46 protein-coding genes (2 of these 46 cut by a window edge) are annotated in these 57,671 nt (G+C 46.1%); 20 read left to right on the top strand and 26 right to left on the bottom strand.

The window, feature by feature from the left end:
- The 6 genes from K6T99_06795 to K6T99_06770 form a co-directional block, all read left to right on the top strand.
- Positions 1-677, top strand: the 3' portion of a protein-coding gene (locus tag K6T99_06795) for an NADH-quinone oxidoreductase subunit H (protein MCL6519525.1). The gene continues 226 nt to the left of window position 1, outside the view; 677 of the gene's 903 nt are visible here — the last part of the coding sequence; its start codon lies off the left edge, out of view; the stop codon is at positions 675-677.
- Between the two features lie 3 nt (positions 678-680).
- Positions 681-1,346 (top strand): NADH-quinone oxidoreductase subunit K, encoded by a 666-nt coding sequence (locus K6T99_06790; protein ID MCL6519524.1) that lies wholly within the window; start codon positions 681-683, stop codon positions 1,344-1,346.
- A gap of 9 nt (positions 1,347-1,355) precedes the next feature.
- Positions 1,356-2,951 (top strand): oxidoreductase, encoded by a 1,596-nt coding sequence (locus tag K6T99_06785; GenBank protein MCL6519523.1) that lies wholly within the window; start codon positions 1,356-1,358, stop codon positions 2,949-2,951.
- A gap of 39 nt (positions 2,952-2,990) precedes the next feature.
- Positions 2,991-3,371: a hydrogenase maturation nickel metallochaperone HypA gene (gene hypA / locus K6T99_06780; protein MCL6519522.1), complete on the top strand. Its 381-nt coding sequence runs from the start codon at positions 2,991-2,993 to the stop codon at positions 3,369-3,371.
- Positions 3,331-3,966, top strand: coding sequence for a hydrogenase nickel incorporation protein HypB (gene hypB / locus K6T99_06775; GenBank protein MCL6519521.1), 636 nt, complete (start codon positions 3,331-3,333; stop codon positions 3,964-3,966). Before hypA ends, hypB begins: the two co-directional genes overlap by 41 nt.
- A 97-nt stretch (positions 3,967-4,063) precedes the next feature.
- Entirely contained in the window at positions 4,064-5,842 is a 1,779-nt protein-coding gene (locus K6T99_06770; GenBank protein ID MCL6519520.1) for an O-antigen ligase family protein, read from the top strand.
- A 79-nt stretch (positions 5,843-5,921) separates the two neighbouring features.
- Here K6T99_06770 and K6T99_06765 read toward each other — a convergent pair whose 3' ends face one another.
- The 4 genes from K6T99_06765 to K6T99_06750 all read right to left on the bottom strand — a co-directional run bounded on the left by K6T99_06765 (position 5,922) and on the right by K6T99_06750 (position 11,134).
- Positions 5,922-6,974 carry a Gfo/Idh/MocA family oxidoreductase gene (locus tag K6T99_06765; GenBank protein ID MCL6519519.1) on the bottom strand — a complete coding sequence of 351 codons (1,053 nt, stop codon included), beginning with the start codon at positions 6,972-6,974 and terminating at the stop codon, positions 5,922-5,924.
- 69 nt (positions 6,975-7,043) lie between these two features.
- Positions 7,044-8,462, bottom strand: a complete 1,419-nt coding sequence (gene melA, locus K6T99_06760) for an alpha-galactosidase (protein MCL6519518.1) — start codon at positions 8,460-8,462, stop codon at positions 7,044-7,046.
- 76 nt (positions 8,463-8,538) lie between these two features.
- A complete protein-coding gene (locus tag K6T99_06755) occupies positions 8,539-9,939 on the bottom strand; it encodes a hypothetical protein (protein ID MCL6519517.1) in 1,401 nt (466 codons plus the stop codon).
- Between the two features lie 40 nt (positions 9,940-9,979).
- The gene (locus K6T99_06750; protein ID MCL6519516.1) at positions 9,980-11,134 is read right to left on the bottom strand and encodes an FG-GAP-like repeat-containing protein; all 1,155 of its coding nucleotides are present in this window, start codon (positions 11,132-11,134) and stop codon (positions 9,980-9,982) included.
- Positions 11,135-11,394: 260 nt separating this feature from the next.
- On the opposite strand from K6T99_06750, the gene K6T99_06745 reads away from it, so the two are divergent.
- From K6T99_06745 to K6T99_06725, 5 genes are all read left to right on the top strand, one after another.
- Positions 11,395-12,417 carry a Gfo/Idh/MocA family oxidoreductase gene (locus K6T99_06745; GenBank protein ID MCL6519515.1) on the top strand — a complete coding sequence of 341 codons (1,023 nt, stop codon included), beginning with the start codon at positions 11,395-11,397 and terminating at the stop codon, positions 12,415-12,417.
- 43 nt (positions 12,418-12,460) lie between these two features.
- A complete protein-coding gene (locus K6T99_06740; protein ID MCL6519514.1) occupies positions 12,461-13,312 on the top strand; it encodes a sugar phosphate isomerase/epimerase in 852 nt (283 codons plus the stop codon).
- 52 nt (positions 13,313-13,364) lie between these two features.
- Positions 13,365-14,342, top strand: a complete 978-nt coding sequence (locus tag K6T99_06735) for a Gfo/Idh/MocA family oxidoreductase (GenBank protein MCL6519513.1) — start codon at positions 13,365-13,367, stop codon at positions 14,340-14,342.
- A 61-nt stretch (positions 14,343-14,403) separates the two neighbouring features.
- Positions 14,404-16,023, top strand: coding sequence for a sodium/solute symporter (locus tag K6T99_06730; protein MCL6519512.1), 1,620 nt, complete (start codon positions 14,404-14,406; stop codon positions 16,021-16,023).
- On the top strand, positions 16,001-18,022 hold the full coding sequence (locus K6T99_06725; GenBank protein ID MCL6519511.1) for a hypothetical protein: 2,022 nt from the start codon (positions 16,001-16,003) through the stop codon (positions 18,020-18,022). The genes K6T99_06730 and K6T99_06725 overlap by 23 nt, the downstream gene beginning before the upstream one ends.
- Before the next feature lie 4 nt (positions 18,023-18,026).
- Here the strand turns inward: K6T99_06725 and K6T99_06720 are convergent, their stop codons facing one another.
- The 9 genes from K6T99_06720 to K6T99_06680 all read right to left on the bottom strand — a co-directional run bounded on the left by K6T99_06720 (position 18,027) and on the right by K6T99_06680 (position 32,336).
- Positions 18,027-20,057 (bottom strand): hypothetical protein, encoded by a 2,031-nt coding sequence (locus K6T99_06720; protein ID MCL6519510.1) that lies wholly within the window; start codon positions 20,055-20,057, stop codon positions 18,027-18,029.
- Between the two features lie 33 nt (positions 20,058-20,090).
- A complete protein-coding gene (locus K6T99_06715; GenBank protein MCL6519509.1) occupies positions 20,091-21,176 on the bottom strand; it encodes an alpha-L-fucosidase in 1,086 nt (361 codons plus the stop codon).
- On the bottom strand, positions 21,124-23,193 hold the full coding sequence (locus K6T99_06710) for a hypothetical protein (GenBank protein ID MCL6519508.1): 2,070 nt from the start codon (positions 23,191-23,193) through the stop codon (positions 21,124-21,126). The genes K6T99_06715 and K6T99_06710 overlap by 53 nt, the downstream gene beginning before the upstream one ends.
- A gap of 500 nt (positions 23,194-23,693) precedes the next feature.
- Positions 23,694-25,148 (bottom strand): sulfatase-like hydrolase/transferase, encoded by a 1,455-nt coding sequence (locus K6T99_06705; GenBank protein MCL6519507.1) that lies wholly within the window; start codon positions 25,146-25,148, stop codon positions 23,694-23,696.
- Positions 25,149-25,203: 55 nt separating this feature from the next.
- Positions 25,204-26,610, bottom strand: coding sequence for a sulfatase-like hydrolase/transferase (locus K6T99_06700; protein ID MCL6519506.1), 1,407 nt, complete (start codon positions 26,608-26,610; stop codon positions 25,204-25,206).
- Between the two features lie 87 nt (positions 26,611-26,697).
- Positions 26,698-27,789: a DUF2961 domain-containing protein gene (locus K6T99_06695; GenBank protein MCL6519505.1), complete on the bottom strand. Its 1,092-nt coding sequence runs from the start codon at positions 27,787-27,789 to the stop codon at positions 26,698-26,700.
- 75 nt (positions 27,790-27,864) lie between these two features.
- Positions 27,865-29,259, bottom strand: a complete 1,395-nt coding sequence (locus K6T99_06690; GenBank protein ID MCL6519504.1) for a sulfatase-like hydrolase/transferase — start codon at positions 29,257-29,259, stop codon at positions 27,865-27,867.
- 62 nt (positions 29,260-29,321) lie between these two features.
- Entirely contained in the window at positions 29,322-30,779 is a 1,458-nt protein-coding gene (locus K6T99_06685; protein MCL6519503.1) for a sulfatase-like hydrolase/transferase, read from the bottom strand.
- 24 nt (positions 30,780-30,803) lie between these two features.
- Positions 30,804-32,336 (bottom strand): arylsulfatase, encoded by a 1,533-nt coding sequence (locus K6T99_06680; GenBank protein ID MCL6519502.1) that lies wholly within the window; start codon positions 32,334-32,336, stop codon positions 30,804-30,806.
- 243 nt (positions 32,337-32,579) lie between these two features.
- On the opposite strand from K6T99_06680, the gene K6T99_06675 reads away from it, so the two are divergent.
- Positions 32,580-33,821, top strand: coding sequence for a Gfo/Idh/MocA family oxidoreductase (locus K6T99_06675; GenBank protein MCL6519501.1), 1,242 nt, complete (start codon positions 32,580-32,582; stop codon positions 33,819-33,821).
- A gap of 50 nt (positions 33,822-33,871) precedes the next feature.
- Here K6T99_06675 and K6T99_06670 read toward each other — a convergent pair whose 3' ends face one another.
- The 6 genes from K6T99_06670 to K6T99_06645 are packed head-to-tail and all read right to left on the bottom strand — an operon-like array spanning position 33,872 to position 41,182.
- The gene (locus tag K6T99_06670) at positions 33,872-35,152 is read right to left on the bottom strand and encodes a glycoside hydrolase family 55 protein (GenBank protein ID MCL6519500.1); all 1,281 of its coding nucleotides are present in this window, start codon (positions 35,150-35,152) and stop codon (positions 33,872-33,874) included.
- Positions 35,153-35,163: 11 nt separating this feature from the next.
- Positions 35,164-36,171 (bottom strand): Gfo/Idh/MocA family oxidoreductase, encoded by a 1,008-nt coding sequence (locus K6T99_06665; GenBank protein ID MCL6519499.1) that lies wholly within the window; start codon positions 36,169-36,171, stop codon positions 35,164-35,166.
- Between the two features lie 15 nt (positions 36,172-36,186).
- Entirely contained in the window at positions 36,187-37,002 is an 816-nt protein-coding gene (locus K6T99_06660; GenBank protein MCL6519498.1) for an SDR family oxidoreductase, read from the bottom strand.
- Between the two features lie 35 nt (positions 37,003-37,037).
- Positions 37,038-38,327, bottom strand: a complete 1,290-nt coding sequence (locus tag K6T99_06655; protein ID MCL6519497.1) for an exo-alpha-sialidase — start codon at positions 38,325-38,327, stop codon at positions 37,038-37,040.
- A gap of 12 nt (positions 38,328-38,339) precedes the next feature.
- The gene (locus tag K6T99_06650; GenBank protein ID MCL6519496.1) at positions 38,340-39,842 is read right to left on the bottom strand and encodes a sulfatase-like hydrolase/transferase; all 1,503 of its coding nucleotides are present in this window, start codon (positions 39,840-39,842) and stop codon (positions 38,340-38,342) included.
- An 8-nt stretch (positions 39,843-39,850) separates the two neighbouring features.
- A complete protein-coding gene (locus K6T99_06645; GenBank protein ID MCL6519495.1) occupies positions 39,851-41,182 on the bottom strand; it encodes a glycoside hydrolase in 1,332 nt (443 codons plus the stop codon).
- 147 nt (positions 41,183-41,329) lie between these two features.
- Here K6T99_06645 and K6T99_06640 point away from each other — a divergent pair, with 147 nt between their 5' ends.
- From K6T99_06640 to K6T99_06625, 4 genes are read left to right on the top strand one after another with little or no spacing between them, the layout of a single operon-like run.
- Entirely contained in the window at positions 41,330-42,835 is a 1,506-nt protein-coding gene (locus K6T99_06640) for a sulfatase-like hydrolase/transferase (GenBank protein ID MCL6519494.1), read from the top strand.
- Between the two features lie 47 nt (positions 42,836-42,882).
- The gene (locus tag K6T99_06635; protein ID MCL6519493.1) at positions 42,883-44,385 is read left to right on the top strand and encodes a hypothetical protein; all 1,503 of its coding nucleotides are present in this window, start codon (positions 42,883-42,885) and stop codon (positions 44,383-44,385) included.
- A complete protein-coding gene (locus tag K6T99_06630; protein ID MCL6519492.1) occupies positions 44,378-45,598 on the top strand; it encodes a hypothetical protein in 1,221 nt (406 codons plus the stop codon). Before K6T99_06635 ends, K6T99_06630 begins: the two co-directional genes overlap by 8 nt.
- Before the next feature lie 11 nt (positions 45,599-45,609).
- The gene (locus tag K6T99_06625) at positions 45,610-46,998 is read left to right on the top strand and encodes a hypothetical protein (protein ID MCL6519491.1); all 1,389 of its coding nucleotides are present in this window, start codon (positions 45,610-45,612) and stop codon (positions 46,996-46,998) included.
- Here the strand turns inward: K6T99_06625 and K6T99_06620 are convergent.
- From K6T99_06620 to K6T99_06595, 6 genes are read right to left on the bottom strand one after another with little or no spacing between them, the layout of a single operon-like run.
- Complete coding sequence (locus tag K6T99_06620) at positions 46,995-48,008, bottom strand: hypothetical protein (protein ID MCL6519490.1); 1,014 nt, start codon at positions 48,006-48,008, stop codon at positions 46,995-46,997. The genes K6T99_06625 and K6T99_06620 overlap by 4 nt on opposite strands.
- Before the next feature lie 6 nt (positions 48,009-48,014).
- A complete protein-coding gene (locus tag K6T99_06615; GenBank protein ID MCL6519489.1) occupies positions 48,015-48,443 on the bottom strand; it encodes a hypothetical protein in 429 nt (142 codons plus the stop codon).
- Between the two features lie 3 nt (positions 48,444-48,446).
- A complete protein-coding gene (locus K6T99_06610; protein MCL6519488.1) occupies positions 48,447-48,872 on the bottom strand; it encodes a hypothetical protein in 426 nt (141 codons plus the stop codon).
- Between the two features lie 33 nt (positions 48,873-48,905).
- Entirely contained in the window at positions 48,906-49,580 is a 675-nt protein-coding gene (locus K6T99_06605) for a creatininase family protein (GenBank protein ID MCL6519487.1), read from the bottom strand.
- Positions 49,581-49,584: 4 nt separating this feature from the next.
- Positions 49,585-51,828 carry a family 14 glycosylhydrolase gene (locus tag K6T99_06600; GenBank protein MCL6519486.1) on the bottom strand — a complete coding sequence of 748 codons (2,244 nt, stop codon included), beginning with the start codon at positions 51,826-51,828 and terminating at the stop codon, positions 49,585-49,587.
- 38 nt (positions 51,829-51,866) lie between these two features.
- Positions 51,867-53,375, bottom strand: a complete 1,509-nt coding sequence (locus K6T99_06595; protein MCL6519485.1) for an aldehyde dehydrogenase family protein — start codon at positions 53,373-53,375, stop codon at positions 51,867-51,869.
- A gap of 122 nt (positions 53,376-53,497) precedes the next feature.
- Here K6T99_06595 and K6T99_06590 point away from each other — a divergent pair, with 122 nt between their 5' ends.
- Positions 53,498-54,154 carry an alpha/beta hydrolase gene (locus K6T99_06590; GenBank protein MCL6519484.1) on the top strand — a complete coding sequence of 219 codons (657 nt, stop codon included), beginning with the start codon at positions 53,498-53,500 and terminating at the stop codon, positions 54,152-54,154.
- Between the two features lie 113 nt (positions 54,155-54,267).
- Here the strand turns inward: K6T99_06590 and K6T99_06585 are convergent, their stop codons facing one another.
- Positions 54,268-55,509 (bottom strand): DUF2029 domain-containing protein, encoded by a 1,242-nt coding sequence (locus K6T99_06585; protein MCL6519483.1) that lies wholly within the window; start codon positions 55,507-55,509, stop codon positions 54,268-54,270.
- A 262-nt stretch (positions 55,510-55,771) separates the two neighbouring features.
- On the opposite strand from K6T99_06585, the gene K6T99_06580 reads away from it, so the two are divergent.
- The 3 genes from K6T99_06580 to K6T99_06570 all read left to right on the top strand — a co-directional run.
- Positions 55,772-56,530 carry a sugar phosphate isomerase/epimerase gene (locus K6T99_06580; protein MCL6519482.1) on the top strand — a complete coding sequence of 253 codons (759 nt, stop codon included), beginning with the start codon at positions 55,772-55,774 and terminating at the stop codon, positions 56,528-56,530.
- Positions 56,531-56,540: 10 nt separating this feature from the next.
- The gene (locus K6T99_06575; protein MCL6519481.1) at positions 56,541-57,398 is read left to right on the top strand and encodes a sugar phosphate isomerase/epimerase; all 858 of its coding nucleotides are present in this window, start codon (positions 56,541-56,543) and stop codon (positions 57,396-57,398) included.
- A 100-nt stretch (positions 57,399-57,498) separates the two neighbouring features.
- Positions 57,499-57,671: the 5' end (the start) of a family 10 glycosylhydrolase gene (locus K6T99_06570; GenBank protein MCL6519480.1), read on the top strand. Its footprint extends 1,417 nt past the window's final position; the window shows 173 of its 1,590 coding nt (coding positions 1-173); its start codon is at positions 57,499-57,501; its stop codon lies beyond the right edge, outside the window.

The raw sequence follows: 57,671 nt of genomic DNA, 5'->3' as shown, positions 1-57,671 counted from the left end.
TTACGGTTGCAGCTTTAACACCCATGGGATTTGGTCCCCCACTCGGCGTCGCAGGCGACATAATCGTATGGGTATATATAGTCTCACTGGCTGCCGTGGCGATTATGTTGGGAGCATTTGCCTCTGGTAATCCTTTTTCCTATGAAGGCGCTAGCCGAGAAATGATGATGCTTCTTACCGTTGAGCCAATTGTAATTGCATCGCTTCTAACAGCAGCTTTCAAAGCCAAAAGTCTTCTAATATCTGATATGGTAGGATGGAACTCGATAAATGGTCCTACTGTTTCTCTTATATTTGCAGGAATTGCTTTCTTTCTAGCATTGCAGGCAAATCTTGGAAGATTGCCGTTTGACATAGTTGAAGCCGAACAAGAAATCGTAGAAGGTCCGTTTATGGAATATAGCGGACCAAGACTTGCTTTATATAAATTAGTTTTTTACGTTCGACAACTCGTTTTTTCGTTTCTTTTTGTATCAGTGTTTGTTCCTTGGCCTGTCGTCGGGTCAAACATCCTTGCTTTCTTAATTGGCTTGGTAAAAGTCCTCATACTTCTGATTCTGGTTGCTGTAATTGATGTGGTAAATCCTAGATTGAGGATTGACCAATTAATGAACTATATGGCTAGGGTATTGTTTGTGGCTTTTGCAGCACTAGCATTTGCGGTAATTGGAGTGTAGACAATGACACACATTAGTCCCGAATTAATTCATACACTAAGCTTGCTAATGATTCTAACAAGCTTTGCAGCTGTTGAAGCTAGGAATTTACGCCATTCTACCGTTGCATATCTAGCACAGGCATTGCTGATATGTGGACTACTTTTTGCATATTCTACTCAGAACTCGGCATTGCTTTACTGGGCGGTTACTGCACTTATTACAAAGGCGGTACTAGTGCCATGGTTTCTTTGGAATGCAACCGCTGGTCATGAGCAGGAAACAAAACCCCTCATTGGCTTTGGCCCTTCAGCGGTTATACTGATTGCGCTGCTCGCTGTCATGTACAAACTTACTCATATGCATGCAAGTTTGTTTGTAGCGCAGACCCAGGAATTGGCGGAGATTGCCAATACCAACCTTGCTGTAGCATTCACTGTATTTGTGCTGGGACTATATGCCATCTTGACTAGGCGTGATGCCATAAAGACGGTTATTGGCCTTTGTCTTTTGGAGAATGGCGTGCATCTGAGCTTGGTTAGCCTTGCGCCTACGATTCGCGAAACGGCGCTTGCCGGTATCGCCACCGAAGTAGTAGTGACAGTCTACTTATTGCTTTACATCATCGGCGGAATCCGGTCGAAATTCGGCACGACAGATACATTCAAACTCTCAGAGTTACACTGGTAGAGGTGCGGTATGAATCATTCGGCTGTAGAAACGGCTTCGGTATTGCCAGCGTTAGTAATTTTTGTTCCGACTGCAACGGCGCTCCTAATATTTGCTTTCGGAAGATTTGTTTCATGGTTGCGTGAGACCCTGGCTTTTGCAGGCGTTACCTTTGCTTTGATATTGTCCGTGATAATTGGATATAAAACACTACATGGCGAGATTTTAACTTCCTTTGAAACACAGCTATATGCTGATTCTTTGAGCGCTTTGCTAATAAGCATGGTCTCGCTTGTTAGCTTTGTGGCAGTTGTTTATTCCCTTAAATACATGCGGCATCAAGTAAAAGAAGGTGGGCTTCCGCATACAACCACCAGTGGTAGATTAACAGCTTTTTACGGCTGGCTAATGCTTTTTATTTCTACCATGATCTGGGCATGCCTCTCTAACAATATAATTATGTTATATGTGGCAGTTGAAGCAAGCACTATTGCAAGTGGCCTTCTTGTTGCATTTTATTGGGATAAGCGAGCGCTGGAAGCTGGTTACAAGTATCTAATGCTGCTTACCGTAGGCATAACTTTCTCGCTTTTTGGTTGCGTGCTTTTATATGCCACCGGCTCAAACCTGCCTGGGGTAGGGGGAGCCAAGGGATTGCTAATATCTGAACTAAAACTACATGCCAGCAGCTTTCCCATTACAACAATAGTTCTTGCCTCGGCTTTTCTGATTATTGGGTTTGGAACGAAAGCCGGAGTTGCGCCATTTCATCCATGGTTGCCAGATGCTCATGCAGAAGCGCCAACACCAGTTTCGGCGCTTCTTTCGGGCGTGATGATTAAGGTCGCGATGTATGCTCTTGTGAGAACAGTTACAATTTTCTATCCTAGTTTCTCGCCTGTCGCGATGTTTGCACTTGGACTTGGTGTATTCACGCTTGTAATCGGAGATCTCATGGCTCTAGCACAGGATGACTTAAAGCGGATGCTTGCATATTCATCCGTCAGCCAAATAGGCTATATACTTATGGGATTTGGAATAGGTACGCAGTTGGGTATATATGCTGGACTTTTTCACATGGTAAATCACGCTATTGCAAAGGCTTTGCTTTTCCTTGCGGCGGGTGCGGTAATCTACTCTACTGGGATGCGAAATATTTCCCAGCTAGGTGGCCTCGCAAAGAAAATGCCTATCACAAGCTTTTGCTTCTTTATAGGAGCGCTGGCGGTTTCTGGTATTCCTCCTCTTAATGGTTTCCATAGCAAGCTTGCGCTGTTCGTCGCTGGCGCAGATGCAGGTAACTGGTGGGCTGTTGGATTTGGTATAGCTGCTAGCTTGGTAACGCTTGTGGTGCTTTTGAAAGCTGCTAAAAACATATTCTGGGGTAAAGAAAGCGAAGCAGTTGCTGATACATCTGTTCGAGAAGCACCTCTAACTGTTGTGATTTCAATGTTGATTCTTGCTATCCTTTGCTTGGGGGTTGGGCTTTACCCAAAGGCAGTCTACCCGCCAATTAAAGAAGCCGCATCTTATGTCCAAACAATCAACACATCTAATAAAAAGTGGCGGTTGCTGAAAACCCGAAGGTCGGGAAACCACATGACAGAAGTTCGAAAGAAATGTTAAAGATTGAGTTTTGAACTTCCATGCGGTAGTATATTGTTAATGCATGAGTTAGGAATCACCCAAAACGTACTTTCTATTGTGCTGAAAGAAGCTGCGAAAGCGCGTGCATCTCGAGTAACTAAGGTTTCCCTGAAGGTAGGCGAATGGTCAACTGTCGAGCCCGACTGCTTGAGGTTTTACTTTGGAATTTTGGCAAAAGGTACGCTGGCAGAAGGTGCAGAAGTTGCCGTTGAGCAAGTGCCAGTAGCATATGCTTGCGAAAATTGTGGTCATGAGTACATTCCTCTTGTAAGCGTGTTCGCATGCCCTCGCTGTTCTAGCCACAAAGGAAAGCTAATCACCGGAAGGGAATTGTTTGTTGATTCAATCGAGGTAGAAAATGCAGATTCCAGTAGTGCAAAAAGTTCTGGCAGCGAATGACCTGCTTGCTAGTGAAATGAGGGCCGAATTCGAAAAATTCGGGCTTTTTGTTGTTAACATAATGGGTTCACCGGGCGCCGGAAAGACAAGTTTAATAGAGCAAACCCTATCTCGGGCAGGAGACTTGAAAATTGGTGTCGTTGAGGGAGACCTTGCGACTTCTCTCGATGCTGAGCGAATTGCTAAGCACGGTGTGCCAGTTGTGCAAATTAACACAGGTGGAGCGTGTCACCTTGATGCAAGCATGGTGCGAAAGGCATTGGACAGAATTGATGTTACTTCGCTTGATGTTTTGATAATTGAGAACGTAGGCAATCTTGTTTGCCCTGTAAGCTTCGACCTAGGGGAAACAGCACGAGTAGTAGTGTGCAGTATTCCTGAAGGTGATGATAAGGTTCTCAAGTATCCAGCGATCTTTAGTTCGGCTTCAGTAGTGGTTTTGAACAAGATTGACATTTCTCCCTATGTGTCTTTTGACCTTGTCAAGTTTGAGGAGAGTGTTGCAAACATCGGCCGTAGGTTAATAAAGATATCTTGTAGCTCAGGCGATGGTTTAGAAAATTGGATGAAATGGCTGAGGACACGGCAAGTATAAAATAACAAATTTTAATGCTTACCTGGGAGGTTGATGTTTCGACTAAGAAGACTGTAAAGCTAGAGTTCGTAAAATGTTAGAGCCGGGATCGCTGAAAATGAAAAAGCGTGAACCGATATCGAACGCCATTAGATTTATCTCGTATACTCTGCTTTTAATTCTCCCTTCCGCTTTCACAACGGTAACCGCTGATCCTACCGAGATTAAAAACCTTATACTGAATTTAGGTCTTCTTGCAACCGCTGCGGTTATCCTTATTGGATTAATTGGCAAAAGGAATTTGAAGATAAAGTGGACGCCACCTGACTTTGTAATACTTGCCTTTCTTGTATGGAATATAGTTTCTGCCCTAAACGCCGAATACCAGTGGGCGACTAGGCCCGAAGCAATTCGAATATTGTCGTATGTATTCGTTTATTTTCTAGGTTCGCGTTATCTTGGAGAAGCCGATAAAATCCGCAATACGTTTTCAATACTCGCGCTTTCATCGGTAATTCCTTGCATTTATGCAATCATCCAGCGCTTTGGACTCGACCCCATCATGTGGGCTTACCCATCATATGAGCGTGTTTTGGCGAGCTTTGGCAACCCAACCTACTTCGCCGCATATCTTGTACTTGTTATTCCGATTACGCTTATGCTTTATTTGGATGAAGAAAACGCCTTGCGCAGATGGGGGCTACTTGTTCTAGCAGGAATGCAGCTCGCATGTCTTTTATGGACTTACTCCCGCGGTCCATGGTTTGGTCTATTGCTTGCCTTGGTGATTGGATTCGGCTTGCCAATAATGCTTGGGACGCGCAGTTTCACGCTTAAAGATGCAGGAAAGGTTGGTGCTGGAGTAGCAGTCCTCATTGGAGTAACAGTGTCAGTATCATTTAATGGTGGGATTTTCGAGCGAGCAAAGACTTCACTTGATGCAAAAGATCTTTCTAACATTCAAAGGGTTCTGCAATGGCGGGCGGGATATCGTGTGTTTCTTGAACATCCGATAATTGGCATTGGCCCAGGTGCGCTGAAAGTTTATATGCCGGATAAGTTGACACCATCATTCTTTTACACCGGAATTGCTACTGCTTCCGAACATGCGCATAACGAATTTATCGAGGTTGCTGCAGAAATAGGCATCGTAGGATTGGGAATTTTCTTATTGGTGCTGGGAATGACGGTTGTTTTTGCAGTTCGTAAGTCTTTTGAAAAGACGCTTACATCAAGTGTACTGGTTGGTGCAATATTAGGTTTTCTTATGTGCAATCTTGTTGGTGTCGCAATGCGTTATTCCGTTGGTGGTGTTTACTTTTGGCTATTTCTTGGCTTGTTAAGTGGACTGGGAAGTTGGAAAACGCACACAAAAGACTTTCAAGCAGGGAATAGTATACGTCTGCTTTCAATTTTGTGTTTTGCACTTGTATTTTTGCTTTTTATTTGCGGTTCGGTACATGCAGTTTGTTCATTTATTGGTTCCATCGGGCAAAAAAGGGCGGACAGCCTCTTTGGTCAAAACCTAATGGAGGAGGCAATACCTATCTACCGCAAGGTTCTTCTCATTAACCCCACCAATGTAAGTGCTATGTACAATTTGGCAATCTGCTATACTGCAGTAAAGGAATATAATTTTGCTCTGTCAACTTACACCCGTTTGGAAAAGCTTTGGCCAGATATTGGAAGGATTCATTTTAACAAGGGAACGATTTATGCAACAATAGGCAATTTATCCCTTGCAAAAAAAGAATTAGAACGTGCCGCAAAAATTGACGGCTTGCCTGATACATGGAAGTACCTTTCTCGCGTTTACTATGCCCTTGGTGAGGAATCCAAAGCGGCCGAGGCTGCTAGAAATGCAGTACAAGCAGCAGAAAAAATGACAAATCCATAATTATTATCTATCCGAATGGAAAATACCTTATGCCAGCCTAGCTGTCTTTGAGTGTCATCCCTAATACCATGACTGTTATTTACTTACCTCTTAGTAAACGAATGTATTCTCTGGCAACCTTCAAATCTTCCAGCGCCTCATGTGCCTCGCACAATGGTTTAATCTCACCTTTAATTGCCGCCACAAAGTTCATCGCTTGTTGTCTCATGGCGCCAATCCAAGGAAGGATAGGGCACATTGTCGTTGGAGTCACATCACCTCCAGGGTCGCGCATTATTTCTACTTTGCCAGGACGATGGGTTGCCATTGGAGCAGGCAATTCCAGCTTGATCCAGCCTTTTTCAAATGCAACAAGTGCTGACTCCTGCCAGTCAATTGTTGTTCGGTAGGGCGACATTTCAATTGTGCCAGCAACGCCGCTCTCACTTTGGGCTACGAGGACAACACCAGATGGGTCAGCGAAAATTATTTTGTACGATTCACCCAAAAGATGGCGCATGAGATTTACTTGGTGAATGTAATAGTTTACGAAGGCTGTATATTCTTTAAAAGTTTCCTCGTCCATGTCGCTAGCAGGAGGATCCCATTCAAGTGCTGGAGGCGGGTCGTCAGAGGTAATTAAGCCTATAAAGCCGTTTGCAACCCAATCACCTGCAGGCATGAGGATTCGTACATACCTCAACTTGCCTAATTCCTCGGTATTTTTGAGACGGTCAATTTCAGCCTTGGCGTACATTGTTGCAGGGTCACTTCTCTTGTGGTATCCCACCATTTGCCAAGTCCTTGCTTTTTCAAGAGCTTGAATTATCTTCTCTCCGTTTTCAATTGACCCAGCTAAAGGTTTCTCAGTGAAAATTGGGATACCTGCCTTAGCCAGCTCTGGAATTAGGGTGCCATGACGGTTAAACGGTTGTGATGCGACAATACCATCTAGCTTTTCTGATGCAAGCATATCTTCATGGTTTCTATACACTTTGGGAATACCATATCGCTCGCCCACAAGCTTCCCAAGTTTTTCTTTAACTTCTGCTATTGCAACAACTTCGCAGTCGGGCACAGTGACAAAGTTTCGCAGGTGTGCACATTGCCCCATGCCACCAACGCCAACAAAGCCTATGCGAACTTTTTCCATGGATTCATCTCCATACTATGAATTTTTAGACGATATCACCTGGCGAAAAGCGTTTCTATTCGCTGTTAATTATGCACTCGCTAGCTTGCCAAACCTATTTGCTATCGCCAATGCAGGGTCTAGCGGGACATCTGCTGGAACAATATCGGGCGGTATTTCAATTATTGGAAGCGGCTTAAGCTCCTTCCCTGCGAACTGCGGCAACCATTTTGCCTCTGCCGAAAACATCTCGCGCGTCATCTCGCGGGCTTCATAGAGAGTGCAAACTGCTGAGGTGAGTGGGTCTAATGCCACTGCCTGCGCCGCAAGCTCTGGGTCACCTTTCAGCGCTGCTTGAACTGTCAAGCCTTGCACTATTATGTTAGTGAGATTCAGCGCCGCCAACTGTGGCGGAAGCTCTCCTACGACTGTTGGATGCAAACCCATTTTGTCAACGTAGATTGGCACCTCAACACAGCATCCATTGGGTAGATTGGTTATATACCCATCGTTTCTCACGTTTCCGTTTAGTCGGAAGATATTTCCTGTTTCTTTTGCTTCAATTATATACGAGCAGTATTCTGCGCTTCGCGGCTCAAGTTTTTTGCTTTCAATGCTGAGTGGATCGGTTGTACGGAATTTTTCTTCCAGCATACGTCCGTATTTGTAGTATGCTCCAGAAGCGCCTCCAAAGTCAGGTTGGTCACAGTAAAGTTCGAGCGCCTTTTTGTTTTTGCGGAACCATGGTACATATTCTGAAAGATGGCCAGTGCTTTCTGTCATAAAATATCCAAAATGTCTGAATACTTCGCCGCGAACCTTTTCATTCATGTAGTATTCAGGCTTCTCGAATTTTTCTCTTAGGATGGGATAAATGTCTTTGCCGTCTACCTCGAGTTTGAGGAACCACGCCATATGGTTAATTCCGGCGGCTAGGAAGTCAATACGTTCCTTTGGTATTCCAACATATCCGGCAATTAGATCCATGGTTGTTTGGACGCCATGGCAGAGGCCGACGAAATTTAATCCAGGAACAGTACCGAGAGCCCAGCAATTAGCTGCCATTGGATTAGCATAATTGAGCATGAGGGCATCAGGGCAAAGTTCCTTCATATCATTAGCGATGTCTATTAGCACTGGTATGGTTCTTAGGGCTCGGAAAACACCACCTGGCCCAAGTGAATCTCCGATACATTGGTCTACTCCGTATTTCAGTGGAATCTCATAATCAGCTTGGAAGGCATCCATGCCGCCAATTTGGATTGTAATGACAACATAGTCGGCTCCATCCAAGGCTTTCCTGCGGTCGGTGGTTGCCCAAACTTTAGTTGGAAGGTTATTTTCTCGAATTACGTCCTTTGCGAAGGCTTCCATCTTGCGAAGCTTGATCTCCGTTGGACTCATCAACGCAAACTCACTTTCTTGAAGTGAGGGCGTTGCCATTATGTCGTTCATGAGTGTTTTTGTGAAAATGACGCTTCCCGCACCAATCATTGCAATTTTTGGCATTTGAAAAACCCTCCTATCAGCGTTTTAAAAATGTATTATTTAAACACAACGGCCCTAACTCCAAATTTATTAATCTTTATTCTTTGCTTCTGGTTTGCCATACAAGAACCACTACATCATCTATGAATTCTGGAAGCTGGATGACAATTTTGTCTTTGCTGCGTGAGCTGCCTACACGCTGGGATACGCCTTTCTTAGTGTCAAACAGCTCAACATGATAATTGACAAACGGGCATTTAATTTCAAGTATTGAAGATTGATAATGATTGCCTGCCGTATGCGGACCGCATTCAAGATATACAGCATATAATTGATTGGATTTCATGCCGTAAGCAAATGGAGTTATTGCTTTGGAAACGATTGAATCGTCTACTTCTAGATTTGGCCAGGCATGGCTAATCTTTTCCCAAAATCTTCTCAAAGCACGAGCATATTGTGCCCAATCTTTCATGTCGGTGTAGTTTACTTCCCGAATTTCGGACTTCCAATACGCACCAATGGATTGCAGTCCAGAGAATATACTTCGATAACATAGCGTTCGATATCGAGTTTGGTGCTCAAGACTGGTGCTTTCGGCGTCTATGAAAAGGTAGTCTTCACGATTGTTGCTTCCATCGCTTGAGCGTACACTTACCATCGGTTTGTTATATTGCTTTGCCGCTTGGAGAGCTTCATCTCTGTGAAGCTCATTGAATATTAGCAGGTCATAGTCTTTCTCAAAAGGTTCAAAAGCACCGGCATTGAAGTTGCACATATCTACGCCGACGAGTAGCTTATGGCCGTTAGTTCTTTCCCATTCGCGAATCCAAGATACCACGTCGTGTGCCCATTTCATATTCCCAATTCCGCCGTTGCCAAGTTCATTAATTACGTCAATCCAAACATTCTTGTGACCATTTACTGCGTTAAGGATTCGCATTACCCATTCTTTGCGGTGTCTTCCACCAGGGCTATCTGTTAGGGCGTTCATATAGTCGGCGCCGTGCGGATAAGCGCGAGTCCACTCGTTGGCATTGTTGGCAGGATTAATATAGTTCATCGCCCATCTATCAGGTTTATCTTCTTTGAACCACACAATTTGCCAAAGCTGTAGATGAACCACAATGCCATATTCCTCCAGAATGGAAAAAAAGCGCTCCATATTCTTGAAGTATTCGTCGTTCCAGGCGTCTATATCCCATTTTCCATTTTTCGATTTGAATGGATGAAGGCAGCCGGGCGTTGGAACACAGGTTGGGTAGGTTCGAATTAGACACATGCCATTATCTTTTTGCCATTTTGCCCACTTGCGAACTTCTGAGGGGTTGTTAATTGAAATTAGCATTTTTTCGTCGCCAGGTCCGAAGGCTAGAAGGGGCTTGCCATTATAAACCAAATAGCGCTTACCAGATTCCGATGTTTGAATTGCTACGCCGTCTGCTGCTTCTGCTCTTGTAATCATGGCGACAAGTCCAATTAGACACAGGAGACCTTTCATTTTCCAGATTCCTTTACGGTGGGCAAAATCCGATTGGCAATCATTTTTGATTTCCTGCGGTTTCTGGCCCTAGGTTTCTGAAGAGGAACAATCCTTCTTTTCCGGGTGCGACTATGTCGAGTCTGCCATCGCTATCAATATCACCTATCCACATAAAGATGCCAGTGCCAGAATGGTCGCCTTTTTTCCCATAATCAATCACACATTTTGTGAATGATTCTCCATTCCATTTGAAGTACCAAATGCCAACAATATCCGTCTCACCTGCCTCATTGCCACAATGAGCACGGAAACGGCTGCCAGTTACAAGTTCGCATTCTCCATCACCGTCAATATCTACCCATTGCATCTCGTGATACTGCGAGAACCATGGGTCGATTGGATGTTTGGTCCATATACGTTTGCCATTTTCAATCTTTTGTGTGTAGTAATCGAGCCCATAACCATGTGCTTGGCCAACAATCAGCTCGTTTGTGCCGTCTTTGTTAACATCTGCTACAATAATTGGCACACTAGCGCTACCAAGCTGGAACTCCTGATGGAAGACATATTCGCCGGTGAGGGGGTCGCCCATGGATTCAAGCCATCCATTTGGGGTGATGAAGCAACCCTTTCCATTGCCAAGTAGGTCTCCGAATCCCAAGCCATGCCCTTGTGGTTCCTTGCTTATAATATATTCTTTGAATATGCCGTTTTCCAGCTTGAAAACCCTCAGAGGATTGCCGGGAGTATTGGGCACAATTTCAAGTTGTCCATCCCCATCAACATCCCAGGCGCGCGTAGTTTCAATTGAGCCAACTTCTGCTATGTCGTGTTTTTTCCATTCAACTGTCTGTCCTTTGGGGTTTTCAATCCATGAAAGGGTTTTGCCCCACCATCCGCCGGTGATAAAATCCATGAACCCATCGCCATTCACGTCCATTGGAATGGTCGAAAAATCATCGAAATACTCACCAGCGGACATGACATCGCGAATCTTATGTTTTGTCCAATTCGGCGCCTCGTACCAGAAGCCGCCACATATGATGTCAAGCTTGCCGTCATTGTTTACATCGAACGCGCAAGCAGATTCATAAGCTCCGTCGTCGATTTTAGTCTTTTCCCATTCAATTCGTCTCACTTGTAATGCATCCTTTCGGTTCTTTGGTAGCTCGGTTTCAGGGGCCAAGGTTTTCCTATTAACTCCTTTATCAATGTTTGTTTTTTGTCCTTCTTGTGCGTATGAATTTGCTTGGAAAAAGAGAAAAAAGACAAGTGCAAAACAAACTGCTAAACTATGTTTTATTCCCACGGACCTAGCCCTCCAGTTAATTGTATTCACAATGATTTTCAAGCTCTTAGAGGTTTCTACCTTCTGCTAAGTAGTAAATTCTTATTTGCTACGAAGGACGGTTGAGGCGTTAAAAAGAAATAAGCTAGTAAGACTAGAAGATCCCTTCTTAAGAGGTGGTTTCAATGGTGAGAATAGGTCTAATAGGCTATGGTTTTATGGGCAAAATGCACGCTGAATGCTACAAGGCTAGCGGAAAGGCCAAGGTAGTTGCTGTTGCTGACATTGAAGAAGATCGCCGTGCTGAAGCTTCAAGCAAGCTTAGTTGTAAAGCATTCGAAAGTATTGATGCCCTTCTTCAGGGGTCAGACGTAGATGCAATTGACGTATGTACACCCACATATATGCATGAAGAACATGTTCTAAAAGCGCTAGATGCTGGAAAAGACGTTTTTTGCGAAAAGCCGCTTTCCTTGAGCATGGTTTCTTGTGAAAGAATGGTATCTGCGGCGAAAGCGTCCGGAAGCAAATTAATGATAGGTCATGTAGTAAGATTTTGGCCAGAGTGCCAAGTGCTAAAGTCAATTCTTGATTCTGGCAGGTTGGGAAGGCCTTTATGGGCTACAGCTCAAAGGCTGAGTGCCCCAGCTACTTGGGCATGGCAGGGATGGCTTGCCGACCCAGTTAGAAGCGGTGGTGCAATACTCGATCTCCACATTCATGATCTTGACTTCCTTGTTTGGGTTCTTGGAAGGCCAAAACAGGTTGTTGCATATGGAATAAAAACTGCTAAAGGCGCTTATGATTCGGCGCTTACCATGCTAATAGGCCACGAAAATGGTATGTCTAGCCAAGCGGTTGGGTGTTTGGCAATGCCAGAAGGGTTTCCATTTACTAGCCAGATAAGGGTTGTTTGTGAGAAAGGTGTCATTTTCTTCGATGCAACCGCTTCTCCATCGCTAATTCTTCAGCCTGAAGGTGAGCCTGAGGAGTATCCTCAGGTGCCTCAACCGACCGCAGGCTCGGCTGACGCAGGCGGCAACGTTTCCTCGCTCGGAGGATACTATAACGAAATTGTGTACTTCCTTGATTGCATCGAGAAAGGTCTAATGCCACAGATAATTACACCAGAGGAAGCTGCTTATGCTGTACGCCTTTGTCTTGCTGCGCGGCAATCAGCAGAGACTGGGCAAGCAGTTAGCGTATAGCCTTAGTTTTGCGAACCAATAAGATTTTAGGAGGAGTAAAGCTATGATAAAGAGCATAAGTTACTGGGCATTTCCAGGCGGCTTAGAGGCATCAAAACCTGCTGTTCAGGCGTGCAAGGAGGCAAAAGTCGCTGGGTTTGATGCTATAGAACTAGCTTTCTCAGTAACCGGCGAAATTTCACTCGATTCGAAATTGGATGACCTTAAGCAATTAAAAGAGGCAATCGCAGATACTGGAATTGAGATTGCCAGTCTTGCCTGTGCACTAGGTTTTCAGTGGCCTTTTACGTCGGATGATACTTCCATTCGGGCTAAAGCGGTTGAGATTCATAAAAAGGCTATTGCTGCTGCCAATGCTCTCGGAACGGATGCTTTGCTTGTCGTTCCTGGTGCGGTTGATGTTCCATGGGATCCTTCCATACCTGTTGTCAAATATGGGGATGCATACAAACGTGCCTCAGAGGAGATAGGCAAACTCATTGGCGATGCTGAGGCGGCAGACGTGACTCTCTGTGTCGAGAATGTGTGGAATAAGTTCTTGCTTAGTCCGATGGAAATGGCAAATTTTGTGGACCAGTTCAGAAGTCCCTGGGTGGCTGTTTATTTTGACGTTGGGAACTGTGTTTATATCGGCTACCCTCAAGATTGGATCCTTGTCCTTGGGAAGCGAATTCGACGCGTGCATCTCAAAGATTTTCGAAGAAGCGTAGGAACAGCTTCTGGTTTTGTAGACCTTCTTTCTGGTGATGTGGATTGGCCAGCGGTAATTAAGGCACTGAAAGAAGTTGGATATGATGGACCGCTTACGGCTGAGATGATTCCTCCGTATGCACACTACCCAGAGGTTCTTATTGAAAACACTTCGCGTGCAATGGATGCCATATTGGGACGCTAGAGCGCCGAAAAGTTGGCAGTCAGACTCTCAAAATTTGAGGAGGAGAATAAATTTGGCGAAGCGCATTCTGATTGTCGGAGCAGGTAGCATTGGTCTGAAACAACTGAGGGCTTTCAGCTCTCAGAACCCCAAACCGCATTTAACAGTAATTGACCCTCGAGAGGAGGCAAAGGCCCGGGCACGCGCTGAGTTTGGTGTAGAAATTTCGGTTGAGGATTGGGATTCGATTGACATTAAACAGTTTGACGGTGTGGTAATATGTTCACCTGCACCTACGCACGTTCCTTATTCGATTCGTTGCCTGATTGAAGGAGTGCCTGTGCTTTCCGAAAAGCCTCTTTCTCATACTTATGCTGCCGTTGAGGAACTTCTAAAGCTAGCAGAAAAACCGGGAGCGCCGCCGTCAGGTGTAGCATATGTTCGCCGGTATCACCCAGCTCATGAGAAGGCGCGTGAGCTGGTAAAATCAGGCAGGCTTGGGAAAGTCCTTATCGCTCGCGTAAACGGTGGCCAGCCTTTCACAACATACAGGCCCGATTACCGAGAAATTTACTATGCGCGGCGTGATCAAGGTGGAGGTTGTCTACTAGACTGCGCAACCCATTTTCTCGATCTTGTCCAATGGTATATGGGACCGATTGAAGAAATGTGCGGATATGTCGAACATCTGGCGCTTGAGGGAGTGGAAGTTGAAGATACGGTAGCTCTTTCTTGTAAGTTTAAGGAGAATGACGCTCTGGGAACGGTGCATATCAACCAATTCCAGCCAGTTAATGAAAATATACTAGATTTTGCTGGCGTGGAGGGGTTTTTGCGTGTAATCGAGCCAGAATTCACGTGCAAAATTTTTCACAAAAACTGGGAAGATTTGCAAGTCGAGCGAGCTGACTATGCGGATGCACTCAGGAGACAGGCAAGGGCGTTCTTGGCGGCAATTGACGGTGGTGCGCCAATGCGAACTAGCTTTGCTGAGGCAGCGCACACCTTGCAACTTTGTCTTAACTTAATGGCGAAGCTTAATATAGCATAAAATATGTCTACAGACTTTGATTTTAATCAATTTTTACTATTAAGAACCTGGAGCTTTATTAATGAGTAAGAGCCTGAGCTATTGGGATGCACTGGTTGTCGCAATTTACATGCTGTGGATGCTGGGCATCGGGATATATTATTCCAAGCGGCAGACGGATACAAATGAATACTTCCTTGGTCGTCGTAGCATGAATTGGTTTATTGTGGGCATTTCCACAATGGCTACGCTTATTAGTACTATTACTTATTTGACCATGCCAGGCGAAGTAATTGCCAATGGCTTTGGCGTTTTGTGGTCTCAACTCTCGGTTTGGCTTTCCTTTTTCTTCATTGGATACCTTGTCATTCCAAAGATAATGGAGCATAAGATAACCTCAGGGTATCAACTTCTCGAGAAACAATTTGGGATGGGTATACGTCAAGCCGCAGCGGTTTTATTCATTCTTACTCGCATTACATGGACAGGCCTTGTTGTTTATACTTGTAGTCGCGCTGTTTCTCAGATGACTAGATGGCCGCTCGAAAGCGTTATTCTTGCTGTGGGTATAATTACGATTTCTTACACAACGATGGGTGGAATACGCGCTGTTATCATTACTGACGTAACTCAAGCGTTCATTCTTTTTGGTGGTGCACTGGCGGTTGTGGCATTTGCTATATACAGTTCAGGAAGTCTAACCGGTTGGTGGCCAAACTTCCATGACCCTGTAATTGCAGGCGGGCTATCATGGCCAAATGTAAAGTTGTTTTCCTTTGACCTGACAGAGCGAATAACCGTTTTAGGGATTATTTTTATGTATATCGTTTGGTGGATTTGCACAGCTAGCTCAGACCAACTTGCAATTCAACGTTACCTAAGCACTAGGGATGCCCGGATGGCAAGAAGAAGTTTTCTCACAAATGCTTTTGCAAATACTATGGTGGCTAGCGTCTTGGCTTTTTGTGGAGCAGCTTTAGTGGGCTACTTTATTCACAATCCTAGCACCATACCTGCTGCTAATGAACTTCTATTAAATGCGAAGCCGGGTGTGCTTGACGAAGTTGTTCATAAGATGTCGATGATGGGGGAAGTTAAAGGTAAGCTCTATTTGCTCAAACGCGGTGCTGATGATGTCTTCCCTTGGTTTATAGCGCATGTGCTTCCAACAGGCCTTTCGGGAGTTTTGATTGCCGCACTTTTCTCGGCCGCTATGTCAAGCGTATCATCTGGCGTCAACTCAATTACGACCGTGATAATGGTTGATTTTGCAAGAATCTTTTCTCGTTCAAGCGACGAGCGCCAACGGGTGAGAAAGGCAAAGTTAATAGGAATCATTGTGGGAGCAATCGCTATCTTAGTTAGTTTTGTGCAGCATTTTATAAAAGGGAATTTCATGGAGGTTGCACAAAAAATAAATGGTTGCTTCATCGCTCCAATGGCAGCTCTATTTATCATGGCGTTTTTTATTAAAAGAATAAACCGTCAGGGAGCTTGGGCGGCCATATTTTCGGGATTTGTAATAGGCGCAGTTGTCTCGTACTATGGGGAAATTTCTAAGGCTTTGACCGGTAACGAAGTCAAAGTATCTTTTATGTTTATTTTACCCTTCTCGCTAGTCGGCGCAATTGTGGCTGCTTATCTTGTTAGCCTTTTGTTCCCAGCGCCATTTGTAAGTAATGAACAGGAAAGCACAAATTAGCTCTCAAAAATCAGCTAACAAAAACCCAAGTTTAAAGGTTTCAACGCTTGAAGTAGAAAAATCAAGCATATCGATACGTGCGCTTTTTATAGGCATTTTCTTCGTTGTAGTTGTGTGTTTTATCGTATCATACGCTGAATTGGTAATTGGGCGAATCCAAGTTGGTTTTCTCCAAATGCCTCCGGCTGCTATTGGCATATTCTTCTTTGTTGTTTTGTTGAACAAGGGTTTACATAGGATAGCAGCCAGATTTGCTCTAAATGCAGCCGAGCTTATAATGATTTACTGCATGATAATTGTCGCCGCTATGGTTTGCTCCCGTGGGATTCTTGAGAAGATTATTCCTTTGCTAGTGACACCAAATTACTTTGCTAATCCAAGTAACAGGTGGCATGATCTTTTCTACCCACATATTAAAAAGTGGCTTGTGCCTTTTGACCCAGAATCGGGCCCAAGTCAATCTCTCGCAATCCGTTTCTTTGAAGGACTTCGGGCAGGTGAAACGATTCCTTGGCATGCCTGGTCGTTACCTCTTTTAGCATGGGGTGTGCTGGTATTATTAGTAATTTTTGCTTTTCTATGCATGGCTACTATCCTGCGACGCCAATGGGTTGATAATGAGAAGCTATCATTTCCATTGGTTCAGCCGCCGCTTGAACTTGTTAAAGATGAGCAGGACGGGTCAATATTAAGGGATAAGCTCTTGTGGGGCGGCATGGCGCTTCCTGTTATTGTATTTTCATTCAATGGCTTGCATAATTGGTTTCCAAACATTCCTGAAATAACACTCCAGCTACTTCTCAATCCATATCTTGTCAATCCGCCATGGGACAAAATTTACTGCTGGTGGATTTACGTCTCCTTTGCAGCGATAGGGTTCTTCTTCCTCCTGCCATCTGAACTTATTTTTTCGCTCTGGTTTTTTGCTCTTCTTGCGCGCTTCCAGGACGTAGTAGCTGCGTCCTTTGGAATGGAACTGGAACGCATGCCAGTATATGGCACGCATCTTTTTGTGGCATATCAGACTGCTGGTGCGTATTTTGTTTTGGTTGGATACCTGATTTATGTCTCTTTACCCCACCTTAGGCGCGTATTTCGAACTGCCTTGGGTGTAGAGCGGATGGATGATACCAATGAGTTGATGCCATATCGTGTAGCTGTGTGGGGATTGCTTGGCAGCTTTGCGCTAATTGCAGGTTGGTCATGGCTTGCTGGGATGTCACTCTGGGTTGCATTTTTCGAATTTGGCGTTTTTCTCTTTGTCATTGCGCTTGTCATGGCAAGGAGTACAGCAGAAGCAGGAATGTTAATGACAGAGACGTCCTTTAGGCCGGTTGACCTTTACCATATGTTTGCACCAGTTCATAATCTTGGCGCGGCAAATATGACGCTACTTGCCTTTTTTGATGTTGCTTTTCTTCGAGACCAGCGTGGATTACTTTTTACAGGGTTCCTGGATAGCCTGAAAATGTCTGACGGCGTTTATATTAGAAGAAGAGCTCTACTTCCCATGCTTGCAGTTGGTACGCTCACGGCGCTTATAGTGGGTGGATTTCTTCATATGGTGATTCCATATTCACGTGGGGGCATCATGCTTTATCAAGCGGTCTATCAAGGGTTAAATCTTGCACCGTTTCGCGAATTTGAAAGCCATATGGCTGGTTCTAATCCCATGGATTGGCAAGCACCAGTTTTCTTTGGTGTGGGAGTAATCTTTACTTTATTCTTGTCATACATGAGATCATTGTTCTATTGGTGGCCTCTGCATCCATTAGGGTATGCGTTGTGTGTCTCTTGGACTATAAGCGTATTTTGGTTCTCTGCGCTTGTAGCCTGGATTATAAAGGTTCTTTTGCTAAGATATGGAGGCATGCGGCTTTATGTTCGCGCGCGCCCTTGGTTTCTTGGAATGGTGCTGGGAGAGTTTAGCATGGCTGTATTTTGGACGTTGATAGGTGCCTTGACCGGTGCTCCCACGCCTGAGTTTCCCTGGCCATGATGGACTACAATTTTTCCATGTTCGCCGCGAATCTGGTCTGATAGAGTTGCTGAAGTTGGTTGCGAAGGCTTTCATCAGACGTTACCACGACCATCCGAGTAATGTCCACCGTTCCAAGATGAAGGTTAAGTTTGTCACCTGACCGTTCCCACTTTAATTCCTCCGTTCCCTTTGAGTTGATTTCAAATACCATCTTGGGATTGAGCCAGGAAGGTAAAGTTACATTCAGTTCTACATTTTCCACTGGCTTGTATGTCGTTCCTTTGTCATCGTTTGTGTAGTTGTCGTTCACGCAGAGAATGATAACTGTGTCCAATCCAGCAAGGAGCGAACGCAACCATATGTTATTTGAGGATGTTATCGGCAGGTCGGCAGGACAACTACGGACAATGAGAGGTCCAGCAGTCCTGACTTCTGCGCCAAGGATTCCAATCTCTCGCCAAAGTGCCTTTGCTTCAGGTTCATCTGCGCCACACCCACAAGAGCCTTTTGCGTTCGGGGAAATTGGAAGAAACCACCAATAGGAAATTGCTTTTGCGCCAGCTCCAAGGGCGTAATATACTTCAATCCGCTTTTCTTGTGGGGTGCCAAATCTGAACTTCCTATTTTCTTCCTGCAAGCGAGTACAGTTTAGTATCAAATGAAGAGGCCTTGGGGCACATGCAGATTGGCAGATAGCGCCGACAGCATAGACGAACGTAGCTTTCTTATACATCCAGATGGTGTGGGGTTTTTTCCAGTATGCTTCCGCTAAACGTGTTTGGTAGTATGGGTCTGCTGCGTATATGTCAGCAATTTGACCGTAGATATACCAATTGTTTGGCTTAAATGTCATATCTACGTTCACCATGTTCGGAGTGTTTGGGTCAAGTGAACGTATTCCTTCAGCAAGCTTGACTAACCCTTGCGCGAGACTGCCAACTTTCAACGCCGCTGGGACATCGGGGACCCTCGAGTCAGCAGCGTCGGGCTCATCGGCGAGATAATATGCCGCAGGCGAAACCGCTTTTCCGACATCGCCGACAATTCGCTTTATCCCTAATGTTTGCATCAATTGCTTGCCCTCATCGGTTTTCATGAACTGCGCAACGGCCGCCGAGCCAATCATGTCCATCTGGAGATTGATATTGTGAGCGGCCATTTCATTAACCCACGCCTTGCCGATTTCTAGTTCGGTTTCCTTTCCAGGTCTGCCGCCCCATATGCCATACCTAAACTCGTCCGCCCAAGCGCGAATTCCGGCGGTGGCTTTTGAACCGTCTTCTAGTATGGCTTGGAATGTGTGGAATGACCCGCGCTCAAGTGGGGCATGGAACGCGCAAACAATTGGGATAATGCCCGAAGCGTTCGTCTGCCCAATTTGCGAATAAGCTGTGATGTCTTTGCCGTCCAACAATATTTTTGTCGGTGTGTTATTGCTTCGAACGTAGGCATATGCTTTGCACAGGTCGGCTGAAAAAGCTATGCCTTCGAACATAGGAACGCTGTTTTCGGTAGAAACCGCTGTATGGATTTGGTCGCCATTAGTCAAAATAGTAACCTTGACTTCCTTTGCTGACGGTGGCTTGCGAAGGCGAATCGTAATCTCAGCGGTTCCGCTCGGCTTGACGCTACGAGGCTCAACCCGCCACCATATCGGTTCGCCCGCAGAGTCCAGGCGTTTGCGCTCCTCCTCCGAGATGTTGGAGAAGAATACATGCGCGGCGTAGATTTTGCCGCCTTTGAACTTCCGCTTATCTGAAAAAGCAACTGCGCGAGTTAGGCTGACGTCGTTGAGCATGACGTCCTTAATGTCAATTGCTTCATTTTCAGTGTTTCTAATAAATACGTGGATTGAGCCGCCAAGGGCTTGCGGAGGGTAGTCAATCTCGTTTTCTGGCTTTGGACTTTCTTTCCAGAAGTAGGCAAACTCTGGGAACGGTTTGTCAGCGCGATAAAAGCTTCCGATTATTTCGGGCGTAGCATTGCAAGCAAAAACGGTAGACAAAAGCAATATTAGACAAGATAGCCCAAGAATGTGGTTTGTTCTTCTCATTGTTTTCAGTTTTCCTCCAGCTAAGTTTGAGAATTACTGCTCGCCGGGGAAGCCCTCCCTGCGCAGTCGCTCCCCAACCTTACGAAGAACCATATCGTCATGAGGGTCGATGCTCCCGTCTGGCAAAGGAGCGGTATTGAGGAGGAGGTTGCATCCATGCTTTCTAGCATTTCGGAGTAGCTCCCAAACTTCGTCCGCAGTCTTGTGTTTTCCTTTAAGCGATGCTGTATATCCCCAAGCCTTGTCGGGCATCATTGTGTCGCATATCTCTACGGGTTTCGTGCTTTCTACCGGCTTGTACTCAGGCGCAAGAAAGTCTTCCGTCCCAAGCAGACCCTGTTTGTATGCGACGAGCGCCTGCGGTTGCAGGCGGTGTATCATGTCGTACAGCTCCTGACAGCGGAACGCTTCGCGGTTGTATGATAATGGAACGCCTATCCCATCAAGCCATATGCCGGCAATCGGCCCATAATTCGTTAACAACTCGGTTATCTGTGCCGCCACAAAGTCTATGTAAATCTGCAAGTTGTGTTGTTCGCCGTAGGCGTATGTTGGCTCTGGGGGATCATACTGCGGTCTTGGGGCCCCTTTCCATAGGTCGTTGTTGGGCGCGTGTGGATGCCTCCAGTCCCTACCGTGTGAATAGTAGAAAAACAATCCTAGCCCTGCCTTCTTGCATGCTTCGGCTAACTCCGCTATTAAATCACGGCGCGCCGGCGAATTCATGCTGTTGAACCACGTTTGCTTGGTATCCCAAAGACAAAATGACTCATGATGCCGCGTTGTTATGTTAACGTATTTCATTCCACAATCTACGGCGAACGATGCTATATATTCCGCATCGAATCTCTCCGCCGTGAACCGTTCAATCAGCTTCTCGTATTCCCTAACAGGTATCTTCTCAAAGTATTGAACCCACTCGTGCCGCCCGAGAATTGAGTACAATCCGTAGTGGAGGAATAAGCCGTATTTTGCATCCCTAAACCACTGGATTGCCGCCTCCCTGGGGTTTTTTCTATAAAGGTCTTCGTATCCTGTTAGGTAGGATGGAACACTGCAAGACATTTCAGTTCTCCTGCGCAAGCAGTTTAGCGACGTTGGCGGCAAACATGGTCTCATAGCGCTTCTTAAGGTTCGCCTTCAACGTCGAATCCGCAGTTATTATGACGAATCGGCTGATGTTCACAGTCCCTAGGTCCAGGGCAACCCTGTCTCTTTCCTTCTTCCATGCAATGTCTTTGATTCCCTCATAAGTGACTTCGAATGCGTCAGTGGGTCTAATCCATTTCGGGAGCTCAATGGAAACGTGCGCATTCTGGACAGGCTTGAACACGGTGCCAACGCGGTCGCAGGCAACGTCATCATTGACGATTATGACGGCTACAGTGTCGATGCCCGATAGGAGCGAGCGAACCCAAAGGTACCTATCAGATTTTATGGGCAGGCTAACCGGCGTGCTGACCGTTATAACAGGACCGGCTGTCCGAACTTCGGCGCCAAGAAGCCCTATTTCTTTCCAGAGGGCGTGTGCAGCCGGTTCGTCCTTCCCAACACCAATGCAGTACACGTCTGGACTAAACCACCAATAAGAGATACCTTTTGCGCCCGCCGAGATGGTGTAGTACACTTCCATGCGCTTTTCCTCCGGCGTGGGGAAACGTCCTTCGTAGCCTTTTCCATCTCGGTACCTCGTCGAGCAAAGAATCGTGTGGAGCGGTTTTGGTTGGGCGGAGGACTGGGAAATGGCGCTCACGGCATAGACATAAGTTGGCTTAGTGTGGGCAAAAAATGCGCCAGGGTGTTTGTTGAAGCAGTAGTCCTGCTGTTCGGGGAAGTAGGGGTCAATGCACGGGATGTCTGAGAGCTGATGATACATATACCAGTTCTCTGGCTTGTAGGTGTTGTCAATGTTGAGAAGCACCGGCACATCAGGGTCATGCCGCCTGAGTACCTCCTGCCACTTGACGAGCCATTGGCCGAGCGACCCAAGGCGGTCGGCTGGCTTAAGCGCATCATTCGCCGCATCATGTGCATCAGGCTCGTCCTGCAGGAAGAAGAAAACAGGCTTATACTTACCACTGTCCCAAGTAGTCATTCTATCGAAGCCCAAGGACTGCGTAAGTTCCCAGCCTTCGTCGCTTTTTACGTAGTCGCCCGCATTGCCGGAGATGTGGCCCATTAGGACGTTGATGTTGTGTTCTTTCCAATCCATCAAAAACTTGCGAGCGGCTTCCCTGGGTTCTCCTTCAACGAAGCCCGCTCCCCACATTCCGTACACCATCTCACGACCCCATGCGCGTATTCCAGCAGTCGCTTCCGAGCCGTCTTGGAAAACTGCCGTGAAGTTGTGGTACGACATCCACTTAAGCGGTTTGTCGAGGTTAAGGATGATTGGGGTTATCTCCCCCGCTTGACCCGGGGCGATTTTTGCCCTTGGGGTTATGTCAACCTTGTCAAGGTATATCTTCCCAAGTCTAACGTTTCCCTTCGGATGTCTAACATAAAGGTAGACCTTACCAAGGTCGGGAGTGAAGGCAATTGTCGTGAAGCGCGGGTATTCCTTTGTGGTGGAAACTATTGTGCTTGCGTTTCCCCCGTCGCTTATGATGTCAACCTTGATTTGTCGAATCATCGGCTTCTTCTTTAGACGGACGACAATCTCACCCATTCCTCCAGGGGGCACTACTCGGGGTTCGGGCTTCCACCAAACGGGCGCGCCTGCGGCTTGAAGGCTGTTCAGCTTTTCTTTTGGGAGCTTTGACAAAAGAATACTTGCGCCAAATTTCTCCTCAGGATTCTTAGTGGCATGGGTTATTCCAATGCCTTCTGAGAGTTTGATGCCCTCAATGGCAAGATCTTCTATCGTGATGGCTTTGCCGCCAGTGTTCTGATAGTAAACGAAGAGGTACCCTCCAAGAGGCATGTCTGGCTTGGCATAAATTAGAACGTTTCCATTGTCATCTTTGAGGGACCATCCTTCGTGCCAGAGATGCGCATATTGAGGAAAGTGCTTATCGAGATGTAGGGCGCTTCCAGTAATGCTTAGGGTTGTTTTAGCGGGGCAATCAATAGAAGTGAAAAGAATTAATGCCAAAGAGATTGTTAGTATGGTTGCAAGCCACTTTTTGTCCAACATTTACTAAGGGTCTCCTTTCTTTGCGGTTGCTTGCATTTTATATGCAAAGCTGACTTCGCGCAATATTAGCTTGCGTAAGCTTTCCGAGGATTTGCTGATTTCTTTTGGCGTTTTTCAAACATCCTTGGGCTCTGGTACAAAAGTTTTGTACGGTTGTGCAATCTTTTTGTACTTTGGTACAACACTTTTGTACCGCGGTACAACACTTTTGTACTTCGGTACAACATTTTTGTACTTCGGTACAACACTTTTGTACTGCAGTACAAAAATGTTGCAGAGTTGTGCAACATTTTTGTTCTGCCTTTCAACAGCCTTGTTAAGGCTTTCTTCTTTGTTGATAGAACAAAGAAAATCAATCGCATATTCTCTACAATAGTTGTTGGCAGAGCGAATTGGCTGTGCAGTGCCTCGGCTTTTGAGGTACATGCTTGCAAATCGGCTGGCAAGCTTGCTTTTTGCGCTCGTTAATTGCCGTTATATGTTCGCTGATAGTCTGAAAGCTATTGGCTTCCATACTGCTTTTCCAGCTTTTCCGCGTGCATTTCCCTCCCAGTCTCGCGAAGTCTGCGGCAGTAGTTTGAAAGCTCCCCTCTTGTGTGGAACGGTCCGCCTTCTTTCATAACAGTCCAAAGAGGGTCTACGGGATGAGTTGCCGAGGTCATCATTTCCGCATGCCATTCGTCTAAGATTTTTTGTGCCTCGTTTACGATTTCGGGGCGCTTGTCTGCCAGGTTGTGCAGTTCGTGCGGGTCGTTTTCAACGTTAAACAACATTCTTGGCGAAAGGTTCTTCATTCCGTCGTGGTATGTGCGAATCATAAGCCATGGGCCGAACCTCACTGCGCGCTGGCAGCTCCAAGCGCATTGGCTCAACACGAGGTATGGACGGCCTGCGGGCGCTCCGGTTTTTAGGGTGGACGCATAGCTTTGGCCGTCCCAGATGGGTGGTGGGTCCTCGGAAAGTATTTCCATCATTGTGGACGGCAAGTCTAGGTTGTAGTGAAGTTCGCGATCGACAACTCCTTCTTTCATTCCTGGCCACTTGATAATCATCGGGATTCTGCACGTTGTTAAATCAGCGGTTTGATGGTCGCCATAGACGTTCAACTCTCCCAGACTTTCTCCGTGGTCGGAGCTAACGATTACTATTGTTTCGTCAAGCACTCCCAAATGTGATAGACAATCGAGGATTTGGCCTATATGGTCGTCCATATATTTTATACCGACGTCGTAGCCATCTATCCAGCGCTTCCAATCGGAAAGGGAGCGTATGGAAGTCGGCACGCGCGGGAATGGGTAGTCTCGAGGCTCGTCGAAGTGAATTGGCTCGCAGGCGCTGTGGGGTCCATAGCTTGCGCGATGTGTTTGTATAATCTCCTCGGTCATCCATGAGGGTGGCGATTCGTTTTCAAAAGGGTTGCCGTAGTTCAGTGGGGTTCTGTACGGCGTGTGTGGGTCCCAGAAATTGATTTGGAGGAACCAGTTGTCTTTTGTTCCGTTCCTCTTAATCCAATCCAATGCGAACGGCGTTATTTCATCGGCTCTCTCCAAGCCTGATTTGCCTGTGTTAATCATTTCACAAAAGCCTGTATAAAACCACCAAGCTGAGTGGCGTTCGGCAAAGGGGCTGATTGAGATTGTTCGGAAGCCCGCTTTTCTAAGCATGCTCATCCAAGCGGTTGCAGAGGCGGCGCTTTTGAATCGGCGGTCTGCTCCTTCGATGTAAGGGTCGGCGGCGGTTCCTCCATGGCCCACTACTCCTGTATGTATGCCGAATCTTCCCGTGAAAAGAGCCGACCTAGAAGGCAGACACGGGGCATCGGAAGTGTAGTAGTTCTCGAATCGGATGCCCCTGGCGGCGATGCTGTCTATGTTTGGCGATGTATTTCTGTGGTAGCCGTAGCACCCGAGATGATCTGGGCGTAAAGTATCTAGGTCAAAGTATACAATTCTCAATTTTACCTCCAAATCCGATTATATTTTTGCTTATTCAAAACGTTTTAGGTTGGTCTTATTCCCTGGCGACGAGGGAACTGCAGCCCGGCGCATCAGCATGTTTGGCGCAAAGCTCCACGAGATAGTCGGGGAAGCCGCCGCGCGCATCACTGACGCCAAGCTGGTAGAGGCGCTTTACTTCGCTGTGGTTGAGGTCAGCGACGTTGTTCTCAAGGTTCTGGTCGTTTTTCAAATCGTAGAGGAATCCGCCAGTTCCATCTATCTTAATATTCAGCCACCACCGGTCGTCGATGACAGTGATAGCAGTTCCCCAAGCGACAGTAACATGGTTGCGGGCGGGCTCTTCCTCGCCGAGAGCGGCCTTCCAGAAGGAGACGCCGTCGAAGGCATCGGGCACCGGAACGCCGGCGGCTTCGAGGATGAAGGCAGAAATGTCTGTATGATTCACGAGGACGTTGCTTCTCCTTCGTGCGCCGACGCCGTCGGGGTGGCGAATAATGAGCGGGACGTCGTAAACAGCCCTGTCGGAAGGGTAACCTCTCTTGCCGATGTAGTTTTTGTCGCCGATGGAGTGTCCATGGTCGGCGGTTACGATGAGCAGGGTGTTGTCGAGCAGGCTGAGAGTGCGGAGAGTCTCGTAAAGATGGCCAAACCAGCGGTCGCACATGGTAACAAGGCCGCTATAGTTTGCCTGAGTTCGGCGAAGAAGCTGGGGATTCATTTTATCGGTATCCGCATAGCCTGAAATTACCTGCTCGGGGCCATCAGACGGGTCGTACATCCTTCGGTAGTGTTCGGGCACGAACCAAGGCTCGTGGGGGTCGAAGCTTTCGACGGTTAGGAAGAACTTATCGGCGTCCCTATTTTGTTCGAGCCATCTGGCGGACTCAAGCATGACGCGCGCATTGAAGTAATCTTCCTCCTTAACGCGGTCATGCATGTTCATGAGGCAGTATGTGATGAACTCAATTTTTCTTTCGTTTTGGAGCTCCTTGGGCAGCCAGTAGTCAATATCTTCCTTTGATGGCTTGGGGCCGCTTCGGTATTTGTCTTGTTCTTGACCGCGCAGGAATAGCCATTGGTCGAAGCCGCGCCAGTAATTTTTGGAGGGCTTAAACATATGATAGACATCGGAGATGAGAGCCGTTCTGTAGTCATACTCGCTTAAGATTTCGGCGAGCGTTGGTTGGTCTTCGGGTATGGGACCCCAGCCTGGCGCGCCAACGAAATCTCCCTTTAGGCGGAAATCGCCGTTGTGGAAGGGGTAGACACGCTGGCCGGTGTAGAGTGCACGACGGGTAGGCAGGGTGGGGAGCGATTCGGGGAATGCTCGATCCATTATGAGGGATTCATCTGCTAGTTTGTTGAGGTGTGGAGTTTGGACCTCCCCCCAGAAGGGCTTGCCGTAACAGCCTACACAGTCTTTCCTTAGCGAGTCAAAAACGACAAGAACGATATTCATACGAGTCTCCTTTGCTCTGGTGTTGGCGGAGAAGTCATGAAAAGCCTAGTACTTTTGGAATTTCTCCACCTGCTTTCTTCGGAGTTTCTACGGATTTGGCAGCCGCAATTCCACAGGCAGCATTGGTGCAAAGTCCTTGTGTGGTTCGGTTTGGTACCAATATGCAACCGAGCTGTAGTCGTCACTTCGGTCGTTCGCATGCCCATGTTCGATGGAAACCCGAATGTTTTTTGTGAACGTAATGGGGTCTAGGATGTGGTAGCGGTATACGCACACTTTGCCCCACTCATTCCAACCTTGGTCAAGCTCAGCCCAAGCTTGGCCATTATAGAGATGAGCGTTGTTCTGCATACCCCAGGCGTGAGCGAAGTAGTCTTCGCTTCCCGTGCCGTGCATATCAGGAGGCCACAGGCGCTCACCGTCTCTGTCAATAAAGATCATGTCGTCGCCTTCGCCCCACCATCCCTTGGCTTGGTGGTCGATTGAGAAGTTTACGCCGACATAGTGTCCCCTTCCTTCAGCTTCAAGGATGAGATAGTTTCCTTCGTCGGTTAGGTTTTTTCCTTCGGGGCCAGCATGGCGCCTTTTCCATGCCTCGGAGAACCACCAGCTTCCGTCCCCAGTCCAACCGTCGCAAGGATTCTCTCTTCGCCATTTGGCGTGGAAGTAGAGGACGTCCTCGCCGAGGGCGCGGTGCTTCTGATAGTCAATATAGAAGTAGAAGGCATGAACTGGTTCCTGCTGTTCGTTTACGATTTCGATGCGTGCGTTTTTATTGAAGGGCATTTGGAACCAACAATTCATAGCAACGCCGCCGCCTAGTTTGCCGCGCTCATAATTGCTTGTGTTGAACGGAGCGCACTGGTAGGAGTAGGCGCGCGCATGGCCAAGCCCGAAGAAGTCGCCGACTGGTGAGTCTACCGATGGATTGGTTTCTTCATCCCAATACATTCGGAGGAGGAGTTTGCGGAGGTAGAGCGGGTCAGGCGAGGAGATAGTAAACCAAATGTGGCTGATGACGCCGGGACCTTTGATGTCGGCGAGTGTTTTTGTTTCGCCAGGTTGTATGACCCAGCAGTCTGTGTTGCCACCGCTTGTATCATAACTGCTGATTCTTGCCGGAAGGAAATCCTTCGCGAGAGTAAGCGAAGCGAGGGCGTTGCAGGGAATTATGCTCATGAATCGTCCTCCATTTATTTGTTTTTCAATTGCCTAAATGGAAAAGCTATCTTTATTTTAATTTTACTGCAACTTTTAGCCGTTTACCTCCCTATATTGGCGGTCATTTGTGCTAAGGAGAAATTGCAGGAGTTCATGGCGAAGATGATTTATTATATCAGCGCTTTTCTCATGGCATGCGAGATTGAGAGATTCGGTAGGGTCTTGCACGGTGTCAAATAGTTGAACTACCTCGTTTTGGCTATTTAACACAAGCTTCCATCTGCCGTCGTAAACCATAGTTAGGTCAAAGAGTTCGCTGACAACGAGGTTGCGGCCCACTTGGTTGGAATCGCCGAACACAGGGATAAGCGACTTTCCGAAAACATTTCGACCTGGTTCACACCCTGCTACATCAAGGATAGTAGCTGTTAAATCGGGAAGCGAAACTAGTTTGTTGCATTGGATGGGGCCGGCAGTCCCATTAGGTGGTCGAATTATCGCTGGAACTCGCACGACAGGGTCGAAAAATACGCATTTGCCTGTTCTGCCTTTATCGCCCAACATCTCGCCATGGTCGCTCCAAAAGATTATCCAAGAGCTTTTGCCTCTGACTTTGTGCCAAGTGTCGATTATTCTTCCAATCAAATAATCCAAATGCGAGACGCGCGCAGAATATAGGGTTCGCATCCTTGCCCACTGCTCGTGGTTTAGATCTTTATTCCTGCCGAAGAGTTTTTCTTGGTATTCAAGAGCTGTGCCAGCGAGCCAATTGGGCGTTGGGTCGCGTTCGAGAGGCATTGGCATATCTTCTAAGCGATAGGTATCCCAGCTTTGTGGAGGGTCCCAAGGATCGTGGGGTCCTCCTAAACCAACAAAAAGGTAGAGGGGCTTGCTCGAATCTGACTGCTGGATATACTCCAAAGCCGTTTGGGCGATGAAATCGTCCATAAGCATCCCATTGGGCAACGGTGAGGGCCAAAGTGCACGGCTGTTGCCAACCTCACGGCGCTTTTGGTAGTCATCGAGAAACGTCTGGTATATGCCGTTTTTCTCCATCCAGTCTGTCAAAATAGACTTTGTTGTAACAGTTGAAAGAGGCCCTGTGGTCTCAAGGACGTCATCCCATCCCAGTGCGTGCATGTAGGGTTCTTCATCGCGGAGGTCCTTGCCGCCATGGGGATACAAATGACTCTTTCCGACGTGGCATGTTCGATAGCCAGCGTTCTTTAAAGAATGGAGGCAGCTCTCCGATGTATCTTGAAGCCTTCCTATATTGTCCCACATGCCGAAATTGTGAGGGTATTGGCCGGTAAGAAAGGATGTCCGCGCAGGCATGCAGATTGGCGAAGTTGTTAGACACCGTGTGAATATTGCTCCTTCAGATGCAAGGCTATCTAGATTTGGCGTGCGGACGTGTTTACCGCCGAATGCACCAATCCAATCCGCTCGGTGTTGGTCAGTCATTAGTACGAGAATATCATTTGGCATAAGTTCTTCTCCAGCTTAACTTATTTAATGTCTAATTGAAGAATGTTCAATTAAGCTACTGTTTATTTTGAAGGATTTTTCCTTTTCGAAGCAATTTCTAGCGGTGAATCCCGCGGATCGTCATATTCTTCGGGCCAATGGATATCGCCAATGTCTCTTACACCAGCTCCCAATATTCGCCGACATAAGCCGAGCATCAGGCGTTCGCGGACTTCCCTCAGTTTTGGGTTTTCAAATTGGTTTTCCAATTCTTCGGGATCATTCTCAAGGTCATAGAGTTCGGGTGTATCATCGTAATATATGGAGAGCTTGAATCGCCCATCGGTAATCATGGCGCCGGGCCCAAATTGGTTTGGAGAAAATGGCGCTTTTTGTGGTTTGCCAAACGGTCCAGGCCATGTAGGGGCGAGCATTCCTGTTTCAACTAACGCATCAGGCCTTCCATATTCAAATCCAAGCTTTCCCTCGATGAGTCGATCATGGATGCTATCTCCGACAAAACTAAGTGGTTTGGGGATTCCGCAGGCATCTAGAATTGTGGGAGCGAGGTCAACCTCTTCAACTAGACCTTCATATATTCCATTATATAAACCTTCCGGGTGACGAATGATTACTGGAATGCGGACCAAGCATTCATAGAAGACACCAATCTTATGCCATGCGCCTTGATTGCCGAGAAGCTCTCCGTGGTCTGAAAGGAAAATGACGAGAGTATTGTTCGCCTGACCTGTTTCGTCAAGGGTTTCGAGTATATTGCCAACCCAGTCATCCACATATCTTATCTGGCCCATATAGGCGGCGCGTGCATCGCGAATTTCGTCATCTGTTGCTTCAGCGGCTTGGCAGTTGATTTGCCAATTTTTGAGCCGCTTTGGCTTTCCCAAGCCACCTCCTTTACGGTACTTCGGCGGCAGTGGTATGGAATTTCGGTCGAACATGGAAAAGTAGGGTTCTGGGCAGGTGTATGCAGGGTGTGGGTCCTGCCAATTGACCCATAGTAAATAAGGCTCGCCGCTGCTCCTTTGTCGCTTGATAAAGTTGACAGCTTCGTTTCCAAGTCGGGCGGTTAGGTTGAAATGGTAATTATTTTCCATTGGGAACGCATCGAACGAACGCTTGTATTTTGGATGATCGTCGTAGTTGCCTGCGCACACATGATCTAGCTCGTCCCAAATCTCGGAGAGTTGTTCAACATTGAAGCAGTGGTTTTTGCCAAACATTGCTGTTTTGTAACCTGCGGCCTTAAGTGAGCGAACAAGGTTTGGGACGGCATAATCAATTGTTGAACCGTAATTACGATGGTTGTGTTCGGACATGCGGGTTGATGTTACGAAGCTTATTCGACTTGGCCCGCATAGAGGAGCGGCGCAGTAAGCGCGGTTTAGCCTAACGCCTTCCGCGGCTAGGCGGTCAATGTTCGCCGTGCCAATCGTTGGATGTCCGTAGCATGACAGGTAGTCCGCACGGAGTTGGTCTGGACAAAGGATAAGGATATTAAGCTTTCTAGATTGTTTTGTCATTTCTTAAAGGCCCAGCTTTATAGATTATTCATTTTGCGGTTTGGTTGGATAATTTGGACCATACAAGATTTTCTCTTTTCGTAAAACTAGGTCACCATTTGCTATGAAGCGCTCATCTCTTTCTGAAAGGTGCTTTATAAGCCGATGTCGCCAGAATTTGAGCGTTCTTGAGTAAGCAGGGTCATTAGCGAGATTGTGTTCCTCGCCGGGGTCTTCTTTAAGGTCAAAGAGTTCTTGGCTTCCGTCGAAGCCATTAAATATGTACTTCCAGCGTCCATCTGTCAGCGCATACCAATTGTTCGTTGGGCTGTAGCAGACATCATGTTCTAAGTCAAGATATTCACGCCAGCTGTTCGCGTTGCCTCGTATGAGCTCAAGCAGGCTGTGGCCGTCAAGATTATTTGGAATAGTTGCACCTGCAGCATCCAGAAATGTTGGCAGTACGTCTCTAAGTTCTACGACTTGGGTCAACCTAATGCCGCGCTTTGTTGCAATGCTCAGGCTTTCTGGCCATCGGATAAGCATTGGCACGGCTGCGGAGCCTTCGTATGGATATGACTTTCGCCAGTGGTAGTGGTCACCTTGCATATCGCCGTGGTCGGAGGTAAACAATATCAGAGTATTTTCCAGCATGTCTCTTTTTTCAAGCGTATTGAGGATGCGGCCAACCTGTTCATCAATAAAGGAAATTGAACCATAGTAGCCTCTCCGAGAGCGTCTTACTTGCTCGATGCCCAGGTTGCCATACCATAAAGTGTAGTTTTTAGGGTTGGCTTTCTCGCTAAACTTTGCTGCCCAGTCGCCGATATATGGCGCTGGCATATCGTCTTCATTATACGATTCCCAAAAGCGCTTAGGTGGGTCGTAGGGGCTATGGGGACGTGCGAATGAAACCTTCAGCATGAAGGGTTTGTCGCGTCGATAGTTTTCAATGAAATTAACAGCTTGATCTCCAGTCCATCGGGTTGGATGCAATTCTTCAGGCAAGGCATAAACTCCTGAACGGTAGTCATTCCAGCCAATGCCGGTTGCATCTGGGTTGAGGTCTGGAGCTTTTTCCTTGAACCATTTTCGGTAGTCGCTAATGAAATCCAGGCTAAACACGCGGCCTGATTCGTCAAGTAGGGCTCCTTGGAAGCCATGGTAATTGCGTTGAGGATGGTAGTGGAGCTTTCCAATTGCGAATGTATAGTAGCCTGCATCATTAAGTGCACGCGGCATCTCGAAGGTGTACCGTTCGGCAACTTGGCCGAATCCTATCATGCCGTGGTGCCAAGGGGATAAGCCGGTCAAGAGCGCTGCTCGTGCAGGAGTACAGGTTGGTGTCGAACTATAAGCATTTAAGAAAAGCGCTCCTTCGCGTGCTATGCGATCCAGGTTCGGGGTTTTGATTGCCTTGCTGCCCATGCATCCTAAGCAGTCCCATCGGTGTTGATCGGTCATTAGAAACAGAATATTGGGCCTGCTCTTATTTTCGCTTGCAAAAACATTGCTACTCGAAATGGCGGCAAGTCCAGCGCCGACAATTCTCATAAACTCTCTCCGCGTTGATTTCATGCTTTTTTGATTCCCCTTCATATAATTGCGGTGGAATTATTGTTTAGTTGAGTCTTTGGGAATCACGTTCTCTATTGAAAGTTCTCCAAAATCTTTCGGATAACCTCCATAATGGTTTTTGGTTTAAAAAAGAGGAGAATTGCGATTAGGATAGCGCTTCTTGACATTTCATCCATGGTGGTGGCATTATTCTGACGGTTAGCAGGTTTTGTAAGTTAGCAAAAAAAAAAAGGGGGATGGCTAATGGATTACTCGAGAAGAAGTTTTTTACGTTGGAGCGGTATGGCTTTAGCAGGGGCCGCATTAACGCCAAGCATGGTATTGACAGATTCGGAAGAGGTTGGAGGGAAAAGAATGGAAAAGTCGTCAAAGAAAGTCAGAATTGGGGTCGTTGGCGGTGGATTCGGTGCTGCATTTCATTGGCATTTGCATCCAAACTGTATTGTCGAAGCAGTAAGTGATTTGAGGGAAGATAGGCGTAAGCACCTCCAAAACGTTTATAAGTGCGATAAGGCTTACAATTCATTGGAGGAGCTTGTTAAGGATAGGAATGTCGATGCTGTGGCCGTGTTTACAGGTGCACCGGACCATGTAAAACACTGTGTAACTTGCATGAAAGCTGGTAAGCATGTTATTTCGGCAGTTCCTGCGTGTATGTCTTTAGAGGAGGCTGAGGAATTGTTGGAAACTCAGCAGAAGACTGGTCTTACTTACATGATGGCTGAGACTAGTTATTACCACCCTGTGGCAATATCGGCACGGAAGTTTTATATGGAAGGCAAGTTTGGCGACATTTATTACACCGAGGCGGAATATCATCATGCTGGGATGGAATATACGCTATGGAAAGACGCGGAGGGAAAACCTACTTGGCGGTGGGGTTTTCCTCCAATGCTATATCCTACCCACTGTACGTCTTTTCTTGTGGGTACCACTGGCGAACGGTTGGTCGAAGTGACTTGTATTGGATGGGGCGATGGCGATCCAATTATGGATGGTAATCCATATAACAACAAGTTTTGGAATGAAACTGCGCTATTTAAAACTGACAAAGGGCATGCTTTCAGAGTCTCAATCAACTGGCGGGGTGCGTTTGGTGGATGCGAACGTGCGCAGTGGTATGGAAGCAAAATGAGTTTATTCGAGCCGCATCCGAATGGAGTGGGGGCGGTAATACGGAGAGCAACGAATAAATATGTAAAGGACAGCGCAGGATACGATGTTGGTCTAGCGGAATTCGAAAGATATGAGCCGCCTAATTGGGCTGAATTGCTCCTCCCGGAACCTTTGCGTGTTGGCGGTGGGCATGAGGGTGCCGAGCCTTTTTTGACCCATGAGTTTGTAGATGCTCTTATTAATGAGCGCACCCCAGCCATTGATATATACGAAGCACTTGCGTATACAGTACCGGGGATAATTGCGCATAAATCTGCCCTAGAAGGTGGAAAGCATATGAAAGTGCGCGTGTATAAACCTAAAGCCTAGTTTATCGCGATTGATTTACACAAATTATTGCTTTGAATGTCTATACTGCTTTATTGTGGCTGTTCGGGTGGTTCATTATTGGCAATAATTGCTTTGTCGCCAATTTCGTTGATTATGACTACCCCGTGTTCTCCATTGTTTTCCGTAACGATGGCATTCTTTAAACCTTTTCGGAGGGCAATGCTTGGCTTGTTTCCTGCTTGGAAACTGCATCCTCGTATTTGCAGGCGTCCATTATCTGCCTCCACGACCGGATTTGGCGAACTATGGGGAGTGCTGAAGTAGCAGTCAGAGAGAGATGTAAAGCCTTGATTATGAGAGACGACATTCTGGATTGAAGGCCCCCAGAATGCACAGTTTACTAGGCGAACGGAGCCATTGCATGTGGGCGCAATTTCCACTTCGATTGGGTTGTCACCTGCAAAGGCAACAAATTGACCATTAGTGATTAGGAGGCCCATGAATTGGATGTCTTCTACAACAACGCATCTTTGAGCCCAATCTGCGCCAATTCCACAAAATTGGCCATTGCATGTGCCGCTAGGTGTTTTTATAAAATGGTAGCCAATCTTTACAGGGAAGACAAAGGTGTTAGTTACGTATTCCCAATCGGTTCGGCCGAATATGAATGCTTCACAGTTGTTTATCATATACTTGTTTACTATTTCAATGTCGCCGCCAACCTCTTTTGCCCACCACCAATGTCCGTGAAACTGGACGTTTTCTATTCGGCCAATGTCTGTGCAGGCATCAACAAATATCCCTCGACGAAGGACACAACCATAGACGCTTCGGATGCGATGGCGAACATTTGGCTCTGGACCAACACGAATGCCATTATAGCTATTTATGAGAGTAACATTTTCAATGGTGTTGTCTTCGCCTTGAAGATGAAAAGTCCATGCGTATGGATGTATGTCTGTTACTTTCTGTTCGGGGTAATAAACGGTAAGGCCACTTACGGAAGTTGATGCGTGGAGTTCGAAGAGAGCAGGACCATTTTCGTCATCTCGGCCCCCGGTTGCTAGAATTACAGTTCCTGTAAGGGGATTATTGTATCTCGGTGCTTTGCCGCAGCCTTTAAGCGAGACTCCTGGTGGGATGTTTAGGCTTCCCTTGATGAGATATTTCCCTGGTGGAAGGTAAACCACCCCTCCGGATTTTGCGGCTTCATCAAGCGCTTTTTGGACGACAGCTGTATCATCGGTAACACCGTCGGCCTTTGCACCGTACTGTTTTGCATTTAAAATTCCTTCCATGTTTCCATTCTCCTGGGCGAGAAGCTGCACTGCCATTAATATGAGCGTAGAAACGATAAGCAACATACGCATTTGTTTTCTCCTTAGGTAGATTTTAGTAATACTGACGTCTTTGTTTTTGCAGATTCCTGGGCTGCAAGCATAACTTCAACTACTTTGCGGCCTTCTCTAATATCAACGGGTATGGATGAGCGGTTTAACACAGCTTCCAAAAATATTCTGTCTTCCGCTCGAAACATATCATCCCTGTTAGTCTCTAATTCTTCAATGTGCCACTTGCCTGCCTTGGCTTCAAAAAGTGAAAGAACGCATTTATCCCATCGTGCAAACTCTACAAATATTGTACCTTCGGTTCCTAACAATTCGATTTGGCGGTGGCGTGCTCTTTCAAAAAAATCTAGATGGACACTAGCAACGCAGCGATCTTCAAATTCTATAAGCATTTCTACCATATCCGGTGACTTCATCTCGACATCGCTAAAGTTGCCATCTATGCCAAAGACTCGAACAGGACGCTGGCTAGCATACCATAATGCAAGATCGATGTCGTGCATAAGTTCATAGACGCCACTATATTTTGAAATGTACATGTTTTTGTAATTAGGCATTACTTCAGGGATGTATTCTCCGACAAGTGCTCTAATGGAGATCAAACGTCCAATACGTCCTTCTTCTACCCACTGCTTTGCGCGAAGCAGTCCTTCGTGGAAACGGAAGCAGTGTGCAACCATGACGATGTGTTGTTTTTCTTTTGCAAGCTTTTCAAGTTCATCTATACCTTCCAAAGTAACTGAAAGGGGTTTCTCCGTAAGTACATCAGCATTAGCTTCGATGGCTTCGAAGGCTTGTGGGATGTGAAGTGCGGTAGGCGAGCAAATAACGACAGCATCAGGTTTGTCCGCTAAGCTTTTTTCATAGTCGGAGTATACTTTTTTAATGCTAAATTCATCTCTTGCCTTTGCGAGCATTTCAGGCAATGGATCGCAGACCCTAAGGTCTTCAATGCCTAGTTCGCTCAGTATTCTTGTGTGTCGCCGTCCGATTGAGCCAAAACCCACAACTAAAACTTTTAGGTTTCTAATTTCGTTCATCTTTTTTATGGGGAACTACCAAGCCGTCAAGCCGCCATCAATTGCCAAGTTTTGGCCTGTGCAGTAGCTTGAAGCTTCGGATGCAAAGAAGACAACAGCGCCTTTTAAATCTTTTCCGTCCTGTCCCATCCTGCCCATTGGAATACTTTCGCTGAATGCTTTGACGAAAGATTCGGGTTGATTTCGCCAAAAACCACCTGGGCTGATACAGTTGACTCTAATATTGTAAGGTGCTAGGTAGCAAGCTAGGTCGCGAGTCATATTTATGACTCCACCCTTGGCGGCGCAATAATCTGCCGTCCAGCCACCCATATTAGTCCCTTGGTATTGTCGCCGGTCTTTGCCAATCATTCCAGCTATTGAGCCAATATTGATGATTACACCTGTTTTCCGAGGCATCATGGTTTTTCGAACGACGTGTTTGCAACAAAGGAAGGTGCCCGTTAGGTTGACATCTAAGGTGTAATACCAATCTTCAAGTGTTCGGTTTTCAAGTTTAGCACTTTCAGGAGTAGCGACGACATTTCCAGCGTTGTTGACTAGAATGTCTATTTTCCCAAACTCTGCCAGGGCTTCATCGACTGCACGTATTACCTGGTCTTCAAGTCTGACATCTAGTTGAATTGGGAGCACGCGCCTTCCTGTTGCTTCATGAATCTTGATTGCCGAGGCTTTTGCATCTTCGAGTTTCCGCGATGTAATGCAAACATCCGCACCGGCTTCCGCAAGAGCTAGAGCCATGTCGAATCCTAAATTGCGTGCCCCGCCGGTTACGAAAGCAACTTTGCCTGACAGGTCAAATAATTCCTGAACGGTAGGGAATTTTTCCATTGCATGGAACCTCCATTTATTTTGTCTAAGATGGACTATGGCCCAACGCCCACAACGTCTGGGTCGCAATCCGCAAGCCATTCGTCGGTTAAATATTTTGCTAGCAAAAAATGCTTCCTGTCTGGGTAAAAAAGAATGCGTTCACCTTTGTCTTCTACTAAGCTAGTATATGTCGCAACTTGTGTTCCCGTATCTGTACCTGAGATAGGCGTCCAATCTGTAGATGCAAATACCTTGGGTTTGCCGAATCTGATTGGTTGTTTCTTTTCACCAGGTATTTCTCTTCCAATCGTAATCCAAGCTGGGTTTCTGACGTTCCTGCTGTCTGTTGGCCCACTGCCTCCGTGTCCACTGCCATCGTTGTTGAAGTAGACGAGTAGGAATCGTCCGTCCTTGAGCTTGTATAGTGGACAAGGAGCCATTGGATTTAATAACGGTTGTCCGCCAGGTTCGTAAAGAAGTGGACGCGGTTCATCCCATGTGCGGCCATCGTCTTCAGACAGTGCGAAGTAAATCCTCCCAAGCAACGTTCGCATAACGCAGATTAGCCTGCCATCTGAGAGAGATGGATTTGTGGGTTCCTGAGCAGTATTAATGCCGGGTCGGAAAGGATTTGGTGCTGAAAGTCCATGGGGTGTTTTAGGCCATGTTGTAACTACAAGTTTGTCAGGATCAGCTTCGGTCAAAATATTCTCAAAGCGAAGGAAACATACTTCAGATGCTCGTTCAAACATGCCGACGTTTGGGTCAACTGCGTTGCTTGCCCACCTAGTAAAACCTGCTAGAACTGCGCCCTCAGGTGTTACGGTTGGCGTTTGATAAACAATCCATGTTGGTGGAACTTTTGGGTCAGGATGGCTGATAGCATTCGGCTCAATTGGTATGTCATACGTCTTCTCACACCAAGTTATTCCGTCGTCATCAGAATATCTGCCCCTACACACACCTGTGTCAGCCGCACGTGCATCATCAATACCGATGTTTTTGTTGTAGAAACACCAAATTCGTGTGCTACCTCCAGGCAGAACGCCAGGGCAGATTATTGGAAACTGCCAGCTTGCCATTCCTGTACCAGGCGGGTCATTGGGTTTTGCGCCGTCCAGGACTTCAGGTTCCGACCATGTCTTGCCTCTGTCTGTTGAACGGCTAAAAACCACTCGTTGGTCAGGAGCGGCTTCGCGTGTTCCACTTGTCCAGGTGGCGAGAAATGTGCCGCTGGGTGTTGCAACGACATTAAAATGCTGATTCGTATGGTCTGGTCCATCTATTCCTTTAGGAAGATATACCACTAAGTCAGGATTAGTGCGCTTCCATTCTTCTTTCATATCTAGCCCTTTCTATAAAAATTGTTTGTAGAGCATTTCTTCTGCCTGAACAATCTCACCGTTTGGAAGCGAGTATTGATTTGGGCAGCAATCGTGAACTGTGCAGCCTTCTCTTATGGCACGCTCGCGGTCAGCTTGCTTTTTGGCATAGAGTCTTTCCCAAGATTGTTCGTCTTTCCATAACCAGGCATGAAGTTCATTTACTATTGCCGAATATTTTGGTTCTAGTGCGAGATTGTAATTCTCCTCGGGGTCCTCAATCATATTAAACAAAACTGGTGGGAATTCAGGGAACTCCACGTATTTCCACTCCGGCGTTCGAATCATTCGGAAAGTGGTTTCTTTTCTTGCAATAAGCTCGCTCCTTGCGGTTGATTTTAATCTTTTTTGTTTATTGAACGACAAAAGACTTTCCCCATCGAGATTTTCCGGCTTCGGAATGCCGCATAGATCGCAAAGGGTGGGGAAAAGGTCAAGCAATTCTACGATTTCAGTTATCTTTTGCGATTCCATTTTGCTAGGGTCTTTTGTTTCTTTCAGAGTTGGCGGAATGCGGATTAAAAGCGGTACTGATGCCGATCCATCGTAGTAACTTCGCTTCCACCAAAGGCCATGTTCTGACATCAAGTCTCCATGGTCTGAAACATAGATAATGACAGTGTTTTCAAGCAGGTTTTTTCTTTCGAGACTGTTGAGCAATTCGCCTATGCAAGAATCAACAAACTCGACAGATGCATAATATGCTGATAGCCCCTTTCGACGCTCTTTTTCAGAAAACTTGGTGAGTTGATAATCATCTACAATAAACTTGTCGTGCGGGTGGATTTGCTCTGGAAAGTCTTTTGGTAATGGATGAAGCTCAGGTGCATCCGGCCAGTACTTTCTAAAGAAACGGGGGGGTGCTGTTAGGGGATGATGGGGACGCGAATAAGAAGCGCATACAAACCACGGTTGATTGGGATTTTTTTGATTGTGGTCGAGAATAAAGGTCAGGGTTTCCCTTGTAACAATATTTTCTTGCAGTAAACTTTCGGGAATTTCGGACTCCCCTGCAAAGGGGAAATGGCCAATGCTGTGCTGAGTCCATTGCTGGTCTTTTGCAGTCCAAAGTGGGTCAGGTTGATGACAGCAAAACCGGTTGGGAATCAAATCGCCGTAAGGTCGGTATTGGAAACCGTTCATCGGCCGGGTGCCGCCAACGTGCATTTTCCCAATACCGCAAGTTATATAGCCATGTTTTTCAAAGTGCTCCGGCATTGTTAGGTATTCTTGGAATATCGGCGAGTAGTTCGTCCAAGCACCACATTTGTGAGGTACTCGACCAGTCCACATGCTAATACGCGAAGGGGTGCAAAGCGGCACCTGACAGTATGCATTCGAAAAGTAAATTGACTCAGCGGCAAGGCGGTCGAGGTTAGGTGTGCAAGCTGTTTTATTTCCAGCAAACCCAGCAATACGCCGGTTGTGCTGGTCAGCAATTAGAAAAAGTACATTTGGTTTTGCTCTAGCGTTCATATGTGCTCCTAAGTTATCGGCAAGCCGTAACCTGCAAACATTTCTATTGGAATTTCTTTCAATCGTATGTCAATTTTGTGATTTGAATATACAACGAAGAAGCGGTCTGCGCATTGAAAGAAATGTGGATATTGGGCATGACGTCTTGGGTAATTTTTTGCGATATTGGGATGTTCGCTAGGATTTGCTTCTACGCCCGAAAGAATGATTTTCGGCGCATCGAAGTAGATGCATGCGTTGTCTTCTTCGGAGCAAAATCGTTGGGCAAATTTAGGCATCTCGCGTCCAACAGAAATATAGAATGGGTCTCTATTTGTCCAATAGCACGGGCGATCTGTCCAGCCTAGGACCGGAGTGTTGTCATTTCGGTAGAAAAAAAGCACGCGTCCATCCCTTGTTGTTGTAATAGGGCAAGGTCCGCATGGATGTTTGAGTTTTTCGCCTGCTGGGCGAATTCGAAAAGGCTCAGCTTTTCGCCAAGTAATTCCATAATCTTCGCTTATTGAATAATAAGGATGGCCGGTTCGCGTGCGCATAGTGGCAATTATTCTTCCACTTGGTAACACGGCCATATAGGGCTCCTGGCAGAAGCGTCGTTCTGGCTCATCATTATGTGGTGCCCAAAGCCCAGAATCACCTTCAGGAGTTACAATAAACTCAAGTTTGGAAGGGTCGTCCTCTGTTAGGATATTTGTACATCTAAGAAAGAAGACTTCGGTATGCCAAAGATCGGGGTCTCCATAATGGTGGCCAGGCTTTTCACAAACCATACTCGGCGGCGATATCTTTGTAAAACCGAGCAGCATTGCGCCATCAGGGGTAAGAATGGGAAAACCAGTATTCCAACCGTGCTGTTCTTCGCCAGGAATGTCAAGGCCGTTTTTCTCATGGCGAGGTAACTGAATTCGGTATCGGTCGCTCCATGTTTTTCCTTCGTCTTCAGTGAACCTAAAATATATTGTGCCCGCATCCCTAAGCCAATATGCATTCTCATTCCACCAGTAAAAGCAGTAAACACGTTGGGTATGGGGGACCAAAAAAAGCATTCCCCATGAGGCTGTTCGTTCATCCTTTGCTTCTTCGATGTAAAATGGATTGCTCCATGTTTTACCATAATCATAGCTAACTGCGCCGACGACACTTTCATCCTTTGCAGCCTCGTAGCTCGCTTGTGTCCAGCAAACCATCCAAGTGCCGTTACTTAGGACCGTACAGCATGGCTGTTGGTTAGTCATATCCCTGCCTTTTCCATGCTGATGTATTGTGATGAAATCCTCGTCAATGCAAGTGCTGTATTTTTTGCCATGAAAGTTGTAAATTTTCGTAAAGTTTTTGCTCATTGCCAGCCTCAAGAATGCTGTCTAGCCTAATAAATCATAGACCTATGTGAGGAAACTGTCAACGCCGGTTATTTTTCTTAGAAGGAGCTTGCAAGTTTTGCGAGTAACTGTTTGTTAGCAATAGTTTCTCGAAGAGGAAGAGCCAAAATGAGCAAAAGAGCGCCCAATATTCTCCTTATTACAAGCGATCAACAGCACTATGATACTCTTGGGGTAACGAATCCACGCATCAGAACGCCAAATTTGAATAGGTTAGCATACGAAGGGACGAGATTTACAAGGGCTTACTGCCCAAACCCTGTGTGCACTCCTACACGGGCGAGCATCATCACCGGGGTATATCCTTCGCAGCATGGTGCATGGACAATCGGAGTCAAGCTGCCTGAAGATGTGCCGACAGTGGGTGATATTCTTCAAAAGAATGGGTACGCTACGGGGTTAATTGGCAAGGCACATTTTCAGCCGTTAGCCTCAAAGCCGGGAAGTGAGTCGTTGGAATGTCAACCTATTCTTCGTGATTTAGAATTTTGGAGGAAATTCCATGGACCATGGTATGGCTTTCAACATGTAGAAGTAGCCAGAAATCATGCTGATGAATCGCACGTTGGCCAACATTATGCTATCTGGATGGAGGAAAAAGGTCTGAAAAACTGGCAAGACTACTTTTGGAAGTGGCCGGAGAATGCGCCGAAACGAAAGCACCACTGGGACCTTCCCGAAAAGTACCACTACAGCGTCTGGACTGCTGAGCGATCAATTGCATTCATGGAGAAATGTATAAAAGAAGACAAACCGTTTTTCCTATGGAGTAGTTTCCAAGATCCCCATCCACCATATCTCGTTCCAGAGCCTTGGGCATCGATGTATGACCCCGAGGATATGGTGCCTGGCAAATTAACTCCTGGCGAACATGATAGAAATCCTCCGCACTTTCGCAAAACTCAGGAACCTAAGCCAGACTTCTCAATGTATCGTGAAACGTTTGGTGCTCACGGCTTTCATTCTCATCTTATCGATGAGCAGGAACTGAAGAAAGACATCGCCATATACTACGGTATGATTAGCCTAATGGACCGCGAAATCGGCAGAATATTTGATTCGCTCGATCGACTTGGAATTGCCGATAATACAATCGTTGTGTTCACAACTGACCACGGCCATTTTCTGGGTCAACATGGGCTTCGTGCGAAGGGCCCATTCCATTATGAAGATATGATTCGCATCCCAATGATTGTTTGGTGGCCGCGTCATGTGCCACAAAATGCAGTCAATTCTTCACTCCAGAGTCTCGTTGATTTTGCGCCGACATTTCTTGCTATTGCAGGCATTGAAATACCCGGATTTATGACGGGCGTGAATCAGCTGGAATGCTGGTTTGGTGGTAAACCAGCTAGGGAGCATGTTGTTGTGGAGAATCGCCACGAGCCAACGCTTGTTCATTTAAGAACCTACGTAGATGAAAGGTATAAGATTACCGTATATCGGAATCATGATTATGGCGAGCTGTTCGATTTGCAGGAGGACCCAGGTGAAATTTACAACAGTTGGGATGACCCCGCCTATCTCAGCTTGAAGGCTGAACTTCTCAGGAAGTTTATGGATGCTACTCTTAAGTGCGAGCCGACACGTATGCCTAGAATTGCTGGAGCATAAGGCAAATAATTGGTTCACTGCTTCTTATAGAATGAAAGGATGGTTGTATGGTTTTCAATGATAGGCGTCTTCTCTTCTTTGATGATTGCGATATTGAGTCGTGCGAAGGCGTAAGTCTTGTTTTGAATCCTCCCGAAAAGCGTGGTGCGTGTCTGCAAGTTGAGAAGGAATGGGAGCTTGGGGGCACCCGTCCAATGTGCATTGTGCGCGTTGGCAGTGAATATCGCTTGTACTACAATGTGCGCCTTAATGAGGGAGAAACAACACTGGCATTTGTTGTCAGTAAAGATGGCATTAATTGGGAACGACCCGAGCTTGGCGTGGTGGAGTACAAAGGTTCGAAGGCAAACAATCTGGTTAGCATTGAAGGTTGCCGCCAGAATGAGGGGTGTATATTCGTTGATCCAAGTGCTCCAGAGGAACAGAGATTCAAACTTGTGGGACATGCCCAAGAAGAAGGCGGAATGTATGTAATGACTTCACCCGATGGCCTGAGATTCAAACGCAATCCTGGAAATCTGCTTCCCTTTATTTTGGACAACCACAATTCCTCTTTCTATGATACACGCATCGGGAAGTATGTAATTTACTCCAGAGGATGGGATAGAGACCGCCCAATACCACCGATGGCAGGAAGTCGGACTGTTATTCGGATTGAGACTGATGACTTGCTCTCACCCGTTCCATGGGACGAAAATGCGCCAGACCCTTGGCCGATGTCGAAGAAGTGGGAAGGCCTTGGACATGAAAATATGCGCCGTGTCAACAAAGAGCTTCCGTCAGTAATCTTTCCCGATGAGCTCGACCCTCAAGAAGCAGATATCTACCAAGCAGCGGCTGTTCAATATCTTAAAGATGTCTATTTCGTTTTTCCATCGCTTTACTACCACCATCCATGGTATCCAGAGGGTTTCATAAATGATGGATATCTTGACCTGCAATTTGCAGCAAGCAGGGATGGAATAAACTGGCGACGTGATTTTCGGGGGTCTTACGTCCGGCTTGATTTGCCTGACGGCCCATGTACGAAAATGATGCACATGCTTGTCGGTATGGTTCCGTACGGATATCGCATTAGCCAGTATTATATCGGAAGCCGTCGCAGTCACGGTGAGGGAAGAGTACCAGACGATGTTCAGCCAAAACCTTCCGTTAATGCTAAGCGTCCTCCGCAAATTGGAGATCCAATGGTTTATCGAGTTGAACAACGATTGGATGGCTTCGTTTCTGCCGATAGTGCGTATACAGGTGGAATGTTAATTACTAAGCCTTTTGTGCTTGAAGCACCAGTGCTCAGGATTAATGTTGACACATCTGCAAGTGGTGTTGCACATGCGGCTCTTCTTGATGAGAATGGTTCTGTAATTAAAGGATATGGTCTAGAAGATTCAGACCGAATCCAAGGAAATGATACCGATTGGGTTCTAAGTTGGCGCAAAAAGAGCAACATTAGTCATCTAATTGGTAGAAAAATCAGGCTCATGATTCGAAGTCGGAGCACGAAACTATATGCCGTGTATCCTGGTGAAAGAGGTCTTGCCGATGAGTGATGGGAAAATGATTGAGTCATCGTTGCTTCTTGAACGGGCTATCTTGTGTGGAGAATGGATGGTACGAAATCAAATTACTGACCGACAGGACGCAAACCGTGGTCGGGGAATTCGAAGCTATGATGCAGATACGAAGGAGCTTGTGCTTACCGGCAACTGGATGACTGGAACAATGTTAATGGGTCTTCTTGCGCTTTGGAAGAGGACGGGCGATGCTAGATATCTCCGTTCTGCTGAGCTTGCCGGGCGATATATATTGTCTTTGCAGGTAATGGACCGTTCAGACCAATATTTTGGCGCAATCAGAGAACTGACGCCTCAATCTATCGAATTCGCACCTCGTGATGCTGTTTCTGCCGCGTGGGGGTTAGCATGGCTCTACGAGGCTACTGGTGAGGCGCTTTATCTGGATAGGGCTAGGTTATTTGCTGATTGGCTAATCGATAGGGGAATGTATAGAGGATGGCCTTTGTATGCAATTTACATGGACCCAAAACTTGAGAACTTTTATTCTCGTGGTTCCTTCCATTCAGGTACTGGGTTATTCTTTTACGATATTTTTCGGTTTTCAGGTGACCAACGATATATCGAGAAGGGATTGCTTCCAATTGCAATCATCTATAGAGACGAGTTTATTCGGGATGATGGCAGTCTTAATCTTGATATCGACCCATTCACAGGAAAGGTAATGTCGCCACAGCCAGGCCAAACGAAGCTACCTCAACATGCTTACAATGATGATTTCGGTGCGGCGATGATGATAGCTGCGTCTAGGTTTTTCGAAGACTCCTCCTTTATTGAGAAGGCTCGTAAATTTGCTCATTGGCTTGCATCAGTTCAAGAAGGTGACGGGAGTTTTGCTGAAGGCGAAATACCTTCAGCAGTGCCGGTAAGTGAGATGATATTTCGAGATATTGGCGAGATTCTCGGCGACGAACTGCTTCTCAAGCATGCCGATATTAGTTTGAAAAAGTTGCTTGAAATGCAGTGGATTGATACTGGGGATCCTCGCCTCGATGGCGCGTTTTATGGAGTTTACGAAGGCAAGGAGGAACAAAAACTTGGGCGAAGGTGTATGAATATGCGCACAACATCTTATGCCCTCATAGCTCTTCTGAAAGCGGAAAGTAATCTTGCCGATATTTGGCTAGGAATCCATAATAAACCTTTTAGAGATCATAGGTGGGTTGGATTACATGATTTAATTTGGTAAAGAGGTTAAAAATGAGAATATTAGTTTGTATTGGCATGATGCTTGTTTTCATGCTAAAGGCAGCGCTAGGAGAAGAGGCTTTGAATATCGGAACACGACTAGAGCTTTTTATCGATGATTACTTAATCGAGCATATGAAGGGAGTTTCACTCGAGTTACATCATCCTATCCCACAGGGTGCTGTTTTTACATTCGATGCTCCATGGGAAGGAGATACTAGCGCTTACGTGACAATTTTCCGCGACGGCGACAAGTACAAAATGTATTACAGAGGTTCGAATGGCGAGAATAGCCACCCTGAGGTAGCTTGTGTTGCCGAAAGCACAGATGGAATACATTGGGAAAGGCCCAAGCTTGGAATATATGAATTCAATGGGTCGAAAGACAACAATATTGTTTGGTTTTCAAAAGGCAGCCATGCGTTTGTTCCTTTTAAAGATACCAATCCCACTGCGAAGTCTGACCAGCTATACAAGGCGGTTGCGCCGGGATCGGGTGATGGACGAAGTGTTCTCTACGCATTTGTATCTCAAGATGGCTATCGTTGGAAGCAGCTTAGCGACAATGCTATTATCACCGACGGTGCTTTTGATTCTCAAAACGTTGCTTTCTGGGATGCCAATCTAAAGAAATATGTTTGCTACTACAGGGATTTTCGAAATCAAGTTCGCGATGTCAAACGCGCGACCTCGGATGATTTTATTCATTGGACCGCAGGAGAATGGCTGGATTGGGGTGAGACTCCTGCTGAGCATCTTTACACTAATGCAATCATGCCATATCCGTATGCGCCACATATTTATGTTGGCTTCCCAAAGCGTTTTGTGCCAAATCGAAAAGCGGTTGAATCTCATCCTATAATGGGTATCTCAGATGGGGTTTTTATTAGCAGCAGAGATGGGTTGAAGTTCAAGCGATGGCGGGAGGCGTTCGTGCGTCCAGGGCTCGACCAAGAGAATTGGACGGACCGTAATGTAATGGCGGCATGGGGAATTCTTGAGCTCAAATCAGGTGAGCTGACAATTTATTATTCACAGCACTACCGTCATGCTACCAATGGTTTGATGAGGACAACAATTCGCAAAGACGGTTTTGTTTCGCTGCATGCCGACGCAAATGGTGGTGAAATGCTTACAAAAGCTCTCATTTTTAGCGGCAAGGAACTAGTGATAAATTACTCAACTTCAGCAATTGGTGAAGTCAAGGTTGAAATACAGGATAAGGATGGCAAGCCTATTCCGGGATTTGCTATGGAGGATTGTCAAACAATCTATGGCGATGAAATAATGCGAGTAGTTTCATGGAACGGTAAAAAGGATGTTTCCCACTTGGCAGGAAAGCCAGTGCGCTTGAGATTTAAACTTATGGATGCTGACCTCTACTCAATATGCTTTCGTTAGTCTGGTTTCCATCGGCCAATAAAGAACGATGCTGTCCGATGCTTAGGTTCGTCTTCACCGCCTGCCAGAAAAATTATTCCATCCCTACTGATGCCTGATGCCATTATGGCTGTTGCTTTGGGGATTGGTGAATCAATGCGATAGGTGTCTTTTTCTATATTGTAAATAAAGGATTTGTCGAGAAAATATTCGCCATATCCTCCAAAGATTCCAATGTTATCTGAGTCGAGCGCAACTGCGCTTGCCCATCTGACTGGAATTGGCAAATTAGCTATTCGCTTCCACAAGCGAATCCCTGGTTTGGATAAATCCAGAACATACGCATCGTTAAAATTGCCAAGCTTGCCGTCTGCTTGCACGCCATATCCTCCAAAAACAAAGAGTTGCTTCCCACACGATGCAACTGCTGCTCCTATTCTCGGTGATGGTGCATTTGGAAGTATAATTTCGCGCCAGCGATTTTCTGGGACCATATGATTGTCGAATCTGAGCTCGAGGAGAGTAGGGCAAGCGGTGCGGATTCCTTCTTCATTCATGCTCGATGCCCCACCGAACACATAGAACCTGTTTTCAATAACAGCGGCAGAGGCTCCGGCAAGCGGTTTAGGCAGCGAGGGAAGTTGCTTCCATTGAAATTTTCCTCTTTCTTTAACCAGTCGGAAGCAGTTTGCGTATGCGCCGCTTTCATTTGAGCCGCCTGCGATTAATAGCTGTTCGTTGCCACGATTGTCTTGCATAACTGCGCTTGCTCCGTAAGCACCAGCTTTCGGAAGGTAGGCCAGGCGAGTCCATTTGTCTGTCTTTGAAGAGTAAGCTATTGTATCAGAGTGGTACCATTTTTCCATCTTTTTCCAATATGCTCCTCCTGCAATTATGAACAGATTGCCTACCACTCCTGAGCCAAGTCTATCGCGTGCAGTGGGCAACATCGGACCATTCTGCCACTCGATGGACCCATATGCCGAAGAAAGCAGGCTGATGAAAATTAAGCAGGTTGCCAGTCTTCTCATGGTAGTTTAAGTTTTCCTTCTCACCCTGAGTGTGCATTTTCCAGTGGTGCTGTCATGGATTAACAACTCGCAGTGGTAACCAAATGGTTCAATTACTCTTTTGTAAAGTACCTTGCAGTGTTCGCAGTAATCATAGTAGGGCTTTAGATGCTGATTATTGCGTAGAATAGAGATCGAGGGACAGCATTCCATTTCAATTCGGAATTCATCATTGGTCAAAATTAGCGAATGTTTGCCACCCTCTTCGGTTAACGTATGCGTCCAATACTCATACATGCCGGCAAGGCCTTTCTCACTTACAAGTTGTCGAAGGTTGTATAAGAATTTATCAGATAATTGCTCCCAAAAGCGCAATAATGTTTCTTTTCCATGACGATCTTCGATGAAAGCAAATAGTTCACTGTAAGCCATAACAAATTCAGTGCAAGAAATCATGTTTCATTTTTCCTTTTGAAAGCACTGCGTACACGTTCCCTTTAGCTGGTCATATTTTACGGTTGCTTTGTACCCAGCCTGTCGGCAAATTTCTTCGTTTATGATTCGTGTAGATTCGCAGAATCGCTCAAAGACTTCATAGCTGCGTGCGCGCATATGGTGAAGGGCGGGGCACTTCTTAACTATTAGTAGCAATTTACTATCTTTATATTGCAAATCAAAATCTGCTTCTTCTAAAGCCATTATGTTTTCCAAGTATTTCTTCAAGGCTGGTAACCCAAAACTGCGAAGTGACTCGATAAGTGGTGCATACACGTTGCGTGCTATTCTGCGAAGATATTCCTCCACTTCACTAAATCCAAATTCCTCATAAAGGAACTTGAGTGCATAGCTGAAGCAACCATGGAAATCCTTATGAACATTTGCCATGTAAGCCACCGCCGTTGGAAGGTTGAACTTTAATTACAATGACTTTTGGAGTAGTTCTTTAATCTTCAAAGCGGCATTCTTTACAAAGATATTAGTTTGGTCACGCCCACGTTTTGAGGAAGCAAGTCGGGGGTTTCCCATTATGCCATCTTCGCTTGTGGTTAACTCTCGCTCTGGAAGTTTTGAAAGGTCAACAAGCTGGGGGTAGAAATACATCATATAGGAAGTTTCACCAATTCCTGCGTGGTCGCCTGGAAATCCCTCGCTTTTCGTGGGCTCATAGTCTGGAAAAGCCCACGCGACTGTTGAATGTTGGTTAGAGTTAAATTCCGAAACTACTTCTTGAATTGCTTTTTGGTGTTCGCCACCATAATGACCCATAACAATCACGATGACCTTGAATTTCTCAGCAGCGAGTTCTGCTAAATATTGCCGAACATGCTCCTGCACCAATTCACGGCTGAACTCTAGCGTGCAGTCGAATCCAGCGTAAGGCTTCATCGTCTGAAAACCACAGTAGACTGCTGGGAAAACTATGCCTCCTGTCTCAGCACAGAGTTCCAAGCAAAGGGCATGTGCCTTGAGTGTGTCCAATCCAAGCGGATTATGCACTCCATGCCATTCATGAGCTCCCCAAGGTAGATATGCTATTGGAGCGGTCTCTTTCGCACGGCGATAATCTTCTGGCTTCATGTATTCATATCTCATAGCTTTAAAGGTCAACCTCCGTTATTGTCTCAGCAGGTAGGAAAGCCTTGTATTTCTTCCCCAGATTTTCAATCTCAATTTGCGCTTGAGCTTTAGAAGTATTTAGGAAAAGAAATCTATTATTGCTAATTTGAGTGCCAAAAATTCCATCCTTTTTCAGGTCGTAAACCGGATAGCCAAAGCTTGCCAATGCCTTGCGAAGCTCCGAAATTAACTCATTCCAGCCATTCACTCGGGTAATTCCAGCCTGTGTCAAGACTTGCTCAGGTTCATTTGTGCCTTCTACGCTTTCAAACTTTTCTATATCCATGACTAATACTTTGCCGCCCTTTTTTATCCAATCTGCAATTCGCCGAGCGTCATCCGTCTCGATAATCCTTCCATGGAGGATTACAAGCAATTTGTACCTTTCTAGCGCTCTGTTCCTAAGCATTGTCTCATCTATATAATCCCAGTCCGTGTAGTCCCTAAAAGTTGCTGCCTTACCAAAATAGCCCTCGCCCCAATGAATGGTCATGTGGACGTTGGGATACCAAAGTGCGATTGGAACAATTGGTTCCTCGACATGGAAAAGGTATTTCAAATGTTTGCGCTGTGTGTCGATTCGCTCTTGCGATTGGGTAACGTTACCTGCGTAGTCGTGAAGTTGATTTGCACCCGAAGCTGTGGCGTTGTATATACGAGCAACTATACCTTTCTCGTCCTCGGCTCCAGCAGGTTCGAAACCATAGTACGCGCCATAATACTTCGCCGCTGAAGCCACCCATCGTGTAATCACAAAATTGGTGGCATAATCGGATGCTTCATTTGTGATGCGCACTCCGGCATCGTATTTTGCGGCAATTCGGCATTGTTCGGCGAAATTTGAACCATGCCTAGGTTCGGCATCGCCGCCGGTGCATAAATAAATCGGTGCTGTAGGAAAATACTTTCTTGTTATTTTTATCCACCAGTCTGCCCATCGGGTCATTGCCTCACGGTACCACTCAATAAAATCGAGCCACCTGCGGCGTGCTTTAGGGTCGCCTGATTTAGCCTTCGCTTGGAAAGCTGTTAGTTCGTCCTTTCTCCCGGGAAAATCAACCTTATTGAAGGAATCAAATAAGCAACCCCATGCTTTATTGACCGATTGGATTGTCTTATATTTTCTCTCAACAAACTTTTGGAAATCAGAGAGAGCATAGGGGTCATCACACCAGTAGCCTGCATGGTTGTGATACTCTCCAGGAATTTTGAAGGTCCAGCCGCCACCAGTTACTGAGTAAATTGCCTCGCCAAAGTCACCTTGGATACCGAGCAGAACGGATTCAATTATGTTTGAGTCGAGGTATCGCTTTGCAAACTCGGCAATGAAGCGCTCAATCCACTTTGGTAAATTTGGATTCCAAAGCGATTCAATTTTGCTATCAATTCCATGTTCAAGACAACGGCAGGGGAAATGTTCTTTGCTTGCTCTAAACCAATCAGGCGTTGAGTATGCCGGCCCAAGAATTATAAATGGTACCCATTTTAAACCTGTGTCCTTGAGCACTTGGACCTGCTTATCCCAGTAGGACCAATCCCATTTTCCTTCAGCTTCGCGCTCACACGTCTCCCATGTGACATAACTTTCGATGCTAGTTACACCAAGCGACCTATAAAAGAGCGCTGATGGTTCATCGATTTCGTTCACGCCAAAAGTGTAAAACATACCTTTTGGTGCGGGATTAAACTTTAAGTTTTTCATGACACGCTCCTTGTCCGACGGTATTTGTACGTATGGTTTCTCAGCATATATTTCAACTTTTGAGACAGTGAGCGAACTTCCGGAATGCGAAAGCCTAAAGTCTGCGCCGCCGTTTTGGAGACCAGCAAACTTCACATTTGGCAGATATATCATAGCTTTTTGCCATTCACCAGTAGCTGTAAGAAGGAAACCTTTAGCATTGGTATACGCCTGGCTAGAATTGTATTGAACTCCTACATGCGATAGTGCATTGTCGAAGAATTCAACAATCAGCCAAGCGTCGAAGCCAAATTTTGCCCTTAAGTCTGGGGAAAGCTTAAAGTACAAATAGTTGCTTTTTGGTTGGGTGCCCTTCTTTAATCGAATTGCATCTCGATTGGTTACTACGCAAGCTTCCCACTGGCCGTCTGGCACCGAAACGACGTTAAGTCCTGCCGGTTGGTTGGGAATCCACGTAGCAACTGGAGCTGGTAAGCAAGGGCTAGCTGTTGCTAATATGAGCAACAAAAATAAAATTCGCATAATTTGAATCGCTGTCCTTTACAAAATAATTATTCTTTCTACCTATGAACATCGGCGTCCGTTTGATGTGCTCGAAGACGGATGGTATAGACTCCGTCGCCAGTTAATATGCCGCTGCGAGCTAGTAGGCGGCCATTTTGCCAATTTGATATCCCCAACTCTGGTCGTCTGAGAGCATATTGGCCGTCAACCCACCTAGTGAATCCGTTCCCTACGAATGGGGCATTGATTTCTGCAAAAAAGCGTTCGTGAGCAGTTGGATCTTCGCTAATCAGTGAGGCAACCATAAGAGGGCTTTGCTCATTGAAAAGCTGAATGCCCTCCGCTAGGTTTGAAATAATTGTCACAGTTACCTCGGGCGTTTGCTCCCATTCCCATTCATACCCTAGTTTGTTTTGGGGCAAGATGGTGGCGATGGGTTCGCGATGAATTCCATCTGCCCTAAGAACTTCGGTTTCCGTCTCGAACAACTCTTTTGGTATGAAATTCTCGCTTTTCTCGACGACGTGGATTCGGTATCCATGGCCTAGCTTCTCACTTCGTCTTTTGAGCGCATTTAACATACTTTCTATGAGGTCGGCTGCCCGAGAGCGATGTATGCAAACAACATTTAGAGTATTGCATACTTTTCTGTCAATTGAGTTATAAACTGCCAGCTCGAACTTTGCAGGGTCTGCGGTTTCATCAGTTATAATCCATGCGCCGCCAGTACCATGAAGACTTGCAACATTCCCAGCCTGGCGCGCAATTGCTCCTAAAACTTCAGTTGCCCTGCCTGAACCTCTAGCAACTACAAGTGCCAATCTGGGATCTGCAAATAGCGCCCACCCGGCTGAATGCTCTGTGCTTTCAAGCAGGATGGCTGAGTGTTCAGGTAAACCAGAAGATATTAGAGCTGGCTTGACAGCAGTTTTCATCATTGCTTGTGCTGTACCCAATGCATCGCTTCCGATGCGAAACACAGCAGTATTTCCTGTTCTTAGTACGCCGGTTGCGTCAGCAAGGACGTTTGGGCGTCCTTCAAACACAAAGGCGACAACTCCACAGGGGCTTTGGACTTCATCAAGCTTCCAACCTTCATGCTGATAGGTTCGTATCACCTTTTCGCGCCCGGAGGGGAGATCACGCCATTGTTGTAGACCAGCAATCATAGTTCGCCGCATCTTTTCGTCTGCTACAAGTCGAGTGGTTGAGCGCCCCTTTTCCTTTGCACGTGCCACGTCAGCTTCATTTGCCTGAGCAATTTTTGCCCATGTAGCATCATCTGCCAATCGCTCGGCAAAATTGGTGTAGAATTGGGTTATTTGTTCATCGGAAACTAGCCTGAGAGCTTCGAAGGCTTCTAGCGCCTTGTCAACAGCTAAAGTTACCAAATCATGGATCTCCTTTGGGATAAGCAGTATATCGCCCGTTTCTCTCAGAATTATCAGCTGGTCCCCTGGCTTATATTTTTCAGCCAAATCTGCTGATACATATGCAATGCGGTCGCCTCCGACAAGAATAGGCATTCCAACCTCTAACTTGGTAATTCTTTCAAAGCCTGCCATTTTATCCTCCATGTTGGTATACTAATAATTCAAGAGGTATGTGTCAAGGTAGACCGACTATGTTTCGCAAATAAAAATTGCAGGAAAATTCATTTAAAATTGTTTAGGGCAAGGAGAATAAAATGGCAACTGAAGTTGAGAGAAAAGTGACGATAGAAACTCCGCAAGCGACGTTGGAAGGAATCCTGGCTATACCAAAAGATGCTTTTGGATTGGTCATTTTCGCTCATGGCAGTGGAAGTTCGCGATTTAGTCCTAGGAACCAGTTTGTTGCACATGAGCTAAGGCGTGGAGGGATAGCGACTTTGCTGTTTGATTTGCTTGAGCAGTGGGAGGCTGAGGACAGAGAAAAAGTTTTCGATGTGGAACTTCTTGCAGAGCGCCTGATGTTTGCGACCGATTGGGCATTGCTTGACGCGGAAACACGTTCTCTTAACTTGGGTTATTTTGGAGCAAGCACTGGAGCGGCAGCGGCGTTGATTGCGGCAGCGGAGTTGGGAAATGTTATCAAGGCGATAGTCTCGCGTGGTGGACGTCCCGACCTTGCCATGGAATATCTTGTGAATGTAACTTCTCCTACGCTTCTAATCGTTGGCGGCGCAGATTGGCCTATAATTCCCTTGAACCGCGAAGCTTATGATTTACTTCCAGGTCCAAAGGAGCTTGTAATAATCCCCGGTGCTAGCCATCTTTTTGAAGAACCAGGTGCGCTGGAGGAAGTGGCCCGGCTTGCTAGGGAGTGGTTTAAAAAATACCTTGAACGCGAAGCATCTAAGTAAATAATGAGAAAATACCAATAGAACTATTATTTCAAAGTAGGCGGGTGCTTTAAAATCTTTTGCAAGTCATAGCCTTCAAGTGAATAAAATCGTATCCCATTAACATCTGATATCTAATTTTTCACTTCTTTACGTTGTGCTACCTGTGCAATGCGTGCTTGTCGCGAAGCTTGTTGCTTAATTTCTAGTGAACTGACTGTCATTTCATAAATAAACAGCCCCCAGAGGCCGAATACCAGTAGCAATAGGAAGTAGGACGCCACCATCATGCCGAAAAGACCAAACCCTAGCATAATTTCAGGCGTCGGTGATGCTGCAATTAGAAAGAGAAGAGTGCTTACATGTATGTGTTTTGTGTTTTTTATCAAATAATAGGCTGGAGCAAGTAAGAGGATGTAAGAGTATGGTTTGAACCGAGGCATCACGAGCGCAAGAGCAAAACACCAAAGGAATAAACCTATTCTCTCATCTGCTTTTATTAACAGGCTATTCTTGCGAAATGCCCACCATGATACTGCAAGCAGGGCTATGCAAATGGCAAGGAAAAGAGTAGTTTCCGTGAGAGAGGATATTTTGATGCCAATATGTTTCTCCGCTAGGTCGCATACGTCTCTTACGAATGACAGTGTTGAGGGATTGTATTGTTCAGCGCGCTCATCCAGGCGGGTTATGGTGTTTAAGAAGCTTCGACCAAGGTCAGGATAGCGCAAAATTGGTAGCAAGATTGCCGCTGTGAATATGGAAAGCGAGACTACAGCATATAAGAACCTTTTTCTGTCGTCTCTAAACAACAAAAGCAGTAGGAACAATATCGGGGTCAATTTGAAAATGCTTGCTAATGTCAGAAAAATGCAGAACAGCCCTGTTTTGCGTTTCAGGTAGAACGCAAAAGCTTGCCACAAAAGGAATTGTTCTACTATAGATATATTGCCTGCAATAATGTCGTGGAACAAACAGCCAGTAAAAGCAACTGCGCAGAAGACATAGAAAAACGGGTCTGCTTCTTTAATTAAAAATACCCTTATCCAGAGCCGAATAAGAGCAAATAGCAGTATTGATTTGAGCAACAGCCACGCCCAATATGCTGCAGCGTAGGGAAGCAGTGCAAAAATACGAAAACAATACAGGATAATGGGTGGGTAGACGTAGCGAAGCGTAATTGACGTACCGGCAATGCGCGAGAGATCGGTTAAACTGTATGGATTGAGCCCAGCTTTGTGAGCTTTAGCTGCGTAATAGTAAGTCCTGAAGTCCCACTGGAGATTGGATGTCTCTTGTGCAAAGCCATACAACAGCCTTATGCAATAGGCCGCCAGCAGTGCGAACGCGAGAATATGGTACCATCGCAGTTTCAATTGGTGCCCTCCAAGACCATGATTATGATAATATCACTCCTGGGGTTTGTCAAAGCTTTCTAGGTCGTCAGGATTGTGCTCTGAGGTGTTGTTTCTTGTGTAGCCAGGGTATTCGCGAATTCGGCTAAACAACTAAAAAAACATGTTTTTTATTAAATTATATGCTTTATGTTTTGGAGGTATTCCTTGGATATTGTCGAAACGTCTCAATGGTTGTGAATTAATCCCAAAAGGGGAGACTTTGGATAATAAGGAGTAGCTTATGGCGAAACCAATTTCGATTCAACTGTACACAGTCCGCGAGATGGCAAAGCAAGATTTTCCTGGCACCCTAAAAATAATCGCAGACATCGGATACAAGGGTGTCGAATTTGCTGGACTCCACGGGCACGACCCGAAGGAAATTAAGAAAGTTATTGATGACCTCGGTCTCCAGGTTTCCAGCAGCCATACGCCACTGCCAACTTCAGAAAATGTAAGCCAGATTTGCGAGACCGAGCTTACATTAGGCAACAAACGAGTGATTAGTGGGCTTGGACCGGCTGAATTTGAAACTATTGATGCGTGCAAGCGGGCGATTGACAAATTCAATAGAGCAGCCGAATTAGTAAAGGCATACGACATGACTTTTGGCATTCACAATCATTGGTGGGAGTTTGTAACATTGAATGGCAAGTACGCATTTGACATAATCATGGGGGAGGCTCCCGAAGTTTTTAGCGAACTTGACGTATATTGGTGTGCATTTGGAAAAGCTGACCCTGTAAAGATTATTTCACAATATAAGTCTCGTATGCCGTTGCTTCATATTAAGGATGGCTTGTTGAAAGAAGGTGAGCATGTACACACGGCGGTAGGATCAGGCAAGCTTGATTTTCCAGCAATCATTGGCGCCGCAGATCCAAATGTTCTTGATTGGCTTATTGTTGAGTTAGATGCATCCTATGGAGACATGTTGCTCGACGTTAAGAAAAGCTATGAATACCTAACTTCAAATGGTTTGGCTGAGGGAAATAGGTAAGGAGATGCTTATGAAGCTAGGATATCTAACGATTTTCAATGAAGATGAATTTAGGCTGGCGTCATCCATCGGCTATGATGGATTAGAGGTTCACGCAAAGTCTTGGCCTGCGGAGGTTTTGAAGTCCACGGACAAGCGCAAGGAGGCCGCAAAGTTGGCAAGTGAGCTTCAAGCGAAGTACAACATTGCGTTAACGGCGTTGTCGTTTTACGATGCTACTTTCAAGCCAGCCGCAGAGCGAATATCCGACTTCCGCATTGTGATTGAATTTGCATCCGAATTGGGCGTTCCTGTTATTGCTGCAATGTCCGCCGGAGATCCTGAGAAATCATTAGAGGAAAACATTCCAATTTTTAGAGAGGCGTTTGGTGAGATTGCAAAAATCGCCGAAAATAACGGTGTGAAAATCGCATTTGAAAATTGGCCAGCAGTTTCAAATCTTCCGGCTAAGTCGAAAAATTTTGGCTTTCACCCAGCTGCTTGGGAAATGATGTTCGACGCAGTTGACTCTCCAGCTCTAGGTTTAGAGTTTGACCCCTCCCACCTGGTTTGGCAGTTTATTGACTACATCGGTGCTGTTAAGACCTTTGGTTCGAGGATTCACCATGTTCATTTGAAGGACACCGAAATAAAAGAAGACGTCTTGAGTTGCAAGGGGTTTTTCAGCCGCGGTTGGTGGAGGTATAGGATTCCCGGATTTGGTGTGATAGACTGGGCTGGTTTCATCTCCGCGCTGAGGGAAGTAGGCTACAACGGTGGGGCGGCGATAGAACATGAAGACCCTGTTTTTTCTGGTGAGCGAAGAGTTGAAGGATTGAAACTTGGCTACAATTTCCTTCGACCGCTGTTTGTAAAAGACAGCGATTAGGAAAGCAGAAATCTAACCACAAGGGAAATGAGAAATGCGAATGGTGGCTTTTAGATTAATTGCGGTGTGTGCTTGCCTTTGGTTGTTTAGGAGCTCCACGATGGCAATTAATGGCCTTTGGGTACACCCGGAGCGAGTTATAAGCAAAGAAGTTGCAGATAAGACGTTAGACCAAGCACAGCGTTGTGGGATAGACAATATCTTTGTTCTCGTTTTCCATCATGAGCAAGCTTGGTTCAAAACGCCGCTTTGTCCGATGTCAAGCTCCGTTGT

This window comes from Armatimonadota bacterium, assembly GCA_023511795.1.
Taxonomy (GTDB): domain Bacteria; phylum Armatimonadota; class UBA5829; order DTJY01; family DTJY01; genus JAIMAU01.
Note: the sequence above shows the minus strand (reverse complement) of the source record. Positions and strands in the feature narration are given on the sequence as shown.

Bases quoted from the DNA above. Each gene is read 5' to 3' on its own strand.
- K6T99_06790 (MCL6519524.1), top strand. From the start codon at position 681: ATGACACACATTAGTCCCGAATTAATTCATACACTAAGCTTGCTAATG.
- K6T99_06785 (MCL6519523.1), top strand. From the start codon at position 1,356: ATGAATCATTCGGCTGTAGAAACGGCTTCGGTATTGCCAGCGTTAGTA.
- hypA (MCL6519522.1), top strand. From the start codon at position 2,991: ATGCATGAGTTAGGAATCACCCAAAACGTACTTTCTATTGTGCTGAAA.
- hypB (MCL6519521.1), top strand. From the start codon at position 3,331: ATGCAGATTCCAGTAGTGCAAAAAGTTCTGGCAGCGAATGACCTGCTT.
- K6T99_06770 (MCL6519520.1), top strand. From the start codon at position 4,064: ATGAAAAAGCGTGAACCGATATCGAACGCCATTAGATTTATCTCGTAT.
- K6T99_06765 (MCL6519519.1), bottom strand. From the start codon at position 6,974: ATGGAAAAAGTTCGCATAGGCTTTGTTGGCGTTGGTGGCATGGGGCAA.
- melA (MCL6519518.1), bottom strand. From the start codon at position 8,462: ATGCCAAAAATTGCAATGATTGGTGCGGGAAGCGTCATTTTCACAAAA.
- K6T99_06755 (MCL6519517.1), bottom strand. From the start codon at position 9,939: ATGAAAGGTCTCCTGTGTCTAATTGGACTTGTCGCCATGATTACAAGA.
- K6T99_06745 (MCL6519515.1), top strand. From the start codon at position 11,395: ATGGTGAGAATAGGTCTAATAGGCTATGGTTTTATGGGCAAAATGCAC.
- K6T99_06740 (MCL6519514.1), top strand. From the start codon at position 12,461: ATGATAAAGAGCATAAGTTACTGGGCATTTCCAGGCGGCTTAGAGGCA.
- K6T99_06730 (MCL6519512.1), top strand. From the start codon at position 14,404: ATGAGTAAGAGCCTGAGCTATTGGGATGCACTGGTTGTCGCAATTTAC.
- K6T99_06725 (MCL6519511.1), top strand. From the start codon at position 16,001: ATGAACAGGAAAGCACAAATTAGCTCTCAAAAATCAGCTAACAAAAAC.
- K6T99_06720 (MCL6519510.1), bottom strand. From the start codon at position 20,057: ATGAGAAGAACAAACCACATTCTTGGGCTATCTTGTCTAATATTGCTT.
- K6T99_06715 (MCL6519509.1), bottom strand. From the start codon at position 21,176: ATGAGACCATGTTTGCCGCCAACGTCGCTAAACTGCTTGCGCAGGAGA.
- K6T99_06710 (MCL6519508.1), bottom strand. From the start codon at position 23,193: ATGTTGGACAAAAAGTGGCTTGCAACCATACTAACAATCTCTTTGGCA.
- K6T99_06700 (MCL6519506.1), bottom strand. From the start codon at position 26,610: ATGAATATCGTTCTTGTCGTTTTTGACTCGCTAAGGAAAGACTGTGTA.
- K6T99_06695 (MCL6519505.1), bottom strand. From the start codon at position 27,789: ATGAGCATAATTCCCTGCAACGCCCTCGCTTCGCTTACTCTCGCGAAG.
- K6T99_06690 (MCL6519504.1), bottom strand. From the start codon at position 29,259: ATGCCAAATGATATTCTCGTACTAATGACTGACCAACACCGAGCGGAT.
- K6T99_06685 (MCL6519503.1), bottom strand. From the start codon at position 30,779: ATGACAAAACAATCTAGAAAGCTTAATATCCTTATCCTTTGTCCAGAC.
- K6T99_06680 (MCL6519502.1), bottom strand. From the start codon at position 32,336: ATGAAATCAACGCGGAGAGAGTTTATGAGAATTGTCGGCGCTGGACTT.
- K6T99_06675 (MCL6519501.1), top strand. From the start codon at position 32,580: ATGGATTACTCGAGAAGAAGTTTTTTACGTTGGAGCGGTATGGCTTTA.
- K6T99_06670 (MCL6519500.1), bottom strand. From the start codon at position 35,152: ATGCGTATGTTGCTTATCGTTTCTACGCTCATATTAATGGCAGTGCAG.
- K6T99_06665 (MCL6519499.1), bottom strand. From the start codon at position 36,171: ATGAACGAAATTAGAAACCTAAAAGTTTTAGTTGTGGGTTTTGGCTCA.
- K6T99_06660 (MCL6519498.1), bottom strand. From the start codon at position 37,002: ATGGAAAAATTCCCTACCGTTCAGGAATTATTTGACCTGTCAGGCAAA.
- K6T99_06655 (MCL6519497.1), bottom strand. From the start codon at position 38,327: ATGAAAGAAGAATGGAAGCGCACTAATCCTGACTTAGTGGTATATCTT.
- K6T99_06650 (MCL6519496.1), bottom strand. From the start codon at position 39,842: ATGAACGCTAGAGCAAAACCAAATGTACTTTTTCTAATTGCTGACCAG.
- K6T99_06645 (MCL6519495.1), bottom strand. From the start codon at position 41,182: ATGAGCAAAAACTTTACGAAAATTTACAACTTTCATGGCAAAAAATAC.
- K6T99_06640 (MCL6519494.1), top strand. From the start codon at position 41,330: ATGAGCAAAAGAGCGCCCAATATTCTCCTTATTACAAGCGATCAACAG.
- K6T99_06635 (MCL6519493.1), top strand. From the start codon at position 42,883: ATGGTTTTCAATGATAGGCGTCTTCTCTTCTTTGATGATTGCGATATT.
- K6T99_06630 (MCL6519492.1), top strand. From the start codon at position 44,378: ATGAGTGATGGGAAAATGATTGAGTCATCGTTGCTTCTTGAACGGGCT.
- K6T99_06625 (MCL6519491.1), top strand. From the start codon at position 45,610: ATGAGAATATTAGTTTGTATTGGCATGATGCTTGTTTTCATGCTAAAG.
- K6T99_06620 (MCL6519490.1), bottom strand. From the start codon at position 48,008: ATGAGAAGACTGGCAACCTGCTTAATTTTCATCAGCCTGCTTTCTTCG.
- K6T99_06615 (MCL6519489.1), bottom strand. From the start codon at position 48,443: ATGATTTCTTGCACTGAATTTGTTATGGCTTACAGTGAACTATTTGCT.
- K6T99_06610 (MCL6519488.1), bottom strand. From the start codon at position 48,872: ATGGCAAATGTTCATAAGGATTTCCATGGTTGCTTCAGCTATGCACTC.
- K6T99_06605 (MCL6519487.1), bottom strand. From the start codon at position 49,580: ATGAGATATGAATACATGAAGCCAGAAGATTATCGCCGTGCGAAAGAG.
- K6T99_06600 (MCL6519486.1), bottom strand. From the start codon at position 51,828: ATGCGAATTTTATTTTTGTTGCTCATATTAGCAACAGCTAGCCCTTGC.
- K6T99_06595 (MCL6519485.1), bottom strand. From the start codon at position 53,375: ATGGCAGGCTTTGAAAGAATTACCAAGTTAGAGGTTGGAATGCCTATT.
- K6T99_06590 (MCL6519484.1), top strand. From the start codon at position 53,498: ATGGCAACTGAAGTTGAGAGAAAAGTGACGATAGAAACTCCGCAAGCG.
- K6T99_06580 (MCL6519482.1), top strand. From the start codon at position 55,772: ATGGCGAAACCAATTTCGATTCAACTGTACACAGTCCGCGAGATGGCA.
- K6T99_06575 (MCL6519481.1), top strand. From the start codon at position 56,541: ATGAAGCTAGGATATCTAACGATTTTCAATGAAGATGAATTTAGGCTG.